The organism is Acidovorax facilis, assembly GCF_050626955.1.
GTDB classification, from domain to species: Bacteria; Pseudomonadota; Gammaproteobacteria; order Burkholderiales; family Burkholderiaceae_C; genus Acidovorax; species Acidovorax facilis.
This window is the reverse complement of sequence record NZ_CP192460.1, coordinates 2,501-58,363: the sequence shown is the minus strand read 5'-3', so window position 1 is coordinate 58,363 and position 55,863 is coordinate 2,501. Positions and strand designations below refer to the sequence as shown.

At 64.6% G+C, this 55,863-nt stretch carries 50 protein-coding genes, 2 rRNA genes and 1 pseudogene (1 of these 53 running past the window's edge); 15 read left to right on the top strand and 38 right to left on the bottom strand.

Annotated features, from left to right (window positions below; translation table 11 throughout):
- A protein-coding gene (locus ACQ4MJ_RS00280) for an ABC transporter substrate-binding protein (RefSeq protein WP_431150803.1) crosses the window boundary here: on the top strand, positions 1-524 show its final stretch. The gene continues 592 nt to the left of window position 1, outside the view; 524 of the gene's 1,116 nt are visible here — the last part of the coding sequence; the start codon falls outside the window, past its left edge; the stop codon is at positions 522-524.
- Between the two features lie 172 nt (positions 525-696).
- Entirely contained in the window at positions 697-1,818 is a 1,122-nt protein-coding gene (locus ACQ4MJ_RS00275) for an ABC transporter substrate-binding protein (RefSeq protein ID WP_431150805.1), read from the top strand.
- Between the two features lie 164 nt (positions 1,819-1,982).
- On the opposite strand, the gene ACQ4MJ_RS00270 is transcribed toward ACQ4MJ_RS00275, so the two are convergent.
- Positions 1,983-2,174 (bottom strand): hypothetical protein, encoded by a 192-nt coding sequence (locus tag ACQ4MJ_RS00270; protein WP_055393051.1) that lies wholly within the window; start codon positions 2,172-2,174, stop codon positions 1,983-1,985.
- A 305-nt stretch (positions 2,175-2,479) separates the two neighbouring features.
- A complete protein-coding gene (locus tag ACQ4MJ_RS00265; protein ID WP_431150806.1) occupies positions 2,480-4,141 on the bottom strand; it encodes an MFS transporter in 1,662 nt (553 codons plus the stop codon).
- A gap of 311 nt (positions 4,142-4,452) precedes the next feature.
- On the opposite strand from ACQ4MJ_RS00265, the gene ACQ4MJ_RS00260 reads away from it, so the two are divergent.
- Entirely contained in the window at positions 4,453-4,944 is a 492-nt protein-coding gene (locus tag ACQ4MJ_RS00260) for a hypothetical protein (protein WP_431150807.1), read from the top strand.
- A gap of 97 nt (positions 4,945-5,041) precedes the next feature.
- Here the strand turns inward: ACQ4MJ_RS00260 and ACQ4MJ_RS00255 are convergent, their stop codons facing one another.
- From ACQ4MJ_RS00255 to ACQ4MJ_RS00240, 4 genes are read right to left on the bottom strand one after another with little or no spacing between them, the layout of a single operon-like run.
- Positions 5,042-7,159, bottom strand: a complete 2,118-nt coding sequence (locus ACQ4MJ_RS00255; RefSeq protein ID WP_431150808.1) for a sodium:solute symporter family protein — start codon at positions 7,157-7,159, stop codon at positions 5,042-5,044.
- Positions 7,156-7,416, bottom strand: coding sequence for a DUF4212 domain-containing protein (locus ACQ4MJ_RS00250; protein ID WP_431150809.1), 261 nt, complete (start codon positions 7,414-7,416; stop codon positions 7,156-7,158). Before ACQ4MJ_RS00250 ends, ACQ4MJ_RS00255 begins: the two co-directional genes overlap by 4 nt.
- A gap of 48 nt (positions 7,417-7,464) precedes the next feature.
- Positions 7,465-8,076: a tetratricopeptide repeat protein gene (locus tag ACQ4MJ_RS00245; protein ID WP_431150810.1), complete on the bottom strand. Its 612-nt coding sequence runs from the start codon at positions 8,074-8,076 to the stop codon at positions 7,465-7,467.
- The gene (locus tag ACQ4MJ_RS00240) at positions 8,067-8,363 is read right to left on the bottom strand and encodes a hypothetical protein (RefSeq protein WP_228896056.1); all 297 of its coding nucleotides are present in this window, start codon (positions 8,361-8,363) and stop codon (positions 8,067-8,069) included. The genes ACQ4MJ_RS00245 and ACQ4MJ_RS00240 overlap by 10 nt, the downstream gene beginning before the upstream one ends.
- A gap of 263 nt (positions 8,364-8,626) precedes the next feature.
- On the opposite strand from ACQ4MJ_RS00240, the gene ACQ4MJ_RS00235 reads away from it, so the two are divergent.
- Together ACQ4MJ_RS00235 and ACQ4MJ_RS00230 are read left to right on the top strand one after the other, a co-directional pair.
- Positions 8,627-10,546, top strand: coding sequence for a DUF294 nucleotidyltransferase-like domain-containing protein (locus ACQ4MJ_RS00235; RefSeq protein WP_431150812.1), 1,920 nt, complete (start codon positions 8,627-8,629; stop codon positions 10,544-10,546).
- 5 nt (positions 10,547-10,551) lie between these two features.
- Entirely contained in the window at positions 10,552-11,217 is a 666-nt protein-coding gene (locus ACQ4MJ_RS00230; RefSeq protein WP_431150813.1) for a 3'-5' exonuclease, read from the top strand.
- 181 nt (positions 11,218-11,398) lie between these two features.
- On the opposite strand, the gene ACQ4MJ_RS00225 is transcribed toward ACQ4MJ_RS00230, so the two are convergent.
- The 5 genes from ACQ4MJ_RS00225 to ACQ4MJ_RS00205 all read right to left on the bottom strand — a co-directional run bounded on the left by ACQ4MJ_RS00225 (position 11,399) and on the right by ACQ4MJ_RS00205 (position 14,941).
- Positions 11,399-12,061: a 2-hydroxychromene-2-carboxylate isomerase gene (locus tag ACQ4MJ_RS00225; protein WP_431150814.1), complete on the bottom strand. Its 663-nt coding sequence runs from the start codon at positions 12,059-12,061 to the stop codon at positions 11,399-11,401.
- Between the two features lie 3 nt (positions 12,062-12,064).
- Positions 12,065-12,337, bottom strand: coding sequence for a DUF1289 domain-containing protein (locus ACQ4MJ_RS00220; protein WP_121421243.1), 273 nt, complete (start codon positions 12,335-12,337; stop codon positions 12,065-12,067).
- Positions 12,334-12,852 (bottom strand): YbaK/EbsC family protein, encoded by a 519-nt coding sequence (locus ACQ4MJ_RS00215; protein WP_055393041.1) that lies wholly within the window; start codon positions 12,850-12,852, stop codon positions 12,334-12,336. Before ACQ4MJ_RS00215 ends, ACQ4MJ_RS00220 begins: the two co-directional genes overlap by 4 nt.
- Before the next feature lie 166 nt (positions 12,853-13,018).
- Entirely contained in the window at positions 13,019-13,927 is a 909-nt protein-coding gene (locus tag ACQ4MJ_RS00210) for a hydroxymethylglutaryl-CoA lyase (RefSeq protein ID WP_121508489.1), read from the bottom strand.
- 18 nt (positions 13,928-13,945) lie between these two features.
- Positions 13,946-14,941, bottom strand: a complete 996-nt coding sequence (locus ACQ4MJ_RS00205; protein WP_431150815.1) for a LysR substrate-binding domain-containing protein — start codon at positions 14,939-14,941, stop codon at positions 13,946-13,948.
- A gap of 110 nt (positions 14,942-15,051) precedes the next feature.
- Between ACQ4MJ_RS00205 and ACQ4MJ_RS00200 the strand changes: the two are divergent.
- From ACQ4MJ_RS00200 to ACQ4MJ_RS00190, 3 genes and pseudogenes are all read left to right on the top strand, one after another.
- Positions 15,052-15,993 (top strand): annotated as a pseudogene (locus ACQ4MJ_RS00200) (3-hydroxyacyl-CoA dehydrogenase family protein); the annotation flags it as partial.
- 54 nt (positions 15,994-16,047) lie between these two features.
- Entirely contained in the window at positions 16,048-16,905 is an 858-nt protein-coding gene (locus ACQ4MJ_RS00195; protein WP_431153136.1) for a 3-keto-5-aminohexanoate cleavage protein, read from the top strand.
- 82 nt (positions 16,906-16,987) lie between these two features.
- On the top strand, positions 16,988-18,016 hold the full coding sequence (locus ACQ4MJ_RS00190; RefSeq protein WP_431150816.1) for a Bug family tripartite tricarboxylate transporter substrate binding protein: 1,029 nt from the start codon (positions 16,988-16,990) through the stop codon (positions 18,014-18,016).
- A 33-nt stretch (positions 18,017-18,049) separates the two neighbouring features.
- Here ACQ4MJ_RS00190 and ACQ4MJ_RS00185 read toward each other — a convergent pair whose 3' ends face one another.
- From ACQ4MJ_RS00185 to ACQ4MJ_RS00150, 8 genes are all read right to left on the bottom strand, one after another.
- The gene (locus ACQ4MJ_RS00185) at positions 18,050-18,508 is read right to left on the bottom strand and encodes a DUF3592 domain-containing protein (RefSeq protein ID WP_099729221.1); all 459 of its coding nucleotides are present in this window, start codon (positions 18,506-18,508) and stop codon (positions 18,050-18,052) included.
- Between the two features lie 42 nt (positions 18,509-18,550).
- Positions 18,551-19,471, bottom strand: coding sequence for a 2-hydroxyacid dehydrogenase (locus ACQ4MJ_RS00180; protein ID WP_099729220.1), 921 nt, complete (start codon positions 19,469-19,471; stop codon positions 18,551-18,553).
- Between the two features lie 70 nt (positions 19,472-19,541).
- The gene (locus ACQ4MJ_RS00175; protein WP_431150817.1) at positions 19,542-21,569 is read right to left on the bottom strand and encodes an acetyl/propionyl/methylcrotonyl-CoA carboxylase subunit alpha; all 2,028 of its coding nucleotides are present in this window, start codon (positions 21,567-21,569) and stop codon (positions 19,542-19,544) included.
- Between the two features lie 2 nt (positions 21,570-21,571).
- Positions 21,572-22,291 (bottom strand): DUF4126 domain-containing protein, encoded by a 720-nt coding sequence (locus ACQ4MJ_RS00170; RefSeq protein WP_218301621.1) that lies wholly within the window; start codon positions 22,289-22,291, stop codon positions 21,572-21,574.
- A gap of 16 nt (positions 22,292-22,307) precedes the next feature.
- The gene (locus ACQ4MJ_RS00165) at positions 22,308-23,090 is read right to left on the bottom strand and encodes an enoyl-CoA hydratase/isomerase family protein (protein ID WP_431150819.1); all 783 of its coding nucleotides are present in this window, start codon (positions 23,088-23,090) and stop codon (positions 22,308-22,310) included.
- Entirely contained in the window at positions 23,087-23,596 is a 510-nt protein-coding gene (locus ACQ4MJ_RS00160; protein WP_431150821.1) for a DinB family protein, read from the bottom strand. The genes ACQ4MJ_RS00165 and ACQ4MJ_RS00160 overlap by 4 nt, the downstream gene beginning before the upstream one ends.
- Before the next feature lie 17 nt (positions 23,597-23,613).
- Positions 23,614-25,221, bottom strand: a complete 1,608-nt coding sequence (locus tag ACQ4MJ_RS00155) for a carboxyl transferase domain-containing protein (protein ID WP_431150822.1) — start codon at positions 25,219-25,221, stop codon at positions 23,614-23,616.
- Between the two features lie 13 nt (positions 25,222-25,234).
- Positions 25,235-26,965, bottom strand: coding sequence for an AMP-binding protein (locus ACQ4MJ_RS00150; RefSeq protein WP_218301617.1), 1,731 nt, complete (start codon positions 26,963-26,965; stop codon positions 25,235-25,237).
- A gap of 100 nt (positions 26,966-27,065) precedes the next feature.
- On the opposite strand from ACQ4MJ_RS00150, the gene ACQ4MJ_RS00145 reads away from it, so the two are divergent.
- Positions 27,066-28,175: an AraC family transcriptional regulator gene (locus ACQ4MJ_RS00145; protein ID WP_431150824.1), complete on the top strand. Its 1,110-nt coding sequence runs from the start codon at positions 27,066-27,068 to the stop codon at positions 28,173-28,175.
- A 500-nt stretch (positions 28,176-28,675) separates the two neighbouring features.
- Complete coding sequence (locus ACQ4MJ_RS00140; RefSeq protein WP_431150825.1) at positions 28,676-29,350, top strand: glutathione S-transferase family protein; 675 nt, start codon at positions 28,676-28,678, stop codon at positions 29,348-29,350.
- A gap of 57 nt (positions 29,351-29,407) precedes the next feature.
- On the opposite strand, the gene ACQ4MJ_RS00135 is transcribed toward ACQ4MJ_RS00140, so the two are convergent.
- From ACQ4MJ_RS00135 to ACQ4MJ_RS00120, 4 genes are all read right to left on the bottom strand, one after another.
- Positions 29,408-30,847 (bottom strand): patatin-like phospholipase family protein, encoded by a 1,440-nt coding sequence (locus ACQ4MJ_RS00135; protein ID WP_238385441.1) that lies wholly within the window; start codon positions 30,845-30,847, stop codon positions 29,408-29,410.
- Between the two features lie 48 nt (positions 30,848-30,895).
- The gene (locus ACQ4MJ_RS00130) at positions 30,896-31,549 is read right to left on the bottom strand and encodes an HAD family hydrolase (protein WP_055393018.1); all 654 of its coding nucleotides are present in this window, start codon (positions 31,547-31,549) and stop codon (positions 30,896-30,898) included.
- 50 nt (positions 31,550-31,599) lie between these two features.
- Positions 31,600-32,025 (bottom strand): YchJ family protein, encoded by a 426-nt coding sequence (locus ACQ4MJ_RS00125; protein ID WP_431150826.1) that lies wholly within the window; start codon positions 32,023-32,025, stop codon positions 31,600-31,602.
- A gap of 163 nt (positions 32,026-32,188) precedes the next feature.
- Positions 32,189-32,887 (bottom strand): DUF4197 domain-containing protein, encoded by a 699-nt coding sequence (locus ACQ4MJ_RS00120; protein WP_055393096.1) that lies wholly within the window; start codon positions 32,885-32,887, stop codon positions 32,189-32,191.
- A 175-nt stretch (positions 32,888-33,062) separates the two neighbouring features.
- Between ACQ4MJ_RS00120 and ACQ4MJ_RS00115 the strand changes: the two genes are divergently transcribed.
- Positions 33,063-33,542, top strand: coding sequence for a DUF421 domain-containing protein (locus ACQ4MJ_RS00115; RefSeq protein WP_055393014.1), 480 nt, complete (start codon positions 33,063-33,065; stop codon positions 33,540-33,542).
- A 73-nt stretch (positions 33,543-33,615) separates the two neighbouring features.
- Positions 33,616-33,978, top strand: a complete 363-nt coding sequence (locus ACQ4MJ_RS00110; protein ID WP_055393012.1) for a DUF2237 family protein — start codon at positions 33,616-33,618, stop codon at positions 33,976-33,978.
- 2 nt (positions 33,979-33,980) lie between these two features.
- On the opposite strand, the gene ACQ4MJ_RS00105 is transcribed toward ACQ4MJ_RS00110, so the two are convergent.
- Positions 33,981-35,057 (bottom strand): hypothetical protein, encoded by a 1,077-nt coding sequence (locus ACQ4MJ_RS00105; RefSeq protein ID WP_431150827.1) that lies wholly within the window; start codon positions 35,055-35,057, stop codon positions 33,981-33,983.
- A 181-nt stretch (positions 35,058-35,238) separates the two neighbouring features.
- On the opposite strand from ACQ4MJ_RS00105, the gene ACQ4MJ_RS00100 reads away from it, so the two are divergent.
- The gene (locus tag ACQ4MJ_RS00100; protein WP_431150829.1) at positions 35,239-35,889 is read left to right on the top strand and encodes a LuxR C-terminal-related transcriptional regulator; all 651 of its coding nucleotides are present in this window, start codon (positions 35,239-35,241) and stop codon (positions 35,887-35,889) included.
- Entirely contained in the window at positions 35,889-38,450 is a 2,562-nt protein-coding gene (locus ACQ4MJ_RS00095) for an ATP-binding protein (protein WP_431150830.1), read from the top strand. The genes ACQ4MJ_RS00100 and ACQ4MJ_RS00095 overlap by 1 nt, the downstream gene beginning before the upstream one ends.
- A 10-nt stretch (positions 38,451-38,460) precedes the next feature.
- Here ACQ4MJ_RS00095 and ACQ4MJ_RS00090 read toward each other — a convergent pair whose 3' ends face one another.
- The 12 genes from ACQ4MJ_RS00090 to ACQ4MJ_RS00035 all read right to left on the bottom strand — a co-directional run bounded on the left by ACQ4MJ_RS00090 (position 38,461) and on the right by ACQ4MJ_RS00035 (position 51,033).
- Positions 38,461-40,236 (bottom strand): ATP-binding response regulator, encoded by a 1,776-nt coding sequence (locus ACQ4MJ_RS00090; RefSeq protein ID WP_431150831.1) that lies wholly within the window; start codon positions 40,234-40,236, stop codon positions 38,461-38,463.
- Positions 40,237-40,444: 208 nt separating this feature from the next.
- Positions 40,445-41,575 (bottom strand): acyl-CoA dehydrogenase family protein, encoded by a 1,131-nt coding sequence (locus ACQ4MJ_RS00085; RefSeq protein ID WP_431150833.1) that lies wholly within the window; start codon positions 41,573-41,575, stop codon positions 40,445-40,447.
- 140 nt (positions 41,576-41,715) lie between these two features.
- The gene (locus tag ACQ4MJ_RS00080) at positions 41,716-42,435 is read right to left on the bottom strand and encodes a carbonic anhydrase (RefSeq protein WP_055393000.1); all 720 of its coding nucleotides are present in this window, start codon (positions 42,433-42,435) and stop codon (positions 41,716-41,718) included.
- A gap of 160 nt (positions 42,436-42,595) precedes the next feature.
- A complete protein-coding gene (locus ACQ4MJ_RS00075) occupies positions 42,596-43,264 on the bottom strand; it encodes an SDR family oxidoreductase (protein ID WP_431150834.1) in 669 nt (222 codons plus the stop codon).
- Between the two features lie 87 nt (positions 43,265-43,351).
- Entirely contained in the window at positions 43,352-43,984 is a 633-nt protein-coding gene (locus ACQ4MJ_RS00070; protein WP_431150835.1) for a pyridoxamine 5'-phosphate oxidase family protein, read from the bottom strand.
- A gap of 28 nt (positions 43,985-44,012) precedes the next feature.
- Positions 44,013-45,065, bottom strand: a complete 1,053-nt coding sequence (locus ACQ4MJ_RS00065) for a DUF695 domain-containing protein (RefSeq protein WP_431150836.1) — start codon at positions 45,063-45,065, stop codon at positions 44,013-44,015.
- Between the two features lie 46 nt (positions 45,066-45,111).
- Positions 45,112-46,305, bottom strand: coding sequence for an acetyl-CoA C-acyltransferase (locus ACQ4MJ_RS00060; protein ID WP_228896005.1), 1,194 nt, complete (start codon positions 46,303-46,305; stop codon positions 45,112-45,114).
- 60 nt (positions 46,306-46,365) lie between these two features.
- A complete protein-coding gene (gene aceK, locus ACQ4MJ_RS00055) occupies positions 46,366-48,171 on the bottom strand; it encodes a bifunctional isocitrate dehydrogenase kinase/phosphatase (protein WP_121421266.1) in 1,806 nt (601 codons plus the stop codon).
- A gap of 37 nt (positions 48,172-48,208) precedes the next feature.
- A complete protein-coding gene (gene can / locus ACQ4MJ_RS00050) occupies positions 48,209-48,868 on the bottom strand; it encodes a carbonate dehydratase (RefSeq protein WP_121421267.1) in 660 nt (219 codons plus the stop codon).
- A gap of 33 nt (positions 48,869-48,901) precedes the next feature.
- Positions 48,902-50,092: an isovaleryl-CoA dehydrogenase gene (locus ACQ4MJ_RS00045; RefSeq protein WP_121421268.1), complete on the bottom strand. Its 1,191-nt coding sequence runs from the start codon at positions 50,090-50,092 to the stop codon at positions 48,902-48,904.
- Positions 50,093-50,133: 41 nt separating this feature from the next.
- A complete protein-coding gene (locus ACQ4MJ_RS00040; protein WP_431150837.1) occupies positions 50,134-50,595 on the bottom strand; it encodes a PaaI family thioesterase in 462 nt (153 codons plus the stop codon).
- Between the two features lie 42 nt (positions 50,596-50,637).
- Positions 50,638-51,033 (bottom strand): MerR family transcriptional regulator, encoded by a 396-nt coding sequence (locus ACQ4MJ_RS00035; RefSeq protein ID WP_121421270.1) that lies wholly within the window; start codon positions 51,031-51,033, stop codon positions 50,638-50,640.
- Positions 51,034-51,158: 125 nt separating this feature from the next.
- On the opposite strand from ACQ4MJ_RS00035, the gene ACQ4MJ_RS00030 reads away from it, so the two are divergent.
- Positions 51,159-52,238 (top strand): MBL fold metallo-hydrolase, encoded by a 1,080-nt coding sequence (locus ACQ4MJ_RS00030; RefSeq protein ID WP_431150838.1) that lies wholly within the window; start codon positions 51,159-51,161, stop codon positions 52,236-52,238.
- 263 nt (positions 52,239-52,501) lie between these two features.
- Here the strand turns inward: ACQ4MJ_RS00030 and rrf are convergent.
- Positions 52,502-52,614, bottom strand: a 5S ribosomal RNA gene (gene rrf / locus ACQ4MJ_RS00025).
- A 154-nt stretch (positions 52,615-52,768) separates the two neighbouring features.
- Positions 52,769-55,647: ribosomal RNA gene (locus ACQ4MJ_RS00020) — 23S ribosomal RNA — on the bottom strand.
- Between the last annotated feature and the right edge of the window lie 216 nt (positions 55,648-55,863).

Here is a 55,863-nt window from a genome sequence, read left to right as displayed (position 1 = left end):
ACCGTGCCAAGCCTGATTTCGCCCCAGTTGCGGCCAAGGTGGCCAAGGCAGACACCCAGGCCGTGCTGATGATCGCCTCCGGCTCTGCCGTGGTCGATGGCAGCAATGCGCTGCGCGCCGCAGGCTCTGCCGCACAGATCGTGACGCTGTCCAACAATGCCTCGGGCGGCTTCATCAAGAGCCTGGGCAACAACGCGCGCGGCGTGATCGTGACCCAGGTGTACCCCAATGAGCGCGCGGTGACCTACGCCATGGTCAAGGAAGCCCAGGAGCTGGCCCGGGCCAAGGGTTTGCAGGAGATCAGCCCCGCCATGCTCGAAGGTTTTGCAGCCGCCAAGGTCCTGGTGGAAGGGCTCAAGCGCGCCGGCCCCAAACCCAGCCGCGACAAGATCCACGCGGCCCTGGAAGGCATCAAGAAATTCGACTTGGGCGGACTGGAGGTGAGCTACGGGCCAGACGACCACACGGGCCTGGACTTTGCCGACCTCTCCATCATCGGTACGGACGGCAGGTTCCGTCGCTAAGAGCCTGTTTACGATCTCGCAGGGGATCGCAAACAGGCTCTAGGAGCCATCTCCCGGATGGCCATAGGTTGCGCAGGCCCGGCTCCGTCCGGGCCTACGTATTTCTACAGTTTATTTGTCACCGTTTGTATCTATATTGACGCCTCCAACAAACAGGCATCTTGGGACAAACATGAGATTGACACACTGGCTTCGCGGGGGCGCTACCCTGGCCGCCATCTTCGCAATGGTGGGCGCAGCCCACGGACAGATTCTCATTGGACAGACGGTGGGCATCACGGGTTCGGCAGCGGCCACGGTGGCCGAATCCATGCAGGGCGCGGCGCTCTACATTGAACACATCAACGCCCGGGGCGGTATCGCGGGGCAGAAGGTGGAGGTCATATCCCTGGACGACAAATTCGACCCCAAGCTGACCCTGGAAAACACCCGCATCCTGATTGAGGAAAAAGGCGTGATCGGGCTGTTCATGACACGGGGCACGCCCCACACCCAGGGCATCATGCCGCTGCTGGAGCAGCACGGCGTGCCGCTGGTCGGCCCCTCCACCGGCGCCATGGTGCTCCACCAGCCGGTACACAGGTTCATCTTCAACGTGCGCGCGCCCTACCAGCGCGAGGTGGAAAAGGCCATCACCCACCTCAACACCCTGGGCATCAAGCGCATTGGCGTGGTGCATGTGGACGACACCTTTGGCGCAGATGGCCTGGCAGGTGCACAGCTGGGCTTCAAGGCCAACCAGCTGGAAGCCCTCTTTGTCGAGAAATTTGACCGTGCCAAGCCCGACTACAGCGCGATTGCACCGCGTGTGGCGCAAAAGCAGCCCCAGGCCGTGGTCTTCATCGGCACGGGCGCGGCGGTGGTCGACGGCATCAAGGCGCTGCGCGCTGCAGGGGTCACGGGGCAGATCGTGACACTGTCCAACAATGCCTCGGGCGGCTTTGTCAAACTGCTGGGCGACCAGGCCCGGGGGGTTGTGGTCACGCAGGTCTTTCCCTCCGAGCGGTCGGTGAACTACCCGGTGGTCAAGGAAGCCATGGAGCTGGCCCGCGCCAAGAACATTTCCGATCTCACGCCCGCGATGGTGGAGGGCTTCGTCAGCGCCAAGGTGCTGCTGGAAGGTATCAAACGCGCGGGCCCCAAGCCGGACCGCGCCAAACTGCACGCAGGCCTGGAGAGCATCAAGAAGTGGGACCTGGGTGGCGTGGAGCTGAGCTACAGCCCCACGGACCACAGCGGTCTGGTGTTCGCCGACCTTTCCATCATCGGGAGTGACGGGCGCTTCAAGCGATGACACCCTAAGAAACTGAGGCGCCGTGCGGGCTCTTGCCCTGCGCCGCGCCAGGAGCGGTAGGGGCGTGGAGTGTGCGGCCCGCCGTGACGGCCCCGCACAAAACAAAAGCCTGCGGCCTTTCGGCTGCAGGCTTTTTTGATGGGCTCGGGATGGAGCCCGGCGGCTTACTGCGCGCTGGCCGCAGATGCAGGTGCCGACGCAGGCGCCGCTGCGGGTGCACTGGCAGCGGGTTCGGGCGCATGCACGGCATCTGCGCCGTGTTTTTCACCACCCATGTCGGCCTTGTCGCCCGCCGTGATGATCACGTACATCGACAACGCAGCAAACAAGACGAAGCCAACAACAATCTTCCACATATCAATATCTCCTGGGATGGGTTTGTTCAATCAAGGGGCCTGGCTAGGGATGCTGTGCACGATTCGTCGCGCCGTATGCATCTGCGGGCTCGGGCGGTCTGCCGCGTTGCAAAACCTCGCAATAGCTGCGGCTATTGCTGCGTTTTGCGCCTTGCAGTCCATCCCGATCCGCAGCGCACGCTTACCGCTCGAATCATGCACAGCATCCCCAGGGTTATGGGTTGTACTGGTGCGCGGACAAGCCCCTTGATGGAACACAGGGCCCGACCCTTGCGGGGCGGGCCCTGTTCACCGGTCAGAACCGATCAGTCGTTGGCGTAGATGTCCACGTCCTTGGTTTCCTTGATGAACAAGCCACCGATCACCACCGTGGCACCGGCAATGATGATGGGGTACCACAGGCCGTTGTACATGTTGCCGGTCTGGGCCACGATGGCGAACGCCGTAGTGGGCAGCAGACCGCCGAACCAGCCGTTACCGATGTGGTACGGCAGGGACATCGACGTGTAGCGGATGCGGGTGGGGAACATTTCGACCAGCATGGCGGCAATAGGGCCGTACACCATGGTCACTAGCAGCACCAGGTAGGTCAGGATCACGGTGACCATGACCTTGTCGATGCGGGCAGGATCTGCCTTGGTGGGGTAGCCCGCAGCCTTCAGTGCATCGGCCACAGCCTTCTTGAACTCGCCATCTTTCTTCTTTGCTTCGTCAGCGGGCAGGCCCTTGCTGGTGTACGAGGCGATGACTGTCTCACCGATCTTGATCGTGGCGGGCGTACCAGCGGCAGCGACGGCGTTGTCATAGCTCACCGAAGCGCCAGCCAGCACCTGCTTGGCGATGTCGCACGAGCTGGTGAACTTGGAAGTGCCGGTGGGGTTGAACTGGAACGAGCATTCCTTGGGGTCTGCCGTCACGATCACCTGGTTCTTGGCCTGGGCTTCAGCCAGGGCGGGGTTGGCCGCCTTGGTCAGTGCGCCGAACACAGGGAAGTACGTCAGCGCGGCCAGCAGACAGCCTGCCAGGATGATGGGCTTGCGGCCAATCTTGTCCGACAGCGAACCGAACACGATGAAGAACGGCGTGCCGATCAGCAGCGACACAGCCACAAAGATGTTGGCGGTGGCGCCATCGACCTTCAGGGCTTGTGTCAGGAAGAACAGCGCATAGAACTGGCCCGAGTACCACACCACGGCCTGGCCGGCGGTCAAGCCTACCAGTGCCAGGATCACGATCTTCAGGTTCTTCCACTGGCCGAAAGACTCGGTCAATGGGGCCTTGGAGGTCTTGCCCTCGGCCTTCATCTTCTGGAAGGCAGGCGATTCATTCATCGACAGACGGATCCAGACCGAGATGGCCAGCAGCAGGATCGACACGATGAATGGAACACGCCAGCCCCAGTCCGCAAAGGCTTCTTCGCCCAGCATGGTACGGGTGCCCAGAATCACCATCAGCGACAGAAACAGACCCAGCGTGGCCGTGGTCTGGATCCAGGCGGTGTAGGCGCCGCGTTTGCCGTGCGGAGCATGCTCGGCCACATAGGTGGCTGCGCCGCCGTACTCACCACCCAGCGCCAGGCCTTGCAGCAGGCGCAGGATGATCAGGATGACGGGGGCCGCCACACCGATGGAGGCATAGGTCGGCAAGATACCCACGATGAAGGTGGACAGACCCATGATCAGGATGGTGACCAGGAACGTGTACTTGCGACCGATCATGTCGCCCAGGCGACCGAAGAAAATCGCGCCGAACGGGCGGACGATGAAGCCCGCTGCGAAGGCCAGCAGCGCGAAGATGAACGCCGATCCGGCATCCAGCCCGCTGAAGAACTGCTTGGCGATGATGGCTGCGAGCGAGCCGTACAGGTAAAAGTCGTACCACTCGAAAACGGTGCCGAGCGACGATGCGAAGATGACCTTGCGCTCTTCGGGCGACATCGGCCGCGGTGCGGGATGGATGGTTGCCATGGTGTCTATGTCTCCTGGTGATTTTTAAGACCGCACAGTGGCGGGCAAGGTCATTCTTCGGGAAGGCACTGACTCTGCTCTGACGCCAAACCAACAGAGGCTTGCGTTAAACTGAACCGATACTTACAAAGTGCCTGCCGTCCTTATGAGCGGGCTTTCAAGCGCACTGGAGCGACTGGACCTTGGGCAGGGAAAACCCCGATCAGGGCATGTGCGCCCATGCAGTCCACCGGACTCCGTGCACACCAAGCGCCTGAGCGTGCGCTGCCAGCCCGCTTGTGGAGACAACCGTCAACTTTTGCAGGGGCCCCATGCACGCGCACACCGTCCTAAAAAAGACAGATCAAGGGATCGAGGCGATCAAGCACCGCGACCGGGCACTCCCTCCCCGTGAACGCACCACCCTGATCCTGGTGGACGGCAGCAAACGGCTGCAGGACCTGGCCCAGGCCTGTGGCAGCCTCGATGAGGCCTTGCGCATTGGCCAGGCGCTGGTCGACCTGGGGCTGGCATCGGTGGTTTCCGGGGCTGTGGCGCCGCCCTCGCCCACGCACGCCACAACGGGCAACACCCCGGCCACCGCGGCCCCACCGGTTCAGGATCTGCGCACCAGCGCCCGGCGCGCCACCAAGGTCCTTGAAGACCTGCTGGGCCCGGCATGCGAGCCTCTGGCGCTGCAGCTCGAAAAATGCAAATCGGTGGCCGAATTGGAGGCCAAGATCCAGGAGTTGCGCCCCGTGGTGGCCTCCATGCGCTCAGAGAAAAAGGCCGAGGAATTCGTGGCCGCTGCGCTGGGCCGCTGAACCCCAACAACACGCAAAGACCAGCCCATAAAAAAACCCCGCCACGGCCTGGCGGGGTTTTTATGAACTCTCAGGGCGCCCGCAGGAGCCCGTCCCGTCAGTGTGCAGCACTCGCTGCCGAGGTCTTGCCATCCAGGCTGGGGTAGCGCACATGCTCCACCAGTTCCTGGATTTCCTTGCCCGGGGCCTTGGTGAGCAGCGAGACGATGATGATCACAGCAAAGCCCAGCGGCACACCGAACAGACCTGCCGAGATGGGCGCGATATCCCACCAAGTGTTGGCTTTGACGATTTCCGGCGTGATCGCCGTTCCGTGCGTGAGCTTGTACAGCCAGGGCTGGGTGGTCACCATGTAATAGAAGGTGATGCCCAGGCCGGCCAACATCCCCAGCGACGCCCCCCACTTGTTGGCACGTTTCCAGAAGATGCCCAGCGTCAGCGCCGGGAAGAACGCCGCCGCCGCAAACGAGAAGGCCGCCGACACCAGGAACAGGATGTCCGCTGGTTTCTGCGCCGCCACGTAGGCTGCTGCCAGGGCCACCAGCAGGAGCAGCAGCTTCGACACCATCACGCGGCGTGCCGTGGAGGCATTGGGGTCCAGAACCTTGTAGTACAGGTCATGCGACAGCGCGTTGGCGATGGTCAGCAGCAGGCCGTCCGCGGTAGACAGCGCCGCAGCCAGCCCACCCGCCGCCACCATGCCCGACACCACGTACGGCAGGCCAGCAATTTCAGGCGTGGCCAGCACGATGATGTCGCCACCGATGGAGATCTCCGCCAGCTGCAGGATGCCGTCGTTGTTGATGTCCACCACCGACAGCAGCGATTTGTCGACCGCCGACCAGCGCGCAATCCACTCCGGAAGGCTGGCGAACGGTGTGTTCACCAGCACGGTGTAGACCTCGTACTTGGCCAGCACTGCCAGCGCAGGCGCCGTGAAGTACAGCAGGAAGATAAAGAACAGCGACCAGCTCACCGATTCCCGCGCCTCGCGCACCGAGGGCACGGTGTAGTAGCGCATGAGGATGTGCGGCAGCGCGGCCGTGCCGATCATCAGGCAGAACACCAGCGCGAGGAAGTTCTTGCGTGCAACGTTCTGCGCGGCCTCATCCTTGCCGGGGAACGGCTCGGCATGGCGGATGGGCGGCGCCGACTTGGCTGCATTCGAGGTGCGCGCCGCCGTGTACGCGGTGCGGGCGTCCGCTTCATTCTTGGGCACTGCGGCCAGCGCGGCGGCAGCGGCGGCGATGTCGGGAGCGGGCGCATTGGCAGCCTTCAGGTCATCCAGCTTCTTCTGCGCTGCCGCCCGGTCGGCCGCCAGCGAAGCATTCACATCCTTGAGCTTTTCCACAGCCGCATCCGAGCGGGCCTTGTAGATGCCACGCACCTCTATTTCTTTGGGGTCCTTGATCAGCTCAGCCTCTTTGGCAGTCACCTTTTCCAGGGTGTAGCCATACACCGCCTGCGGCACAGGCACGCCCGTGTGTTTGACCGACAGCCACACCACGGGCAGCATGTACGCAACGATCAGGATGATGTACTGCGCCACCTGCGTCCAGGTCACGGCACGCATGCCACCGAGGAACGAGCAGACCAGGATACCGGCCAGGCCGGCAAAGATACCGATCTCGAAAGCCAGGCCCGTAAGGCGCGAAGTGATCAGGCCCACACCATAGATCTGTGCCACCACATAGGTGAACGAGCACAGGATGGCGGCCCCCACCCCGATCAGCCGGGGAAGGTTGCCCTCAAACCGCGCCCCCAGAAAGTCGGGAATGGTGAACTGGCCGAACTTGCGCAGGTAAGGAGCGAGGAACAGCGCCACCAGGCAGTAACCGCCCGTCCACCCCAGAATGAACGCCAGCCCACCATAGCCCGTCAGGTAGAGGGTGCCCGCCATACCAATGAAGGAGGCCGCCGACATCCAGTCCGCCCCTGTGGCCATGCCGTTGTAGATGGCCGGCACGCGGCGCCCGGCCACGTAATACTCCGCCGCGTCGTTGGTGCGGCTCATGATGCCGATACCGGCATACAGCAACACGGTGGCCGCGAGAAAAAGGTAGCCGATCCAGTTTTTGGGCAGGCCCATCTGTTCGAGTACCGCCAGCACCAACACAAAGCCGATGAAGCCACCGGTGTACCAGGTGTAGACCTTGTTCAGGCCCTTTTTGAAGTCGCCTTGCGACTGTCCGTCTCCGCCGAAGAGTCCCATCATTCTTCTCCTTCGGCAACGCCGTATTCGATGTCGAGCTTGTTCATGTGGCGGGCGTAGTACCAGATGATCAGGCAGTACACCACCAGAGCGCCCTGGGCAGCCACCCAGAACGAGAACGGCCAGCCGAAGAAGCGGAACGTGAGGTCGCGGGCGAAAAACACCACGACAAAAGTGACAAAGAACCATATGCCCAATAAAAGGGCCGTTATCTGCAGATTTTTGCGCCAGTATTCCTGGTGCTTGGCCGTCAGTTTCATTGCTTGCTCCTCCATGTCGTTAAAAGAACACTCACTCGGACTTCAGCGCTAAAAATCTGCACGCAAACCGGTCTCCCGCTCCAGTTGCGCGGCCACCTTGGGCTCGAATCCTTTCAAATGCCGTATTACGGCGCGTGCCTCCTCGGGCTGGTGCAGATCGACGTGCACACGCGCCATCTGATACCAGCCAAAGGGGCTCATGGGCTGCAGGCGGGTGTTGCGATCCAGGGCCTGCAAGGCCTCCTGAAGCCGCCCCTGCCGCACCAGCACCAAGCCCAGGCCGTACCAGGCCCGGTCCATTTTTTCGTCGATCTGCAGGGCCGCCCGGAACCCCTCTTCGGCCAGTGCCAGCTGGTCCAGCTGCTCGGCCACATAGGCATGGTTGAAGTGGGCATTGCACACCTGGGGCTGCAAGGCCAATGCCTGGGCGTAGTACTGCAGAGCCTGTGTCTTGTGGTCGCTGAGCAGCGCGTCGTAGGCGAGGCTGTTGATCGCCAGAACGTCCTGGGGCCAGCGCTCCAGAATCCGCTCAAACACGGCCTTGGCCGCAGCCTTGCGGCCCACAAACAGCAATGCTTTGGCACGCCAGACCAGCGCCTGACGCTCCAGCCGCTGCGACCAGGGGACGGGGGGAAGGGGAAGGCTCTGGGTCACTGGCATGCCTGTGCTCCCAGCTCCAGACAGAGGTCGATCTTGAGCTTGACGACCAGCACCCAGGCCATGAGCAACCAGCTGGCGGTGGCCAGCGGGATGTGCTGGTCCAGCACCTGGCGCGGGCTGACCTTGCGCGTCAGCCACAGGCAGGGCTTGGCGGCCACGTCCAGCATCTGCCAGAACACATTGGTGTGCCGCTTCGCCCCCGCCAACAGTCCCAGCAGAAACCGTCCCACGATGAACATCAGGGACAACTCGATCAGGCTTTTCAGAATGACAACGGTCAGGAGCATGGTGAACTCGATGCCTCGCTGTAAGGAAAAGGAAAGGTGGACGCACTCTGCGCAGGGTGTCTGACCGCTGGCTGACACAGGGCTTATCGCTAACTTACAAATCCCGCAAAAACCCTGCATCTTTTTTTTGCGATGCGATAAATCGGTGGAATCTGAGGCGCTCTTGCGGGAAAACACCAAGGGCTCCAAAACCCTTGATCGAGGTCAAGGCGATGCACATGGAAGGACTTCCCGCGTCGCCGGGCCGGGCATAGACTGCCGCCATGGAAAAGCCGCCCAGTCCGCCACCAGTTGCCAGCGCGCAGGCGCCGCTACAGCCATCGCACCACCTGCTGGCCAACTTCCGCCAGGACCTCCGGCAGCACGCCCCTTTTGCCCAAATGCTGGATGCCGAGGTGGATGATTTCCTGTCGCATTGCGAGCAGCAGTATTTCGCCCCCGGCGAGCTGGTGATTGGCCCGGAGAGCGGAACGGTGCAGTCGCTGTATTACGTGCGCCAGGGCGCCGTCACGGGCACCCGGGGGCTGGCCGAGGCGGTGGGCGCTTTCGAGTACGAGGCGGGCGACCTGTTCCCCGTCAGCGCCGCCTGGGCAGGCCGTGCTGTTACGGCCACGTACCGCGCCAACACCGACACCTTTGTGCTGGTGCTGGCCGTAGCCCACATGCACCGGCTGGCCAGCCGCAGCACGGCGTTTGCGCAGTACCTGGGCCAGCGCACGGTGCAGTTCCTCGCGCTTTCGCGCCAGGCACTGCAAGCCGCCTATGCCACCCACGCCGCGGCCGAGCAGTCGCTCGAAACCCCCTTGGGCACACTCATCGGCAAGAAGCTGGTGACCTGCGATGCCAGCACACCGCTGCACACCGCGCTGCAGACCATGCACCAGCAGCGCCTGGGCTCGATGCTGGTGGTGGATGGGGCCCGGCACCCTGTGGGCATCCTCACGCGGTATGACGTGCTGGGCCGCGTGGCGCTGGCCCAGCTGCCGCTGCACACGCCCATTGCGGAGGTCATGGTGCGGCCGGTGCGCACGCTCACCAGTGAACACTCGGCGCAAGACGCAGCGCTGCTGATGTCGCGCCACGGCATCCGCCACGTGCCGATCACCCGCGATGGAGTGGCGATTGGCATGGTGTCAGAGCGCGACCTGTTCGCCATGCAGCGGCAAAGCCTCAAAAGCGTGAGCACCGCGCTGCGCTCGGCCACCGACGTGGAGGCATTGCAGGCCTCAGCCCAGGACATCCGCCGCCTGGCACGCAGCCTGCTCGCGCAGGGCGTGCATGCGCGGCAGCTCACATCGATGATCAGCCACCTCAACGATGTGCTGACCGAACGACTGGTGCAGCTCAAGGCCGAAGAATTTGGCATCGATCTGAAATGGTTGTGCTGGCTGTGCCTGGGCTCCGAGGGGCGGGCGGAGCAGACCATTGCCACCGACCAGGACAACGCGATCATTCTGAACAACGACGTGTCCGACGAGTCGCGCGAAGCGATTCGGCACTTTGCGCATGCCGTCAACCTGGCGCTGGACGCCTGCGGCTACCCGCTGTGCCGGGGCGGCATCATGGCGGGCGAAAGCGCCTGCTGCCTCAAGCTCGACGAGTGGCGCGAGCGCTTCGGGCACTGGGTGGCGCAGGGCTCGCCCCAGGACCTGCTCAACGCCTCCATCTACTTTGACTTCCGGCCCCTGTGTGGCGATGTGGCGCTGGCCCAGGCGCTGCGCGCCGACGTGACGCTGGCCGCGCGCAACAGCCCGCGCTTTCTCAAGATGCTGGCCCACAACGCCCTGGGCCGCAGCGTGCCGCTGAACTGGCGCGGCGCCATAGACACCGACGAGCATGGCGCGCTGGACCTGAAGCTGCAGGGCACGGCGCTGTTTGTGGACGCTGCGCGCATCTACAGCCTGGCATTGGGAGTGCACGAGACCAACACGCGGCTGCGCCTGGAGGCCGCTGGCGCGCAGTGGCGCCTGCCCGATACGGAAACCGGCGCCTGGGTGGGCGGCTTCGAGTTCTTGCAGATCTTGCGCCTGCGGGTGCAGCTGGAGGCCGGAGGGGCTGAAGCCGCTCCACCCAACCGCATTGTGGTGGCCGGGCTCAACGACATCGACCGGCGCATCCTGCGCGAATCCTTTCGCGTGGCGCGGCAGCTGCAGCAGCGGCTGCAGTTGGACTACGACCGGTAGCCGCCATGCGCTGGCTGGAGCCGATCAGGCGCGCCCTTGGGCATGCCCCCGCCTACACCGGCAGCCGCTGGGTGATGCTGGACGTGGAGACCAGTGGCCTGGACATGCGCCATGACCGCCTGCTGGCCATTGCCGCCATTGCGCTGCGGGTGGACTGGCAGCGCCGCACGCTCAGCGTGGCGCTGGGCGACAGCTTTGAGGTGGTGGTGCAGCAGGACGAGGCATCGAGCAAGGACAACATTCTGCTGCACGGCATTGGCGCGCAGATGCAGCGCAACGGCATGCCCGCCGCCCAGGCGCTGCAGGCCTTTGAAAACTATGTGCAAGACAGCCCGCTGCTGGCCTTCCACGCGGCCTTTGACCGCAGCATGATCAACCGCCATGCACGCCAGCACCTGGGGCATGGCCTGCCCAACCCCTGGGTGGATGTGGACCACCTGTGCGCCGTCACCCACGAGCAGGTGCGCGCCCGCGCGCTGGACGACTGGATGGCGCACTTCGGCATCCGCTGCGCCGTGCGGCACCAGGCCGCCGCCGACACCCTGGTGGAATGCGACCTGCTGCAGCGCATCTGGCCCCGCGTGGCTGCGCAGTGCAGCAGCTGGGCTGACGTGCAGCGCCTGGCCACCCAGCACCGGTGGCTGGCCCGCCACCGGGATGGCAGCGGGTGAGGATGGCACGGCGTCGGGCCTCAGAGGCTGAGAGTTTTTAGCCAAGCCCGAAAGGCGCGCGAAAACGCCGCGGATCTAGGCGCAAAGCACAGCCATAGCTCGGGCTATGGCGAGCATTTGCAACGACGAGCCGGGGCGTTTTCGCGTGCAAGGCGGGCATGGATAAAGAACTCTCAGCCTCTTAGCCCTGCTTGAGGCCTGAAGGAAGCAGCTCGGGCGCAGCCCAGCGTGCCTCGCCTTCAGCCCCGGCAAACCAGTCGTCACCTTCCAGGTAGGAGCGCAGCATGGGCAGGCCATCCAGCCCCCAGAAAACCTTGCCGTCCACCACAAACGCAGGCACGCCAAACACCCCCGCCGCCTGCGCGGCCTCGGTGTTGGCGCGCAGCAGCGCCTTGGGGCCTTCGCTGTGCATGTCCTGCCCCGGGCGGATTTGTTCGGCCAGATCGGCCGCCAGTGCGGCCAGGCGTTCGGGGTCCAGCGCGTCGTGCCCGTCCTGCCACACGTGGCGCAGCACGGTACCCGCCACATAGCGGTTGATGCAACCGTCGTCGCTGCAGGTCAGCGCCTGGCGCAGCAAGGGCAGCGGGTTGAACGGGTGGCGTGCTGGCATCTGCAGCGGCGTGCCCTGCGCGTGGCCCAGCCAGGTCACGTGGCGGTAGGTCCAGGCGCGCTTGGGCGCAATGCCCGCGGGCCCCGGGTTGGCGTGCTGCTGCAGCAACGCGCCTAGCAGCACCGGGCGGTATTCGACGCTGTAGCTCAGGTCCACCAGCGCCTCGGGCAGGCGCTCAAAGGCCAGCCAGGCGTAGGGCGAAATGAAGTCGAGGTAGAACGTGATGTGCTTCATGGCTCAGCCTTCTGCGCTTTCTGGCTGCACCGGCACGGCAATGCCCGCCCGGTCCAGCAACTGGCGCCAGATCCCCCGCCGCAGGTGCGAGTCGGCACGCGACCAGATGCGGATCTCGTCGAGGGAGCGAAAGCAGCCCTCGCAGTGGCTGCGGTCGGGCGACATACGGCAGACCGAGATGCAGGGCGAGGGCACGGCCTCGGTGTTTTCAGCATCAAAATGGCCACCAGCGCTTATCTGCAAAGCGCGAACAGCTAGCAATTCAATAGCATTCATGCCGCAGACTCAGGTGCAACCACCTGCACCACATCCACCACGGGTGCACCCGTCAGCCGCTGAAGATCGCTGGGGTGCAGCGCAAACACACCATGCGGATGCCCCGCCGCCGCCCACACCACCTCAAAGCGCAGCAGGTCCTGATCGATCAGCGTGACGGGCGGCGTGGCGTGCGCCACGGGCGACACACCGCCGATGGAAAAGCCCGTGCGGCTTTTCACGAAGTCGGCATCGGCGCGGCCGATCTTGCCGCCCACGTGGGCCTCCACCTTTTTCTCATCCACCCGCCGGTCGCCCGAGGTGACCACCAGCACGGCCACATCATCGCTCTTGCGGCGAAAGATGATGCTCTTGGCAATCTGCCCCACGGCAATGCCCAGCGCATCGGCCGCCTGCTGCGCGGTGCGCGCTGCGTCGTCCAGCATCTGCGGCCGGTGGGGGTGGCCCAGGGATTCCAGCGCTGCAGCCACGCGCTGCACACCTTCAGGCAGATTTTTCAGTTCAGCTCCACACATCGTTTCTTACTCCGAAATCACAATCGTCGGGGCTATTTTGATCGCTCAGGCGCGACCCCAGCCAGTGCACCCGTGGAACTGGCTTCGCCAGGCCACCGGGTGCGTCCCCCTCCCGCGCAGCGAGAGAGGGGTTAAGACGCGCAGCGTCTCAGGGGGTGCTTCATCCTTACCCCGCACGTTTGGTCAATAGCGCGTTGGCAGCGCGGGAGTTGGGCTTGCGGCCCAGAAAGTCGCTAATGTAGGCACCCGCGTCGATGAGCTTGTCGAGGTCGATGCCCGTCTCGATGCCCATGCCCTGCAGCATGTACACCACGTCTTCGGTGGCCACGTTGCCGGTGGCGCCCTTGGCATAGGGACAGCCGCCCAGCCCGGCCACGGACGACTGGAAGTTCCACACGCCCAGCTCCAGCGCAGCCAGCGTGTTGGACAGCGCCTGCCCGTAGGTGTCATGAAAGTGGCCCGACACCTCGTCGATGCCAAAGTGCTGCAACGTGGCCTCCAGCGCCTTCTGCACCTTGCGCGGCGTGCCCACGCCGATGGTGTCGGCCACGTCCACACGCTGCACACCAATGCCCTGGAGCAGGCCCGCCAGGTACGCCACACGCTCAGGGGCAATGTCGCCTTCGTACGGGCAGCCCACGGTGCAGCTCATGGCGCCGCGCACACGGATGCCAGCGGCCCGTGCGGCCTCCACCACGGGGGCAAAACGCTCGATGCTCTCGGCAATGCTGCAGTTGATATTGCGCTGGCTGAAGGCCTCGCTGGCAGAGCCGAAGACGACGATCTCGTCGGGTTTGTCCAGCACGGCAGCCTCAAAGCCCTTGAGGTTGGGCGTGAGCACCGAATACGCGACACCGCTCTGGCGGGTGATACCGGCCATCACCTCATGGTTGTCGGCCATCTGCGGCACCCACTTTGGACTGACGTAGCTGGTGACTTCGATCTCTTTCAGGCCCGCCTGCTGCAGGCGGTGCACCAGCTCGATCTTGACGGCGGCTGGGACTGGGGTCTTTTCGTTCTGCAGGCCGTCGCGGGGGCCAACGTCGATGAGGCGAACGCGGGAGGGAATGCTCATGGGGCTACCAAGGGTGGATCAAGGAATCCGACATTGTCTCGCCTGCGCCTCCACAGGGCCACCCCATATCGTGCCAGACCATTCGCCGGACGCGCCATCAGCCAGTACGGGGCCATCACCCGCCACCTCTTGCCGCAGCAGGGCCACCATGGCCTGCGCCGCCAGCGACAGCGGCCGCCCGCGCAGCGTGATCAGCCCGATGGGCCGGTGCAGCACGGGCGCCTTGAGCGCTCGCGTGACCACCTCGGGCCTACGCACCACCTGGGCGGCCAGTTCGGGCAGCGCGCTCACGCCCAGCCCCGCAGCCACCATGGCCGCGATGGTGGCCAGGTGTTCCACCTCATAGCGCGGCGCAAAACGGATGCGGTGGGTCAGCAAGGCTTCTTCCGCATACTGCCGCACGCTGGTACCTGCGGGCATGGAGATGTGCGGCAGCTCGGCCACATCCGCCCAGGCAATGGCGCTGCGCCCTCGGGCCAGCGGGTGCGTGCGCCCCATCAGCAGCACAAAGCGGTCGGACACCAGCGGGGTGTAGTCCAGGTCGGCATAGGCGGGGTTGGCAGCGGTGAGTGCAAAGTCCACGCGCCCGGCGCGCACCATGTCAAAGGCCGGGCCGGCCAGGCTGTCGATCAGCTCCATCTGCACGCCCGGGTGCTGCGCGGAGAACCGGGCAAAGGCCCGTGGCACAGCCCCTGCGGCCAGCGACGGCAGCGCCGCCAGCGCAATGCGGCCCACCTGCAGCTGCGCCACCTCCTGCACGCGGCGCACGGTCTCCTCCATCTGGTGGCGCAGAAACCGCGCCTGCTCCGCAAACACCTCGCCCGCCAGCGTGAGCTGCACCGTGCGCGTGGTGCGCTCGAACAGGCGCACATCCAGCATCTCCTCCAGCCGCGCCACCGTGCCCGACACCGCCGATTGAGAAAGGTGCATCTGCAAGGCCGTGCGCCGAAAGCTCAGCGTCTCGGCCAGGGAGAGGAACACATCCACCTCGCGGGCGGACCAATTGATCTTCATAACCGATCAGTCTATCGAAAAAGACGTCTGGACCGCGCAATTCGAGCCCCCTAGACTGAATTCAACGCAAGCACACCGCTTGAGCAGATTGAGAGCAACAAGGAGACACGATGGAGAACAGTTCGCCGCGCAACGCACGCACCGTGGTGGTAGGCGGAGGCACCATGGGGGCCGATGTGGCCGTGGTCCTGGCCAGGGGCGGCGCGCAGGTCACGGTGGTGGACCCCCACGCCGCACGCCGCGACCACCTGCTGCCCCACATCGCCCAGGAGCTGGCCGCCGCAGGCCAGGCCACCCACGCCGGCCCGGTGCAGGTGTGCGCCAGCCTGCAGGATGTGGACTGGAGCGGCGTGGTGCTGGTGGTGGAATGCATCACCGAGCAACTGGCTGCCAAGCAAAAGCTGTTTGCCGAGCTGGAAACCGTGGCGCCCCCCAACGCCGTGCTGGCCAGCAACAGCTCGGGCTTTCCCATCAGTGCCATCGCCCAGGGGCTGGCCACGGCGCAGCGCATGCTGGGCCTGCACTTCTTCATGCCCGCGCACCTGGTGCCGCTGGTGGAGGTAGTGCTGGGCGAGCGCAGCGACCCGGCCCTGGGCACCTGGCTGCACGCCTTCATGCGTGGCTGCGGCAGCGTGCCGGTGCTGGTCAAGAAGGACAAGCCGGGCTTTCTGGCCAACCGCATGCAGCATGCGCTCTCGCGCGAGGCGTTTGCGCTCATCGACGAAGGCATTGCCTCGCCCGAAGACGTGGACGCCGCCGTGCGCTTTGGTTTTGGCTTCCGCTTTCTGGCGGCCGGGCCGGTGCTGCAGCGCGACCACGCAGGCATCGAGGTGCACACCGCCGCCGCCGCCACCATGTACCCCACGCTCTCGAACACCGACGTACCCGCCCAGGCCCTGCGCGACAAGGTGGCCCAGGGCACCTTGGGCATGAAGACGGGCAAGGGCTTTTTCGACTGGCCCGAAGACCGCAAGCAGGCCGAACGCGCGCGCTACGACACGCTGCTGCGCCAGGGCCTGGCCCTGCTTGCCAGCGAGCTGCCCACCATCGAGCCCCCCCACCGCCACCTCACCGACGGACACCCCATCGACCACCGGAGCCCGCGCATGAGTGCATCGCCCGCATCACCCACCATTGCCAGCCAGTGGGTTGACCCGCTGATCGTGACCGTGGCGCCCAACGGCGCCTACAAGCAGCCTGCCGACCACTCCGCCGTGCCCATCACACCAGCCACGCTGGCCACCACGGCCAAGGCCTGCCTGGACGCGGGAGCGGCCATGCTGCACATGCACATACGCGACGCGCAAGGCCGCCACAGCCTCGATGTGGAGGGCTACCGCGAGGCGCAGCGCGTGGTGCGCCAGGCTGTGGGCGACGCGATGGTCATCCAGATCACCAGCGAAGCCGCAGGCGTGTACCAGGCCCCCGCGCAGATCGCCATGGTGGAGGCCCTGCAACCCGAGGCCGTGTCCATCGGACTGCGCGAAGTAGACAAGCCCGAGATCGGCGAAGCCGGACTGCAGCGCTTCTTCACCGGCCTGGCCCAGCGCCGCACCATGGTGCAGGTCATCCTGTACGACGTGGCCGACCTCCGCCGCTGGCAGGCACTGCGCGCCAGTGGCGTGGTGCCGGATGCGCCTTGGTTCCTGCTGTTTGTGCTGGGCCGCTACAGCGCGGGCCAGACCTCCAGCCCGCGCGACCTGTTGCCTTTTCTGAACTCCCATGACGGCAACGAGCCCTGGGCCGTGTGCGCCTTCGGGGCGGCAGAGAACGCCTGCGTGGCCGCCGCCGCCGTGTTTGGCGGCCACGCCCGCGTGGGGTTTGAAAACAACCTGCTGTGCAAGGACGGCAGCGTGGCCCCCGACAACACCGCGCTGGTGCGCCAGGCCGTCGAAGCCGCCGCCGCGCTGGGCCGCCCGCTGGCCACCGCCGCCGACATCCGGCAGCGTTTTGGCGCAGGCTGAGCTACCCCGCCCCACAGCGCTCCCCATTCATTGACATCAACCCGCAGCAGACGGGTTTTATCCATCCCCACAGGAGACAGACATGCACCACCGCCACCTTTCCTTATCCACGCATCGCGGCGCCCGGCGCACCGTGCTGCACGCAGCCCTTGCCGTGCCCCTGGCCCTGGGCATCACAGGTCACGCAGCGGCGCAAACAGCGGCCACCGCCTTCCCCAGCAAGACCATCCGCTTTGTGGTGCCCTACCCGCCCGGTGGACCCACCGACCTGATGGCCCGCATGCTGCAGCCCGAGCTGCAAAGCCGCCTGGGTGTGACCGTGGTGGTGGACAACAAGGGCGGCGCCGGTGGCAACACGGGCAGCGCCGAGGTCGCCAAGCAGGCGCCAGCGGACGGCCACACGCTGCTGCTGGCCGCCAGCGGCCCGATGGCGGTCAACCCCTCGCTGTACGCCAGCATGCCGTTCAACCCGATGTCTGACCTGGCACCGGTGATCCAGCTGTCGGCATTCCCGCTGGTACTCGAAGTCCACCCCTCGCTGGGCGTGAAAACGGTGGCTGAGCTGCTCGCCATGGCCAAGGCGGGCAAGCCGGTGCTGAATTTTGCATCTGCCGGCAACGGCACACCGCAGCACCTGGCGGGCGAGCTGTTCAACACCACGGCGGGCGTGAAGATGGGGCACATCCCCTACCGGGGCGCTGGCCCCGCGCTCAACGACCTGATCGGCGGACAGGTGAACGTGATGTTTGACATAGTCGGTAGCTCCCTGCCCCACATTCAGGCGGGCAAGCTCATCCCGCTGGCCGTCACATCCAGCGAACGTGCCAAGGTGCTGCCCAATGTGCCCACCATGGCGGAGGCTGGCATTGCGGGCTACCAGATCACCGGCTGGCATGGCATTGCGGTGCGAGCCGGCACCCCGCAAGCCACCGTCGACAAGCTCAACGCCACGGTGAATGCGATCTTCAAGGAACCGGCCTTCCGCGCCAAATGGGAAGCCATTGGCACGCCTGCGGTGGGGGGCACGGCGGCAGATTTCGGGGCGCTCATCAAGGCCGACGCGCAGCGCCTGGGCAAGCTGGTGCGCGATGCCGACGTGACGGTGGATTGAAAAGGCACACCCTCTGTGCCCGCGCACAGAGGGCTATGCGACAGACCTGGGTCGCAAGCGCAGCAACAGCCAGCCCAGCGCCATGCCAATGGCACTGGACAGCAGCATCACCGTACCGGTCACGATCTTCACGGCGGTGGAGCTGCTGATTTCGGCCTGCGACGGGTCTTGGGCGGAGTAGCGCACCGAGACGGTCTCACCCACCTCGTGGATGGCCTGCTGCTGGCGTGCGACCGAGTCTGTGAACCGGAATCTCCGCCCATCGCCCGCCACAAACTCCACAATGCTTTTCTTGGCAAGTCCCCGGCGGTGGGATGGGCCTGTCATGATTTCTTCATGCGCCACCACCCGGCCCTTGGCGGTGTGCGTGTCGCCCAGCATGTTCATGCCAGAGGCCAATAACCACGCCGCACCCAGCGCGGTCAAGGCGCTGGGCACCAGCAGGATCCAGCCCAAAAGGCCAAAGAAGCGGCGGAAGGTGGAGGTGCTCATGCCTGCCATTCTCCACGCTGGCGAGCGCGTGGACCGGCGGCCTCAGTAGCCTCGCGCGGGGTTCACGATGCCCGCCACCGTCTCGCCGTGCTCCAGCGCCACCATCTTGCGTGCGATCTGGGCAATGCTCTCGTCGCGCAGCGTGCGCGCCGAGGTGTGGGGCGTGACGGTGATGCGCGGGTGCGTCCAGAACGCATGGCCTGCGGGCAACGGCTCGGTGCGGAACACATCGAGCGTGGCGCCTGCCACATGGCCGCTGTCAATGGCGGCCAGCAGGTCTTCGTCCACCAGGTGAGCGCCGCGCGCCACATTGATCACGTAGGCACCCGGCTGCAGGCGAGCGAGCGTGTCCTTGTTGATCACGTTGGCCGTATCGGGCGTGAGCGGCAGCAGGTTGACCAGCACGCGGCTCGCGGCCAGAAAATCTTGGAACTGGTCCGCACCCGCAAACGCGCGCACGCCGTCGATGGCCTTGGGGCTGCGGCTCCAGCCGTTGATGGGAAATTCAAACTGCGCCAGCGCCTTGACAACCCGCTCGCCCAGCACGCCCAGGCCCATCACGCCGATGGGGTAATCGCTGCGCAGGCGCGGCTTGCGGTAGCCCCAGCGGCCCGCCTGGGTGTCGGCCTCATAGCCGTCAAACTCGCGGAAGTGGCGGATGACCGCGTGGCACACGTACTCGGCCATCTGCACGGCCATGCCTGCGTCGTCCAGGCGCACCACCAGGGCCTCGGGAGGCAGGCGCAGTTTGAGCAGGGCATCCACCCCCGCGCCAATGTTGAACAGGGCTTTGAGCGCTGGCTGTTCGTCCATGAACCGCTGGGGTGGTGCCCAGACCACGGCATAGTCGGCCTGCGGGGCGCCGGGTTGCCACACGGAAATCTCAGCGCCGGGCAGCGCGGCGGCCAGGCCCTGCAGCCAGGGTTCGGCCTTGGTGTCGGTACAACAAAAGGTGATTTTCATGGGGCCCAAGCGTAGCCGCATTGGGCCCCCTGCGCTGTCACCTGCAGACGACTCGGGACACTGCGTGGGCTCAGGCCTTGTCGACGGCTACCAGCTTGAGCAGTTCTGCTCCCTCGGTCACCTGGTCGCCCGGCGCATACAGCAGCTCCTGCACCACACCATCCGCAGGGGCAGCAATGGTGTGTTCCATCTTCATGGCTTCCATCACTGCCAGCGGTTGACCCTTGGTTACCGCATCGCCCGCCTCCACGGCAAACGACACCACCTTGCCAGGCATCGGTGCTGTGAGGCGCCCGCCTTCAGCCGCAGCCTCGCCCGCGTGGGCCAGCAGGTCGATGGCAGTGATCTGCGTGGCGCCCAGCGGGGTGAATACGTGGTCCACCTCGCCCTGGGCATACACAGCCGCACGCGTGCGCTGACCTGCAAACTGCAATTCGATGCCCTGCCCCACAGCGCTGAACACCAACGGCCCGGCCACTGCGGCATCGCCTTCGCCGACGGCCAGATGCAGGCTGCCACCACGCTCGTAGGTCAGCAGCGCCTTGGCGCGCTCACCACCAAACTCGAACTCAAACCGGCGCTGCACCACGCCATGGGTGTGAAAACCATCGCGGCGGCTGAAGGGGTCCACGCCCTCGCTGGCGCGCTCGCGCAGCAGGGTCTGAGCCACGGCGGCAGCAGCCGCCAGGGGCAAGCCCACGGGCTCCTGGTGGAACAGCACCGCCTGCTCGCGCGGGATCAGCGCGGTGTCCAGCTTGGCGCTGGCAAATGCCTCGGTGCGGGCCACGCGGCGCAAAAACTGCACGTTGGTTGCCAGGCCCACGATGTGGGTCTGGGCCAGCGCCTCATCCAGCCGGGCCAGGGCTTGCGCACGCGTGTCGCCGTGCACGATGAGCTTGGCCACCATGGAGTCGTAGAACGGGCTGATCGCATCGCCCTGGCGCACGCCGGAATCCACGCGCACCGCGCACCGTTCGAAGGTCACACACTCGGGCAGCGCGTACACGTTGAGCGCCCCGGTGGCAGGCAGGAAGTTGTTGTCGGGGTTCTCGGCACAGATGCGGGCCTCGATGGCGTGGCCTGTGATGCGCAGGTCTTGCTGCTGGAGCGGCAAGGGCTCGCCCGACGCTACACGCAGCTGCCACTCCACCAGGTCGAGGCCGGTGATCGCCTCGGTCACGGGGTGCTCCACCTGCAGGCGGGTGTTCATCTCCATGAAGTAGAACTTCATCTGCTCGGGGGCGTCGTAGCCGCCGGGCTGCTCGACGATGAATTCCACCGTGCCCGCGCCCACGTAGTTCACCGCCCGTGCTGCGGCCACGGCAGCCTCGCCCATGCGGGCGCGCAGCTCCGGCGTCATGCCGGGGGCGGGCGCTTCTTCCAGCACCTTCTGGTGGCGGCGCTGCACCGAGCAGTCGCGCTCAAACAGGTACACGCAGTTGCCGTGCGTGTCGCCGAACACCTGGATCTCGATGTGGCGGGGGCGCTGCACGTATTTTTCGACCAGCACCGCATCGTCGCCGAAGCTGTTGATGGCCTCGCGCTTGCACGAATCGAGCGCGGCGCCAAAATCCTCGGCCTTGTCCACGGCGCGCATGCCCTTGCCACCACCACCCGCGCTGGCCTTGATGAGCACCGGGTAGCCAATGCGGTCCGCCTCGCGTTGCAGCAGTGCCGTGTCCTGGTCCGCACCGTGGTAGCCGGGCACCAGGGGCACCTGGGCCTGCTCCATCAGGCGCTTGGACTCGGCCTTCAGCCCCATGGCATTGATGGCGCTGGCAGGCGGGCCGATGAAGACCAGGCCCGCATCGGCACAGGCCTTGGCAAAGTCTTCGTTCTCGCTCAGGAAACCGTAGCCAGGGTGGATAGCCTGCGCGCCCGTGGCCTTGGCGGCGTCGATGATGCGCTCCCAGCGCAAGTAGCTGTCCTTGGGCGCGCTGCCGCCAATGTGCACTGCCTCGTCGCACACGGCGACATGTTTGGCGTTAGCGTCGGCATCGGAATACACGGCGACGGTTTTCACGCCCAGGCGCTTGGCGGTGGCGGCCACACGGCAAGCGATCTCGCCTCGATTTGCGATGAGTATCTTGTTGAACATTTTTAAGCCACCTTGGCAGAACCAGAAAAGAATGAAGACAAGCGCCGCACCACGGCGCGCAGAAACTTGAACAGCACCACCAGCAGCAGTACCGACACCACCACCATCACGACCAACGCAACACCAAAGGCCACCGGGTGCTGCGTGGCCAGCCAGACCACGGCAACGACCAGGCCGTCTTCCAGGAACGACAGGCCCCAGTTGGAAAACGGCTCGGGCGAGGTGTTCACCGCCGCGCGCGTGGTCATCTTGGTGGCCATCGACGTGGCCGAAAGCGAGCCCCCCAGCAGCCCCGCGACCACGGCCATGGTGGCGTTGTCGGCGCCAAACACGCCATAGGCCAAGGCGGCGCCCGCTGGCACGCGGATGAAGGCGTGCACAGCATCCCAGGCGCTGTCCACCCAGGGCACCTTGTCGGCAAAGAACTCCACCATCAGCATGAAGCCGCTGACCATCAGCACCAGCGGGTGCTGCAGCATCGCCAGGCCGGGCGGCAGGGGCATCCAGCCCAGCACGCCCATCATGCCGACCAGGAACACCACGGCATACAACCGAAAGCCGCTGGCCCAGCCCAGTGCGGCGGCCAGCGCCAGCAGGCTGGGCATGTCGAGCTTTGCAGTTGCTGTGGCTGCCGCGTCGCCCACGGCGCGCGCGGTGCCGCCATCCACATGCAGCCCCAGCGTGTGGAGCCACTGCACGATGTTGAACCAGAGGGTGTCCATGGCCTGCTTGTACCGATCAGCCCAACCAGGCGGGTTTGCGCTTGTTGAGGAAGGACTGCACGCCTTCCTTGCCCTCATCGCTGGCACGGATGTCGGCAATGCCCTGCACCGTGGCGGCGATGAGGCCCGCGTTGATCTCCCGCTCTGCCACATCCATCACCAGCTTCTTGCACACGCGCACAGCATTGGGGCTGGCGCTGGTCAGGGCCTTGAGCAGTTCGTCCACCTTGGTGTCGAGCTGGTCAGCGACCACGACCTCGTGCACAAAGCCAATGCGCAAGGCTTCGGCCGCGCCAAAACGCTCTGCCGTGAGGAAGTAGCGGTGCGCAGCGCGTGCGCCCATGGCACGTATCACATAAGGGCTGATGGTGGCGGGGATGAGCCCCAGCTTCACTTCGCTGAGGCAAAAGCCCGCCGTGTCCACGGCCACGGCCATGTCGCACGCGGCCACCAGGCCCATGCCGCCTGCATATACATCGCCCTGCACACGTGCCACCGTGGGCTTGGGGCACTCATAGATCACCCGCAGCATCTCGGCCAGCTTTCCCGCGTCGGCGATGTTCTCGTCGCGCGTGTAGTCGGCCATGCGGCGCATCCAGTTGAGGTTGGCACCGGCGCAGAAGGCCGGGCCTTCCGCAGCCAGCACCACGGCGCGCACATCGGCACGCCCACCCACATCGGTGAAGGCGGCGGTGATCTCGGCAATGACCTCATCGCTGAAGGCGTTGCGGATTTCGGGCTGCGTGAGCGTGATGCGCGCCACGGCGCCGGTTTGGGTGATGGACAGGTTCTGGCTCATGGCGTGGACGGGTTTTGCAGGAAGTAGACAAGGTCCAGCTCGGGGCTGGGCTGGCCCAGGGCGGTCAATGCTGCGGTGATCTGGCCCCGGTGGTGGGTGCCGTGGTTGAACACATGCGCCAGCGTGGCCGCAAACGGTAGCGATGCCGCTGTGCCGCGCATGGTGGTGTAGTCGAGCATGCCGTTCCAGCGGTTTGGAGACAACGACGCGATCAGCGGCGCCCAGCGGGCTGCGCCCTCACGCAACCGGGCATCCAGCCGCCCACGGTCAGATTCCAACTCGGCGTCCAGCGCCATCTTGGGCGAAAGGCCCTCGGCAAACCGCACAAACCACAGATGGTGTTCGCCCACCAGCAGGTGGTTGAGCGTGCCGTGGATGCTTTTGAAGAACAGGCCCACATCGCGCCGGTAGTCCTCTTCCGGCAGCGCCCGCACTGCATCAAGCAGGCGCGCCGTGGCCCACACGTTGTAGCGCGCAAGCTGGGTGAAGTGGGCAACAGCGTCCATGGTGGCTCCTGCTCCTGCTACATGCGGAACAGGCCGAACTTGGTGTCTTCGATGGGCGCATTGCGCGTGGCCGCCAGGCCCAGCGCCAGCACGCGGCGCGTATCGGCGGGGTCGATCACGCCGTCGTCCCACAGGCGGGCGGTGGCGTAGTAGGGGTGGCCTTGGTCCTCGTACTGGCGGCGGATGGGGGCCTTGAAGGCTTCTTCTTCCTCCATGCTCCACTGCCCACCCTTGGCCTCGATGCCGTCGCGCTTCACCGTGGCCAGCACGCCCGCAGCCTGGTCGCCGCCCATGACGCTGATGCGCGCATTGGGCCACATCCACAGGAAGCGGGGGCTGTAGGCCCGGCCGCACATGCCGTAATTGCCCGCGCCAAAACTGCCGCCGATGATGATGGTGAACTTGGGCACGCTGGCCGTGGCCACGGCCGTCACCATCTTGGCGCCGTTGCGGGCGATGCCTTCGTTCTCGTACTTGCGGCCCACCATGAAGCCGGTGATGTTCTGCAGGAACACCAGCGGGATCTTGCGCTGGCAGCACAGCTCGATGAAGTGCGCGCCCTTGAGCGCCGACTCGCTGAACAGGATGCCGTTGTTGGCGATGATGCCGACCATCATCCCTTCAATGCGCGCAAAGCCCGTGACCAGCGTGGTGCCGTAGCGTGCCTTGAACTCGTCAAACTCGCTGCCATCGACAATGCGCGCAATGATTTCGCGCACATCAAACGGCTTGCGCGTGTCCACGGGGATCACGCCGTACAGCTCGTCTGCTGCGAATTTAGGAGCTACCGGCGCATGATCTGCGGGCGCCTGCGGCTTGTTTTTATTCAAATTGCGCACTGCATTGCGTGCCAGCTGCAACGCATGCATGTCGTTCTGCGCCAGGTGGTCGGCCACACCCGACAGGCGCGTGTGCACGTCGCCGCCGCCCAGGTCTTCGGCCGTCACGACCTCGCCCGTCGCGGCCTTGACCAGCGGCGGGCCACCCAAAAAGATGGTGCCCTGGTTCTTGACGATGATGGACTCGTCACTCATGGCCGGCACGTAGGCGCCGCCCGCCGTGCACGATCCCATGACCACGGCGATCTGCGAGATGCCCATGGCGCTCATGTTGGCCTGGTTGAAGAAGATGCGGCCGAAGTGGTCGCGATCAGGAAAAACCTCGTCCTGGTTGGGCAGGTTGGCGCCGCCCGAGTCCACCAGGTAGATGCAGGGCAGGTGGTTCTGCTGGGCCACCTCTTGTGCACGCAGGTGCTTCTTGACGGTGAGGGGGTAGTAGGTGCCGCCCTTCACCGTAGCGTCGTTGCACACGATCATGCAGTCCACACCACTCACGCGGCCAATGCCCGCGATGAGCCCCGCGCTGGGCGCATCGTTGTTGTACATGTTCAGCGCGGCCAGCGGCGCGAGTTCGAGGAACGGCGTGCCCGGGTCCAGCAGCATCTGCACGCGTTCGCGCGGCAGCAGCTTGCCGCGCGCGGTGTGCTTGGCGCGGGCCGCTTCGCCGCCGCCCTGGGCAACCTTGTCGAGCTGGGCGCGCAGGTCATCCACCAGTGTTCGCATGGCGGCGGCGTTGGCCAGAAAGTCCGCCGAGCGGGCGTTGAGTTGGGTATCGAGAATGGTCATACGGTGTGGCTCTTCAAGCAGTCTTTTGTTCTTCCAGGCCCAGCAGATCCTTCATCTCGTCGCGGATCTTGAACTTCTGGATCTTGCCCGTCACCGTCATCGGAAAGCTGGTGACAAAGCGGATGTAGCGCGGCACCTTGTAGTGCGCGATCTGGCCCTTGCAGAAGGCGCGGATATCGTCCTCGGTGGGCTGGGTGCCGGGCTTGGCAATGATCCAGGCGCAGAGTTCCTCGCCGTACTTCTGGTCGGGCACGCCCACCACCTGCACATCCTGCACCTGCGGGTGGCGGTACAAAAATTCTTCGATCTCGCGCGGGTAGATGTTCTCGCCGCCACGGATCACCATGTCCTTGATGCGGCCAACGATGTTCACGTAGCCCTCGGCGTCCATGGTGGCAAGGTCACCGGTGTGCATCCAGCCGCCTTCGTCAATCGCCTCGCGGGTCTTGGCCGGGTCGCCCCAGTAGCCGTGCATGACGGAATAGCCTTTGGTGCAGAACTCGCCCCGCTGGCCGATGGGCACCACCGCCCCGCTGTCGGGATCCACGATCTTGATCTCCAGGTGCGGCTGCACCTGGCCCACGGTGGAGACGCGCTTGTCCAGCGGCGTGTCGGTACTGCTCTGGCAGCTCACGGGGCTGGTCTCGGTCATGCCGTAGGCAATGGTGATTTCGCGAAGGTTCATCTGCTCCACCACACGCTTCATCACCTCGGTGGGGCAGGGCGAACCCGCCATGATGCCGGTGCGCAGGGTGCTGAGGTTGAACTCGGCAAAACGCGGGTGGTCCAGCTCGGCAATGAACATGGTGGGCACGCCGTGCAGGCCGGTGCAGCGCTCGTCCTGCACCGTCTGCAGCACGGTCAGCGGGTCAAACCCGTCGTTGGGGTACACGATGGTGGCACCGTGCGTCAGGCAGGCCAGGTTGCCCAGCACCATGCCGAAGCAGTGGTACAGCGGCACGGGGATGCACAGGCGGTCTTCGGGCGTGAGCTTCATGCACTCGCCAATGAAGAAACCGTTGTTCAGGATGTTGCGGTGCGTGAGCGTGGCGCCCTTGGGGAAGCCGGTGGTTCCGCTGGTGAACTGGATGTTGATGGGGTCGGTGGCTTTCAACGTGGTTGCGATTTGCGCCAGGCGCGGGTCGGCTGCGTTGCCGCGTGCCAGCAGGTCGGTAAAACGCAGCAGGCCGGGCTCATCGGCACCCTGCCCCGCATCGTCGATCCACACCACGGTGTTCAGGTGGGGCAGCTTCACGGAGCCCAGCTGGCCGGGCTGCTGGTGCTGCCACTCGGGCGCCAGCTCGCGCAGCATGCCCAGGTAGTCGCTGGTCTTGAAGCGGGCCATGGTCACCAGCAGCTTGCAGCCCACCTTGTTGAGCGCGTATTCCACCTCGGACGTGCGGTAGGCCGGGTTGATGTTGACCAGCACCAGGCCCACCTGCGCGGTGGCCAGCTGCATCAGCACCCATTCGGCGTTGTTGTGCGACCAGATGCCCACGCGGTCGCCGGGCGTGAGCCCCATGCCCAGCAGCGCACTCGCCAGCCGGTGCGCCTCGGTCTGCAGCTGGGCGTAGGTGGTGCGGCGGCCCTGGTGCACGCTGACCAGCGCCTCGCGGTCGGGCTGGCGGGCCACCATATCGGCAAAAAAGGCGCCGATGGTCTGCTCGATCAGGGGAACATCGGTGGCGCCACGGGCGTGGCTGTCCACCAGCGGTGCGAAGTTCGTTGCGGCTGCACTCGTCACGGGTTTGTCTCCTCGGCTCTGTCATGCGGCCTGCGCCGCAAGAACATGCGGGCGGGCGATCCGTAAGCATAGAAGCCTGAACCCCTGGCGGGTGGACACAATGGTTGCAAATCGTGCCACGGCTGGCACACTCTGTGGCGTGAAGACCACCGCCCCCACCGACCATCGTCTCCCAACCACTCCATCTGCCCCTGCCGCAACGCCCATCGCCTTTGTGCGTGCCATTGTTCTGGCGTACGAGCGGCGCGGCCTGAGCCCCGAACGTGCCCTGGCCCAGGCACAGATTGCGCCGCAGCTGCTGCCCGACGACAGCGCCCGCATCACCGCCTGGCAGATGGAGCAGATCTCCGACGCCGCCATGCAAGAGTTGGACGACGAAGCCCTGGGCTGGTTCAGCCGCCGCCTGCCCTGGGGCAGCTACGGCATGCTGGCACGCGCCAGCATCAGCTCGCCCACGCTGCAGGTGGCTCTGGCCCGCTGGTGCCGCCACCATGGACTGCTGGCGGACGACATTGCCCTGCACCTCACCACCCAAGGCGACACCGCCACCCTGGCCATCACCGAGGTCCGCGACCTGGGCGCGCTGCGCGAGTTTTGCCTGGTATCCGTGCTGCGCAATGCCCATGGCCTGGCCTGCTGGATGGTGGACTCGCGCATTCCGCTCATTGCCGCAGAATTTGCCTTTGATGCGCCCCCGCACGCCGATGCCTATGCCGTGTTGTTCCGAGGCCCGGTCACCTTCCACGCGCCGCGCACCGCCATTCACTTCGACGCCCGCTACCTGCACCTGCCCCTGCGCCGCGACGAGCAGGCCCTGCGCCAGATGCTGCAGCACGCCCTGCCCCTGACGGTGCTGCACTACCGCCGCGACCGCCTGCTGGTGCAGCGCGTGCGCCAGCTGCTGGCCGCGCCCCTGCCCGGCCAGCCGGCCCACGCCCTGCCCCAGCACAGCGCCGAATCACTCGCCGCGCTGCTGCATGTCTCGCCACGCACGCTGCACCGGCAGTTGAAGGAAGAAGGCGCCACGCTGCAGGGCTTGAAAGACGAGGTTCGCCGCACCCGCGCGGTGGAGTTGCTGCACCGCACGCAGCGGCCCATCAAGCAGGTGGCGGAGGCGGCGGGGTTCGTGAACGAGAAGAGTTTTATCCGGGCGTTCCGGGGGTGGACGGGGCAGTCGCCGGCGGAGTTTCGGAGGGTGGTGAGTGTGTAGAGAGTGCAGGACTTTGTATTGAATGCCAGTCAGCAGGTTCAATTTCTTCTAGTCGCGTTTATTCTGCTGTAACCAATTGCTCCGCGATCGGTCAGCGCAACACTAAACACGGGGAGACATGCCATGGTTATGACGACCACTACCCAAGAGCTCAGATCCAAGACAGACGAAGAGCTAGCCGAGTACATGGCGAGCTGGAAAGAGCACAGCGGGAACTACATTTTGTGTGAGATGGAGTTCAAGCGGCGCCAGAGTAGGGGCAATGAGATCAGGGGCTGGGTATCCCTTGGTCTATCCGTCCTTGCAATCGTTGTTTCAGTAATTGCACTTGCTGCGAAGTAGGCGACAAACCATTCGACGAAGCGGACGGCCCTCAAGGGCCGCCGACTAATTCAAACATCAGCATCCGCTTTCATAACACCTACCTGCTGCACCTAGCCGGAACTAGACGGTCAGCGAGTCGTGTAAATCAAATCTCAGCCAGCGACGTTTAGCCCCCCATGCTCCACCTCCACCACTGCGTCAGCGCCCGCTCATTCCGCCCCCTGTGGATGCTCGAAGAGCTGCAACTGCCCTACCAGCTCCACATGCTCCCCTTCCCGCCCCGCGCCAAGGCCCGGTGGTTTCTGGACGAGAACCCGCTGGGCACGGTGCCGCTGCTGGTGCAGGGCGATGTGCGCATGACCGAATCGGCGGCCATGTGCCAGTACCTGGCCGCCACGCACCCCGACGCGGGGCTGGATGTGGCGCCCACACACCCGGCGTATGGCGCGTACCTGAACTGGCTGCACATGAGCGATGCGACGCTGACCTTTCCGCAGACACTGGTGCTGCGCTATGGCCGGTTTGAGACCGCAGAGCGCAAGCTACCGCAGGTGGTGGAGGACTACAGCCGCTGGTTCCTGGCCCGGCTGCGCGCGGTAGAAACCGCGATGACCCACGGCCGCAGCGACTATCTGTGCGCGGGCCGCTTTACGGCGGCGGATGTGGCCGTGGGGTATGCGCTGCTGCTGGCGCAGCACCTGGGGCTGAACGAACAATTTGGCCCGGCCACGCAGGCCTACTGGCAGCGGCTGCAACAGCGACCCGGCTACCAGCGGGCGATGGCCGCACAGAAGGAGGCGGCCCAAGACCAGGACGTGCCCACCACCCCGGCTCCCGACACCAAACCGTGATGCGGAGGTGGGGGCTAGTGTGGTGTTGCACGCTAGGGGTTAGCCGGGCTCACGCGGCTACTCGGACTTCGCTGGTGTAGATGCAGGTCCGGGCGTGGGTGAAGGTGTCGTCGGAGCCTGCCGCGCCAGCGACTGCACCAGTGCGCGGAACTCCGGCGAGTGGCGCAGCACGCTGCCACCCGCCTCGATGAGGTCTGTGACTTCTTCCGACGTGATGGAGAACGCCGTGGGCACCTGCAGCAGGCGGCGGCGCGCCACGTCGTCGTGGGCATCGCGCAGGTTGACGGAAATGACGTGGACCTCGGCACCGGGCGCAAAGGCATCGCTGCTGCCGGTGGGGCCCGCCGCCAGCGACTGGCGCCACTGCTGGGTGATGTCGCGCAAGAACTCCTGCGTCTCGCGCGTGGCGCGGGCGCCGGTGCCAAACAGCAGCGAGTCCACCACCTGGGCCATGTTGGGCACCTTGTCGCTCATGTCGATGTTCTCGGATGGGTCGCGCTCGGCGTTGACGGTGACAAGCACCAGCTTGCGGATGGTGCCGGGGGGGATGCCCACTTCGCTGAAGGTTTCGCGCAGTCCGCCACCGGCCAGGGCCCGGTCGAGCAGGCGCTGCACGCCCAGGTTGTCGGCCAGGCCGCCATCCACCAAGTGGATGTAGGGGCGGCGCTGCGCGTCCAGATAGCTCAACTCATGCGCGCGGTACAGGCGCGCGCGGTAGTCGCCGCCCGCGGCCAGGGTGGCAGCGCGGGACACGGTCTGGTACTGGGGGCACTGGTCGGCGTAGTTCTTGAGGGTGACGGGGCTCAGCAGCAGCGGTACGGCGGACGATGCCGCCACCGCGAACGACAGCGGCACCTTGCGCAGGTCGGAGCAGATCAGCGCGAACTGGTCCCACGTGAATTCAAAGCCGGTGCCCAATGACATGTCGGTGGCGGTGATGAACAGCTGCGGGTGGCGCGGGCGCCGCGCCACATCGCCAAAGGTGCGCCCGCCATAGAGCTCATCCAGCCGCCGCGCGAGCAGGTGCGTGCGGCCGAACCAGGGCGAGGTCAGGTCCACCAGGTTGCCGGGGCGCAGGGCCTGCGTGATCAGACTGTTCTGGAAGTTCTGGCGCAGAAAGTCCTGCTCGAAGCGGGGCAGCCCCTCGATGCCGTGTGCCGCCAGGTAAGCGGCCACGATGCTGCCGCCCGAGACGCCGCTGATCACATCGGTGGCGTCGAGCAGCGTGGTGGGGCGCCCGTTCCAGTCAAACCGCGTGGCCTGCATTTCGGTCAGCACGCCAAAGCCGAAGGCGGCCGCCCTTGCGCCGCCGCCCGAGAGCGTGACGGCCACCAGGATGGTAGGGTCGCGCTCGGACTTGCGCTCGGGGATGGACTGGTCTTCGGGCTTCAGGGGTTCGTTGATCCAGGGCCGCACCGACGAGCAGCCCGCCAGCAGGGCCAGGGCCGCCACCACGGCGCATCGCCGCATCCACTGCTTCATGCGTTGTCCCGGCATTGCGCTTCTCCCATGGTTACAGGGCTGTTGGGAATCTTCTTGCCTGTGTCAGCAGCCCAACAGCGCAGGCAACTCGGCCATGCTGCGAAACACCTGCGCTGCGCCTGCGGCACGCAGGGGCTCGCCATCGTCCAGCGGCGCATAGGCAAATACCGTGGCGCCTGCGGCCACGCCAGCGGTCACGCCCGTAACGGTGTCTTCCACCACGGCACAGCGCCCGGGCGCCACCTGCAGGGCCGCAGCCGCCGCCAGATAGACGTCGGGCGCGGGCTTGGTGGCGGGCATCTCGTGGCCGCTGAACACCCGCCCGGCAAAGTATGGCGTGAGCCCCACCTTGGCCAGCTGCATCTCGACCTTGTGCCGGTCGGCACCCGAGGCGCAGGCAATGCGCCCGCCATGGTGCGCGTGCACCCTTTCGATGGTGCCGTGGATGTGTTCGATGGCCGTGAGGCGCTGGTCCAGCTCGGCATTGCGCCGCGCATAGAAGTCGGCCATCCACGCATCGGTCAGCGGGCGGCCGGTGTGGGCCTCGATGCGGGCGGCCTCGCTGCGCACCGTTTTGCCGATAAAGATGCGCATGCATTCGTCGGCACTCAGGGCCCAGCCCGCCTCGTTGAGCATGTCGCGCAGCACGCCGTTGGTGATGGGTTCGCTGTCGACCAGCACACCATCGCAGTCAAACAAGATTGCTTCAAATTTCATAGCTGCTCGCGCTTATTGGTAAAGCGCTGGAGGTCATTTTTATTCAATTTTTAGGAGTGGATATCGCCATCCACATAGAACCAGCGCCCGTCTTCGCGCACGAAGCGGCTGGTCTCGTGCAGGCGCACGGCGCGGCCGCCCACGCGGTAGCGCGCGACAAACTCGACCTCGGCGCGGTCTTCGCCTGTGCTGCGGTGGCTGCGCACTTCCAGCCCCAGCCACTTCGTGCCGGGGTCGAAATCGAGGGCCGCTGGCCGGGTGCCGGGGTGCCAGGTGGCCTGCAGGTAGTCGCCACGTTCGAGGACAAAGGCGGTGTAGCGTGACCGCATGAGGCTCTCGGCGTCGGGCGCGGCAGCGCCGTCCCAGTGGTCGAGGTAGCTGCCGCAGCATTCCCCATAGGACAAGGCCGCAGCCTTGGCGCTTTTGCCGGGTGCGGCTTGGGTACGGCCGCAGGGGCAGGGGTCGTTATGGTTCATGGACGGATGCAGGAAGGCACGCAGGCGATGCGCGCCCCACCGATGGAAACGGGCGCTGCGCGAGGCGAGTGCACCTGTGGAACTGGCTTTGCCAGGCCACTGGGTGCGTCCCCCTCCCGCGCAGCGAGAGAGGGGGATGGCGCGAAGCGACTCAGGGGGAGCTTCATCTCAGCGCACCAAAGACCTTGCGGGCGATGGCGCTGCCTGCACCGGCCGGATTCTGACGGATGCGGCGTTCCTCCTCGCCGATCATGAAGTACAGGCCGTCGAGCGTCTTGCCGGTGACGTACTGCGCAAGGTTGGCCTCCTCGGGTTTGAGCAGGCCAAAGCTCGCTGCCTTGCCCGCAAAGGCGTTGTACTTCTGGGTCAGGCCGACTTTTTCGGTGGCCTGGTTCACCACGGGCAGGAAGCGTTCGGAGAGCGGCGTGCGTGTCTTGTCGGCAAAAAAGGCGGTGACCGAGGTGCTGCCGCCGGTCAGGATGTTCTTGGCATCGGTCACCGTCATCTTCTGCACGGCGCCCACCAGCAGGTCTTTGCCCATGGGCACGGCGGCTTCGGCGGCGCGGTTGATGGAAGTGACCAGCTCGTCGATGCGCCGCCCCTGGCCCAGCGACTTCATGACCTTGGCGGCGTCGTCCAGGGAGCCCGGCAGGCCGATGCGCACCTGGGGGTTGCCCAGAAACCCGTCAGGCCGCCCCAGCAGGGCGACCGCCGCCTGGGCGCCCTGGCCCAGCGCGGCTTTGAGGCCGCTGGCGGCATCGGCATTGGTAAGGTCACCCAGCGACAGGGCCCAGGCCCGCTGGCCGGTGGCGCACAGCAGGGCAGCCACGAGGCTGGTTTGGTGAAATTGGCGGCGTTGCATGGTGCGGTACTTTCGGTGGGGGACGGCAGATGATGCCCACTCGGCCACCACTGCAGTGAGTGGCGCACTGTGCCGGAGCCGTGCGGGGAATTGCCGGGATTTTCGCTCAGCGAATGAGGGGCAAGCCGCAGGCCGTAGACTGCCCCCACCCAAGCATCCAACAAGGAACCTTGCAATGTGGCAAATGAGCGTGCCGTGGTGGGAGTTTGTGCTGCGCGGCGTGGTGGTGTACCTGTTCTTGCTGGTGTTCATGCGCCTGTCGGGCAAGCGGCAGACGGGGCAGTACGAGCCGTTTGACCTGATCCTGTTGCTGATCCTGTCGAACGCGGTGCAGAACTCGATGAACGCTGGCGACAACTCGCTGGTGGGCGGGCTGATCTCGGCCAGCACGCTCATGCTGCTGCATGTGGCGCTGGCGCGGTTGGCGTTCCACTTCCCGCGCATCGGGCGCTGGGTGGACGGCAAGGCCCAGGTGCTGATCCAGCAGGGCGAACTGAACCAGGCGCTGATGCGCAAGGAGCTGCTGACCCGCGACGACGTGGAGGCCGCACTGCGCGCAGGCGGCTGCCTGCACGCGCACGAAGTAGAACGCGCCACCATCGAGACCAACGGGCAGATCACCGTAGTGCTGCGCCGTCGTGGCGAGGTTGGCTGACCCGCCCCGCGCCCACGCCAACGGTCTGCCCACTCACCGCCCCTCACAACCCACGCGACTTACGCGACCCGATATGACTGCACTGAACGTTCTGGGCACCTTGCTGATGCCCTGCTCCTACGACCCACTGACCGGCTACTACCGCGACGGCTGCTGCAACACCGACGAGCAAGACCACGGCACCCACGTGATCTGCGCACGCATGACACAGGCGTTTCTGGACTTTTCGCTGTCGCGGGGCAACGACCTCATCACCCCCCGGCCCGAGTCCCGCTTTGCAGGGCTGCAGCCCAACAACCGTTGGTGTCTGTGCGTCTTGCGCTGGAAGGAGGCCTACGAGGCGGGTGTGGCGCCTCCCGTGATCCTGGAATGCACACATGCGCGCGCGCTGGAGTTCGTGACGCTGGCGCAATTGCAAAGCACGGCGTTGTCCTAGGCTCAGTTTTGCGTGTAGCAGGTCTTGTTGGGCAGAACGGTGTCCACGTAGCTCTCCACACTGACCGCCGTTGGGAAGGCCGTGGGTATCTGGTCGCCAAAAATGCACAGGCGGCTCCCCTTGCGGGCCCAGACGGCACGCGATGTCAGGCCTGACGGCTGGGTCCACAGGCCCCAGAACGCGGTCATAGTAGCCGTGCTGCCGTTACGGTCGAACGCCACACTGCCCACACCGGTCAGAGGTCCGGCCACCGTGCCAGCGCCCGTGCAGTTGGCGTCAGCATAGGTGGCCACACCGATCTGTCCCGCCACGCGATTGTCCCCCTGGCGGGTGATGCGCCACAGCGAGCGGCCCCAGGTGCCGGGCCGCACCACTACGCACAGCTCCTGCTTCCAGTCGCCTTCGGGCAAGGCCACCACCGTGCCGCAGCTCACCTCCACCGAGCCCACGTTGGCAGAGACCACGCTGCCGGTGCCATTGCGCACCGTGCAGCTCTGGCCGGAAGGCTGCGTGCGCACGGTGACCGCATAGCCCGTGCCGCCGGCCAGCGCAGTGCCGAACGTGAAGCCGCCGTTGCTGGAGACCGAGAGGTCATCGCCCCCGTTGTTCTGCAGCACCAGCGTGCCACCCGCCAGACCGGTCACTGAACCGCCAACCGTATAGGTGGCGGCCGCCAGGTTCTCACAGCGCACCTGCACGTTGCTGACGTTGGCGGTGGCGGTGCCCGTGCCCTGGGTCACCGTGCAACGCTGGCCGCTGGGCTGGGTCTTGACGGTGACGGCATAGGCAATGCCACTGTCCAGGCGCGTCACGAAGACGAAGTTGCCGTTGGCATTGATCGTCAGGTCGTCCTTGCCAGTGTTTTGCAGCGTCACCGTCTTGCCAGCGCCCAGGCCCGTGACCGCACCGCCAATGCTGAACGCACCTGCGGTAGGCGGCGGCGTGCCATTGTTGTCATCGTCACTACCGCCACAACCCACCAGCAAGGCGGCCGCCAAGCCAAGGGGTGCCCAGCGGAAGAGGGGCCGTACGGAATGCCCAGTGCGCCCAGCACCCATTGCGCTTGCTTGTCGTGTCATGAACAGAAACCTCTTGATCGTGAATGAAGGGCGGATTCTGTGCAGCACCTCCTGCGGTACGGAACCCTACCCTGGTAGGGTTTGCGCGCCGTCCATCCTGCTCAACACTTGGCAGAATTTGCCCTGCCTCCGCGCTGTCAGCGCGCCTGCGCCGCAAGGCGCAGCCACCCTCTCCCACTACATGGCCCCTACTTCCCCTTACGCGCTCATCCTGGACGACCATCCGCTCGTGGCGCACGGCATGGCCGAGTTCCTGCGCGCACGCCTGCCGCAGATGGAGGTGGTTGAGGCCGCAGGGGCGGACGATCTCCTGCGCTGGGTGGAAATGCGGGGCACACCGGCCATCGCGCTCATCGACTTCTGGCTGGCGGAAGGCGCTGCGGTGGGCCTGATCGCCCAGGTGCGCAGCCACTGCCCCGGGATGCCCATCGCCGTGATCAGCGGCGACGATGACCCCGCCGTGATGGAGCAGGCCCGGCAGGCAGGCGCACAGGGCTTCATCCACAAACAAGCAGCGCCTGAGACCTTTGGTCTGGCGGTGGAAGCCTTGCTGAGCGGGCTGGTCTGGTTTGAGCCGGGCCTGCTGGGCAGCCAGCCGCCGCGCAGCCGCGATCTGCCGGTGACTCCGGCCGAGCTGGGGTTGTCCACCCGCCAGGGCCAGATCCTCGCGCTGGTGCTGCAGGGGCTGCCCAACAAGCGCATCGCCTTGCAGCTGGACATTGCCGAGAGCACCGTGAAGGAGCACGTGACGGGCATCCTGGAGCGGCTACGGGTGCGCACGCGAATCGAGGCCATCACGCTGTTGCGCGGCCGGCGGCTGGAGCGGTCCTGATGCGCCTTGTCCGGGCCGTGGTGCTGGTCGCGGCCTTGTGCCTGCAGACGGCACTGCCCGCAGGGGCACAGGTACCGAACCCGGACCTGGCAGAGCTGGACCGGCTGCAGACCCTGTCGCAACGCAACAGCGCCGAAGCCGTGCAGGCGCTGCAGGCCGCCGCCACCCGCTTTGCCAACGCGGCCGATGTCGCGACCCGGCGCACCTACCTGGCGGCGCTGACGGACGCAGCCTTCGAGACCGGGCAGGCTGCGGTGGTGACCGAGGGCATAGCGCAACTGAAAGCGCTTGCGGCTGCGCACAGCGATGCCTCGACGCAGGTGCTGGCCACCTGCTTCGAGGCCCGGCAATGGGCCGTGGCGGGCAAGACAGGCGCCGGGCTGGACGCCCTGGCGCGCGAAGCGGGCGCGGCGGAGCAGGTGCCTGACCCTTGGGTGCGCTGGCTCTACCACCTGACGCTGGGTGCCCTGCACAGCAGCAACGGCCAGTTCGAAGCGGCGATGACCCACCTGCTGCGCAGCCTGGAACTCTCGCGCACGCTGCCGCGCCAGGCAGCCACATCCGAGCTGCGGTCGCGCACCCACCTGGAGCTGCTGCACTTCGACATGAAGAACCCCGACCGCGCGCTGCAGACCATTCGCGAGACGCTGCCGCTGGCCGAAAAGCTGGGCGCCCAGCAGGCGCTGGGCTGGCTGCACCTGCACCGTGGCAATGTGGAAAACGTGCAGGGCAACCTCGACACCGCCGCGGCCGCCTACCGGCAGTCCCTGCAGATCGCCCGCGCCGGCGGGCTCACCGGGCTCCAGGCCACGGCGCTGAACAATCTGGGCGACGTCCTGCTGCAGCGCAAGGCCTATGCCGCAGCCGAGCCCGTGATGCGCGAGGCCCTGGCAGCGTACCGCGACGCGCACGAGCTGAACGGGGCCGCAATGGCGCAGGCCAACCTGGGCTTTGCGCTGATGGGCCAGGGCCGCATTGCGGCTGGCGTGCACGAGGTGGAGGCGGGCATTCGGTTTGTGCATGAAGCAGGCTCCCTGCCCATGGAAGAGCAGCTGCTGGGCGAGCTCTCGCGCATGTACGAGCAAGCCGGCCTGTACCGCGAAGCCATGGCCACCACGCGCAAGCAGCAGGCGCTGGCCAAGGAGCTGTTCCATACCGAGCGCGATCAGGCCGTGGCCGCGCTGCAGGAGCGCTTTGACAGCGCTGAACGGCAGCGCCAGATCGAGCAGCTGGCGCAGGCCAATCGGGTGCAGGATGCCGAGCTGCGTGTGCGCCGCATGCAGCAGATCGGCCTGGCCGCCACGGTGGCGCTGGCCCTGCTGGCGGCGGGCGCCAGCTACTGGCAGTACCGCCGCACCCGCACGGCCAACGCGGCCCTGGCGGCAGCCCGGCGGCAGGCCGAAAGCGCGCTGACCGAGAAAAACCTGTTCCTCGCCACCGCCAGCCACGACCTGCGCCAGCCCGTGCATGCCATGTCGCTGATGGTCGAGGCGATCAGCCTGCGCAACAGCGACCCGGTTCTTCGCCCCATGGTTGCCGACCTGCGCAACAGCATGCAGGCCATGAACCAGCTGTTCAACGCACTGCTGGACCTGGCCCGCCTGGAATCCGGCCAGCCGCTGGGCGCCAAGGGCGTGGTGGACCTGAACGCACTGCTCGCGGACGTGGTGCGCCTGTTCCGTGAGCAGGCCAGCCTCGGCGGGCTGGCCCTGCGGCTATGGGTGCCGCGTGGCGGAGCTACCGTGTGGGCAGAACCGGTGCTGCTGCGCCAGGCGCTGGCCAACCTGGTGCAGAACGCGATCCGCTACACGCCCCAAGGCAAGGTGCTGGTGAGCGTGCGGGCGCGCGGCAGCGACTGGCTGGTGGAAGTGCGGGACACCGGCGTCGGCATCGCCGTGGCGGACCAGTACCGGGTGTTCAGCCCCTACTACCGAGGGGAGCGGGCGGACCAGATGAACGACGCCGGACACGGCCTGGGGCTGGCCGTGGTGGCGCGCTGCGCCGAACAGATGGGCGCCACCCACGGCCTGGTGTCGCAGGCGGGGCGGGGCTCATGCTTCTGGCTGCGGCTGCCGGCCCACACCGCTGCGGCTACTACGACGGCCGTGCCACCCGACCCGGTGGCCTTGCACCGCGACGAGACGGCAATGCGCCCGCTGCAAGGCCGCTGCCTAGTACTGGACGACGACCGCCAGGTGATCAAGGCCTGGCGCGCCATGCTGGAGGCCTGGGGCGTGACGGCGGCATACGCCACCACCACGGCCGAGGCACATGCCCAGCTCGACGAAGGGTTCGAGCCGGATGCCATCTTCTGCGACCAGCGGCTGCACACGGGCGAGAGCGGCTTTGACGTGCTGCGCGCCCTGCTGGCCCGCTGCCCCGCTGCACGCGGCGCCATGGTCAGCGGCGAGCACAACGCGCCCGCCTTGCAGGATGCCGAGGACGAGGGCTACCTGGTACTGCGCAAGCCGGTGAGCCCCGTGGAGTTGCACGCGGTGCTGGCCCAGTGGCTGGGCCCGCAGAAAAATCAATCAAAACAACCTTCAGCGCTTTACCAATAAGCGCTAGCAGCTATTTTTTTTTATAGTCTTCAGACGAATCAGGTAGCCATTGCCGCAACAAGGCGTGCAGCTGTTCCGGCGCCACCGGCTTGCGCAGCACCAGGTAGCCCTCTTCTTCCGCCTGGCGCAGCGCGGGCGAATCCCATTCACCGCTGACCATGGCCAGCGCGGCGTCAGGGCACAGTGCCTGCAGGCGCTGGAGCAAGGCGAACCCACTCTCGCCGGAGCGCAAACGCTGGTCGCAGAAGATGGCCTGCGGCGTGAAGCCCTGTTCCAGCCAACCCAGTGCCTCGGCACCATCGGCCGCGCAGCGCACCTGCACGCCCCAGTCCTGCAGCAGTTGCTGCCAGCCTGCGGCCACCTGCGGGTCGTCCTCCACCACCAGGCAGCGGCCCTGCAGGCCGCCCTGGCGCGCCACGGTGGCGGGCGTTGGCGCAACGACCACTGCGCTGGACGTGGCAGGCGGCAGCCGCAGCCAGAACCGCGAGCCACGCCCCAGGCGCGACACCAGGCCCAGGGGCGCATCCATCAGCTCGGCGCAGCGCGCCACCACAGCCAGGCCCAGGCCGTAGCCTGCATCGTCTGCCACGCGCGCCGAGGCACTGCGGGTGAAGGGCGAGAAGATCCGCTCGCGCTCCTCGGCGGCAACGCCGGGGCCGGTGTCCCACACCTCCACCTGCCAGTGCCCGGCGCGGCGGCGCACAGCCAGCAGCACGCCGCCACGCTGCGTGTACCGCAGCGCGTTGTGCACCAGGTTCACCACGCACTGGCGCAGCAGCATCGGGTCGGCCTGCACCCGGGCGCTGGCCGGTGGCGGGCGCAGGCGCAGCACCAGGCCCCGGGTGCGCGCAGATTCCCCCAGCAGCGTGGCGACTTCGCGCAGCAGCGGCGCCAGGGCCACCGCCTGGGGCCTTGCCTGCACGGCCCCCGCTTCGATGCGCGACAGGTCCAGCAGCGCATTGCACATCCATTGCAGCGACTGCACGCCCTGGCGCAGGTTCTGCAGCGTGGCATCCAGCGCCGGGTCCCGGTTGCGCAGCGCGATGGATTCGGCCAGCAGCCCCACGGCATGCACGGGCTGGCGCAGGTCGTGGCTGGCGGTGGCGAGGAACTGGTTCTTCACAGCCAGCGCCTGCTCGGCCTCGCCCTTGGCGGCACGGAACCGCTCCGTCAGGTCCACATTGCTCAGAAAGAACTGATGGCTGATGCTCGCATTGCGAAAGAACACGCCAAACGCCAGATGCATGGGCAACAGGTACGGCCAGTGATCGGGAAACACATAGGGCACCGACAACAGGCTGACCGCGTAGCTGGTGAAAAAGAACCGCTTGAAAACCACCAGCGCCGCCGACTGGTGCGCGGCATGCGCCGACACCACCAGCGTGGAGCCACAGATGAACACCACGCGCAGTTCAAAGGGCGTGTCGGGCCCAGCGGAGGCCGCAGAACTCATCACCAACGCGCCGTACAACGCCGCCAGCGCTTGCACACGAGGCAACCAAACGGCCAGCAGCGTTGCCGCACCGTGGCTGTCGCGCTGCTTCAGGGCCCGCTGCCACAGGCCCCAGACGCCCCACACAGCCCCCACCAGCAACAACGACGCCCCCCACCACAGCGTGAGGCCAGGGGGCCACAAGCCCAGCGAATACAGCCAGGCCAAGCCCGGCAGCCCCAGCAGCGGCATGACAGTGCAGCCGTCGCGCACCCGCATGAAGCTGTTGCCCAACAACTGCAGCTGGGCGGCGGGTGCCAGGGTGTCCCAGGAGAGCACGCGTTCGGAGTTCATCGGGCCGATGTTGGCATCTTCCCGTACCAAACACCCCCTACTTTGGGAGGGTTGCGTGTTGACGCCGGCGCGTGGCAGCGCTTGGGAGTACGTCGGGCAGCGACCAGGGCATGGCTGAGAGCGCATCTGCTGCGGCCCCACTCACAGCGCAACCGTCACCACGGCACGGAGGCAGCGGTCGCGGCGCCGACGATGGCGCCCAGCAGGCTCAGGCCAGCGCGCGCTGGATGATGATCTTCTGCACGTCGCTCGTGCCTTCGTAGATCTGGCACACACGCACGTCGCGGTAGATGCGCTCCACCGGGAAGTCGTTCACCACGCCGTAGCCGCCCAGCGTCTGGATGGCGGCGCTGCACACGCGCTCGGCCATTTCGCTGGCAAACAGCTTGGCCATGGCGGCTTCCTTCAGGCACGGGCGGCCTGCGTCGCGCAGCGCGGCGGCGTGCCAGATGAGCTGGCGCGCGGCTTCGATCTGCGTGGCGCAGTCGGCCAGGCGAAAGCCCACGGCCTGGTGGTTGAAGATGGCCGTGCCAAAACTCTCGCGCTCCTTCGAATACGCCAGCGCCGCATCGAACGCGCTGCGCGCCATGCCCACGCTCTGCGCGGCAATGCCGATGCGCCCGCCTTCGAGCGCGCCCAGGGCGATCTTGTAGCCCTCGCCCTCGGCGCCGATGAGGTTCTCGGCCGGGATGCGGCAGTTGTCGAAGTTGATCTGCGCCGTGTCGCTGCTGTGCTGGCCCAGCTTGTCTTCCAGCCGCGCGACCACATAGCCGGGGTTGTTGGTGGGCACGAGGAAGGCGCTCATGCCCTTCTTGCCCGCGCCCTTGTCGGTCACGGCGATGACGATGGCCACATGGCCGTTCTTGCCACTGGTGATGAACTGCTTGACGCCGTTGATCACATATTCGTCGCCCTGCTTGACGGCGGTGGTGCGCAGTGCGGAGGCGTCGGAACCCACATGCGGCTCGGTCAGGCAGAAGGCGCCCAGCATTTCGCCGCGCGCCAGCGGCGTGAGCCAGTCGCGCTTTTGCTGTGCATTGCCATAGCGCATGAGGATGGCGTTGACGGGGCAGTTGGTCACGCTGATGGCCGTGCTGGTGCCACCATCACCGGCGGCGATTTCTTCCAGCACCAGCGCCAGCGTCACGTAGTCCAGGTTGGCACCGCCGAACTCTTCGGGCACGCAGATGCCGTAGGCACCCAGTGCAGCCAGGCCCTGGTGCGCCTCTTTGGGGAAGTGGTGTTCCTTGTCCCAGCGCGCGGCGTGGGGCCACAGCTGTTCTTGCGCAAAGTCGCGCACCGCGTCGCGGATCATTTCCTGGTCTTGGGTCAGCAGCATGTTGTCTCCTTGGGATCGTTCGGCGCCAGCAGGCTCTGGATGTCCAGGCACCTACCGGCGAGTCAACATGCAATTTTGCCCGCGTCTGCGGGCGCGCCCGCTAAGGGCGGGCGGACTACGTGCTCCTGCGTACCCGGGGGCTAGACCAGCGAGACCTTGCCGCTGGACAGCTCGTACACGCCCCCCACGGCGCGGATGGCGCCGCTGGCCATGCGCCCGGCCAGGAGGGGTTCAGAGGTGGTCAACCGGGCCACATTGAGCCGCACGTTCTGCTCGGTGGCGGCCACCAGCAAGTTGGCGGGCTGGCGGCGCTGCGCCGCCTCGACGGCCGGGCGGATGGCGTTGACCAGCCCCGGCAGATGGCCGGGCAGCTGGGTGCCTTCCTGCACCACCTTGATGGTCGCGGAAACAGCGCCGCAGTTGCTGTGCCCGAGCACGAGGATGAGCGGCACCTGCAGAACCTCGATCGCGTATTCCATGCTGGCCAGCGCATCGTCGTTCAGGAAGTTGCCCGCCAGCCGCACCACGAACAGATCGCCGGGCCCCTGGTCAAACGCCAGCTCGGGTGCAATGCGCGAATCCGCGCAGCTCAGGATGGCCGCAAAGGGCCGCTGCCCGGTGGTGCGCGCCACCCGGCCCACCGAAAAGTCGCGCTGCGTGGAACGGCCCGCCACGTAGCGGGCATTGCCCTGCACCAGCCGCGCAAGCGCTGCGTCGGGGCCAATTCGGTTGTCGGGCAAAGGGGTGTCAGCAGCCAGCACACGGGCGCTGGAGGCCAGGGCAGCCAAGGCTGCGGCACCGCCCAGAAGGCGGCGGCGGGACGGCGCAAGCGCCGCCGGGGTAGCAAGACAATCACACATTTTTGGACTCCCGGTTGGGTTGCATGGAGCTGGCCCTCTCTTTAGCCAGCCCGCGCAGGAAGCCGTTTTCAGGCAGCCAGCGCCACGCAATTTTGCGGATCCACTCCACCGGGCGCCAGTCCAAATCTTGCATCGATCCGGCAGCCTGATAGCCGCCAGGCTACCAGTGCGTGGCGCGGCGCCCGTCGTGGTGCAGCAGGCGGCCTTTGTCGGCGGCCGTGACGCCCGCCACGGTGGCGCGCAGGCCGCGCACGCTGTCCTGCACGGTCAGCGCAGCGCCTTCGCCGCCCATGTCGGTCTGCACCCAGCCGGGGTCGATGGTGATGAGGGTGGCGTTCGGGTAGTCGTGTTGGGCGGATGCGATGGCCATGTTCAGCGCCGCCTTGCTGGTGCGGTACAGCCAGGAGCCGCTGTTGGGAACGCTGCCAATCTGCGACATGGACGAGGACAAGAAAGCGAACACGCCCTGCGCGTCGGCCACCAGGGGCGCGACCTGCGGCAGTGTCTGCATGGCGCCCAGCACGTTGGTGTGCATCACGGCATCGAAGTCCTGCTGGGTGGGCGGCGTGAGCGCATTGGGGCGGCGGATGACACCGGCCACATACCAGGCGGTCTCGATCTTTTCGCCGTCCAGTTGCCAAGCCAGCCCGCTGACGCTGGCAGGGTTGGCCACGTCCACGGTCAACACCTCGGCGCCCAGGGCCTGTACCCGCTCGCGGCCCGCATCGTCGCGCACAGTAGCGATGACGCGGCGACCCGCCTCGGTGTACTGGCGCACCAGCTCCAGCCCAATGCCGCGCGATGCGCCGATGACCAATATGGATTTCATAGAAGAAATTTGGGTGAAATTGGGCTCTAGCGCTTATCCATCAAGCGCTGAAAGCTATCAAAACAGAAGTATTCAACATCAATCCCCTCAAGCGTCGCCGAGTTGCTGCTCTTGCGCCAGTTGGGCGCGGTAGCGCTGCAGCATCGCCACTTGCGACTCGGGCTCGGTCGCAAGGCCCATCTGGTCGTGAATCATCTGGCCCATGGTGGGCAGTTGCGCGCGATCCACCTGCGCATCGGCGGACCACAGCCGCGAGCGCATGTAGGCCTTGGAGCAGTGCAGGTAGGCCTCGGCGACGCGCACTTCGATCACTATCTTTGGGCGCTGGCGCTCGGCCGTGAAGAAGTCGGTATACAGCGCTTCGTCGCGCAGGCGTGCGGTGCCATTCACCCGCAGGGTTTCATCCACACCCGGGATCATGAACAGCAGGCCGATGCGCGGGTCACTCAGCAGGTTGGTCAGGGTGTCGAGCCGGTTGTTGCCGCCCGCATCGGGCAGCAGCAGGGTGTGGGGATCGGGCGACTTCACAAAGCCCGGCGCACCGCCGCGCGGCGAGGCATCCAGCAGAGCACCATGAGCGCCACCACTGGCCACCACGCAGAACGGCGACAGGGCAATGAAGCGCTGGCAGTGCCCATCCAGCTGCGGTTGTTGCTTGCGCAGGGCCCGCTCGCCGGGGGCTGCGTACAGGGTGCGCAATTGTTCGAGCGTTTCGATCATGGTGTGGCCTGCAAGGGGTTGAAAGAATTCACGGGCAATGCACGGCAAACTCGAAATAGCCTGACCACGCGGGATCAAACGCAAAGGTCAGCTCCAGCGATTCGGCCTCGTCGCGCAGCAGCAAAGGTGCGAGCGTCTGCATGGCCAGCTGCTTGTCGCCCACGTAATACACGGCCTTGCGGCGCCCCGCGCGGGTCAGTGTGTAGGCCATGATGCCCAGCTGCGGCAGCGCGAGCAGCGTGGCTGCCTGGTCCTGCAGGTCTTGCACGGCGGCCAGCTGATCGCGGTTGCCCACGGCCAGGTCCAGGGTCAGCGCGTAGGCCAGATCGGCGCGCATGGCCACGGGGTTGGCACTGCGGTTGACCATGACAATGGCCTTGTCTTCAGCCTCGTCACCGCTGCCATCCTCATCGTCCTGCCCGCCAAACGACAAGGTCATGCCCGACCAGTCGTGCTCGCCCGCAGGGAAGTCGCTGGTGCGGCCCAGGGTGTCCACCCAATAGCGGTCGAACACCGGCACAAACTGGCTCAGGGGCACCCAGGGTGCCAGCGGGTCGGAGGCTTCCTCCACAAAATCCACCGCGCCCACCTTGACGGCGAAGTCGTATTCGCCCAGAACATGGTCGAGCATGATGAACGCCATGTTGCGCGCGTGGTCCTGGTAGTCGCTGGGGATCTCGCGGCCAAAGCGGATCTCCAGCGCGGCCTGGCCATCGTCCTGTCCGCAGGCGACCAGCACCTCCGATGTGGACAGCTCAAAGCCCTCCATGCCGATGGGAAAGTCGGGCTGCGAGGTGCGCTCGCGAAACGCGCGCAACCGGTAGTTCTGCAGCACGGGTGCGGCAGCCACCACCTCCATCAGCAACGGAAAGTTGTCTATGCTGCCGTGGGCGGTGACGATGAGATCCACCACCGCATCGCTGTCGCCGCCAGACATCTCCAGCGCCAGGCCCCTCAGGTGACGCTCGATGAGCACGTTGGCCGACTCGACCCGCTCGCGCAGAGGCTGGGCCTGGAGCGATGCCTGGGCATCGACAAATTCACGCCAGAAGGTGGTGATCTCGGGAGATGGTGCGGTCATCGCGGTCCTTGTGAAGAGATGGGAATCATCCCATCCCTCTCCATCGTCAGACCAGTTCGAGCGCCACGGCCGTGGCCTCGCCGCCGCCGATGCACAGCGTGGCCAGGCCCTTGGTCAGGCCGCGCGCCTTGAGCGCGTACATCAGCGTCACCATGATGCGTGCACCGCTGGCGCCGATGGGGTGGCCCAAAGCGCAGGCGCCGCCGTTCACATTGACCTTGTCGTGGGGCAGGTCCAGCTCCTTCATCAGCGCCATGGGCACCACCGCGAAGGCTTCATTGATCTCCCACAGCTGCACATCGCCAACCTGCCAGCCGGCCTTGGCCAGCGCCTTCTGCGTGGCCCCCAACGGGGCAGTGGCGAACCACTCGGGCTCTTGCGCATGCGTGGCGTGGCTCACGATGCGGGCCAGGGGCTTGCAACCCAGCTTCTTCGCGGTGGATTCGCGCATCATCACCAGCGCGGCGGCGCCATCGTTGATGCTGGAGCTGGACGCGGCGGTGATGGTGCCGTCCTTCTTGAAGGCGGGCTTGAGTGTGGCGATTTTTTCGAGCTTGACCTTGCCGGGGCCTTCGTCCACCGACACCACGGTCTCGCCCGCGCGGGTCTTGACGGTCACTGGGACGATCTCGGCCGCGAAAGCGCCGGACTCGGTGGCCGCCTTGGCGCGCTGCACGCTGGCGGTGGCAAACGCGTCCTGCTGCTCGCGGGTGAACTGGTACTTGGCGGCGCAGTCTTCGCCAAAGGTGCCCATGCTGCGGCCCGCTTCGTAAGCGTCTTCCAGGCCGTCGAGCATCATGTGATCAAAGATGCGGTCATGGCCCAGTCGGTAGCCGCCCCGGCCTTTTTGCAGCAGGTAGGGAGCGTTGGTCATGCTCTCCATGCCGCCTGCCACCATGACGTCGTGCGTGTCGGCCAGCAGCATGTCATGCGCCATCATCGCGGCCTTCATGCCCGATCCGCACATCTTGCTGAGCGTGACGGCGCCAGCGCCCTTAGGCAGGCCGCCCTTGAACGCCGCCTGGCGCGCGGGTGCCTGGCCCTGCCCAGCCATCAGGCAGTTGCCGAACAGCACTTCGCCCACGGCGTCAGGCGACACACCGGCACGCTCGATGGCGGCCTTGATGGCGGCGCCGCCCAGGTCGTGCGCGGCCAGGCTGGAAAAGTCGCCCTGCAGCGAGCCCATGGGGGTGCGTGCGGCGCCGACGATGACGATGGGGTCTTGGGTGGATGCAGACATGGTGATGGTCTCCTGTGAAATGGTTCGGATGAAATGTTGGGGAGGGGTGAATGCTGGGGGCTACCGGACTGCTGAGCCATGCGCAAAGCGCCGGTCTGTGTCGTAGGGAAAGACGTCAAACATGTGGCCCGCCCGGATGCGTTCCTGGTGCGACTGCCAGAAGGCAGCGTCGAGCAGATCGGCGTGGTGCTGCATGAACACCTCGCGCACGGCATCGTTGCCGAGCAGGAAGGGGCCGAAGGTTTCAGGGAACACATCGCGCGGGCCGACGCTGTACCAGACCTCGCCGCTCATTTCCTCTTCTTCATTGCGCGGCGTGGGCACGCGGCGGAAGTTGCAGTCGGTGAGGTATTCGATTTCGTCGTAGTCGTAGAACACAACCTTGCCGTTGCGCGTGACGCCAAAGTTCTTCCAGAGCATGTCGCCCGGGAAGATGTTGGCGGCCACGAGGTCCTTGATGGCGTTGCCGTATTCGATGACGCTGTGCTCCATCTGCTGGCGCGCGCGCGGGTCTGACAGGCCGGTGTCGAAGGCTTCCTGCAGGTAGATGTTGAGCGGGATCATGCGCCGCTCGATATACAGGTGCTTGATGATCACCTCCGTCTGGCCGTCGCCATCACGGTCGCTGATTTCGAGCTGGCTGGGGGCGAACTTCTCGATCTCGGCAATGAGGGCATCGTCGAACCGGCTGCGCGGAAAGGCCACCTCGCTGTATTCGAGCGTGTCGGCCATGCGGCCCACGCGGTCGTGCTGCTTGACCAGCAGGTACTTGGCCTTGACCTGCTCGCGCGTGGTTTCCTTCTGGTGCGGGAAGTAGTCCTTGATGAGCTTGAACACGAAGGGAAAGCTCGGCAGGTCGAACACCAGCATCACCATGCCCTTGATGCCGGGCGCGATGCGGAACTGGTCGCTGGAGTGCTTCAGGTGGTACAGAAAGTCGCGGTAGAACAGCGTCTTGCCCTGCTTGGCCAGGCCCAGGGCGTTGTAGATCTCGGCCCGCGGCTTGCGCGGCATGAGGCTGCGCAGGAACTGCACGTAGGCGCTGGGCACCTCCATGTCGACCATGAAGTAGGCGCGTGCGAAGCTGAACAGCATCTGCATGTCATCTTCGCCAAACAGGGCCGCGTCGATAAACAGCCTGCCGTTGTCGTCGTGCAGGATGGGCAGCGCAAACGGCACTTCGTTGAAGCCGTTGATGATCTTGCCCACGACATAGGCGCCTTTGTTGCGAAAGAACAGGCTGGTGAGCACCTGGATCTGGAAGTTGGCGCGCAGCCTCACTTTGTCGAGCCGGCCTCGCATAGCGCCCACCACGCAGGCGGTGTCTCGGCCCAAGTCCGCAAATTCACGCTGCAGCTGGAAGTTCTCGATGATGACCTGGAAGGTCTCGCCCAGCGTGTCTCGCGACGGGTAATAGGCGCGGTAGGTGGGGCGCGCTGCGGGCTCTTCGTTTTCGATGTATTCGGTACTGACCGCAGGCCGCACAAAGATGAAGTCGTTGTGGAAATGCGTGCGGTGCAGGATCTTGGTGGTGACCGAGTTGAAGAAGGTCTCGGCCAGTTCGGGCTGGTGGTGGTTGACCAAGAGGCCGATGTAGTGCAGCTTGACCTGGTGCCACACGTCCATGGGCTGTGCACCCGCCTCGAACTCTTTCTCTAACCTGCGCACACACTCTTTCACGCGCAGGTCGTAGAACTCGATACGCTCGCGCTGGGCCCGCTGCTGGCCGTGCCAGTCGCCGGTTTCAAAGCGGTGCTTGGCCCGCGCGGACTCGGTGCGGAACAACCGGTAGTGCCGGTTGAAGCCATCCATCATGGCCTTGGCAATGCCGTAGGCCTGGGGAGCGTCAAGCCGTTGCGGGAACATGGCGGGTGCTCTGCCGTTGAGGGGATGCGGTGGTTGGCTATTGCCTTTTGACGGCAGCCACACCGGCGATTGCGGCCTTGTACAGCGAGTCCAGGCCTTCGGTGCTGCCCACGGACATGTGCAGGTTGTTGATGAGACCATCCTTGAGCCCATAACACCAGCCGTGCAGCGTAACCTTCTGGCCCCGGCCCCAGGCGTCGAGCATCACCGTGGTCTGGGCAATGTTGACGACCTGCTCGATGGCATTGAGTTCGCACAACACGTCATGGCGCCACTCTGGGGCGGTGGCGGCAATCAGGTCACGGTGGCGGTCGCGCACATCCTGCACATGCCGGATCCAGTTGTCGGCCAAGCCGACGCGCGTACCCTCCAACGCCGCCAGCACGCCACCACAGCCGTAGTGCCCCACCACCATCAGGTGCTCGATGTGCAACTGATCCACCGCGTACTGGATGGTGGACAGGCAGTTCAGGTCGGTAGGCACAACAACGTTGGCCACATTGCGGTGCACAAACACTTCACCGGGCTCCAGGCCGGTGATCTGGTTGGCAGGCACCCGGCTGTCGGAGCAACCGATCCACATGTACTTGGGCTTTTGCTGCGCCAGCAGGCTGGTGAAAAAGCCGGGCCGCTCGCGCTCCATCTGGGCCGCCCAGGCGCGGTTGTGAACAAACAGGTCTTCGATGGAGGAGGGCATGTTGTCCTTGGGTCTCAATGATTAGATAGAAGCTCAGCAGGTTTCAGCAAACAGCTCACGGCCGATCAGCATGCGACGAATTTCGCTCGTGCCCGCACCAATCTCGTACAGCTTGGCATCGCGCCACAGGCGGCCCAGCGGGTATTCGTTGATGTAACCGTTGCCACCATAAATCTGCACGCCTTCGCCCGCCATCCAGGTGGCTTTCTCGGCACACCAGAGGATCACGCTGGCGCAATCCTTGCGCACTTGGCGCACATGGTCGGTGCCGAGCATATCGAGGTTCTTGGCCACCGTGTAGGCAAACGATCGCCCCGCCTGCAGCACGGTGTACATGTCGGCCACCTTGCCCTGGATGAGCTGGAACTCGCCAATGCTCTGGCCGAACTGCTTGCGGTCGTGAATGTAAGGGATCACGTTGTCCATCACGGACTGCATGATGCCCAGCGGGCCACCGGTCAGCACCGCACGTTCGTAGTCCAGGCCACTCATGAGCACCTTCGCGCCCTGGTTCAGGCCACCGAGCACGTTCTCTGCGGGCACCTCGACGTCCTGGAACACCAGCTCGCCCGTATGGCTGCCGCGCATGCCCAGCTTGTCGAGCTTCTGCGCGATCGAAAAGCCCTTCATACCCTTCTCGATCAGGAAGGCGGTCACACCGCGCGCGCCCAACTCAGGCTCGGTCTTGGCATACACCACCAGGGTGTCTGCATCAGGGCCGTTAGTGATCCACATCTTGCTGCCATTGAGCACGTAGTAGCCGCCCTTGTCCTCGGCCTTGAGCTTCATGCTGATCACGTCGGAGCCCGCGCCGGGTTCGCTCATGGCCAGCGCGCCCACGTGTTCGCCGCTGATGAGCTTGGGCAGGTACTTGGCTTTTTGTGCCTCGCTGCCGTTGCGGTTGATCTGGTTCACGCACAGGTTGCTGTGGGCGCCATAAGACAAGCCCACCGAGGCGCTAGCGCGCGAGATTTCTTCCATGGCCACCATGTGGGCCAGGTAGCCCATGGCTGCGCCGCCGTATTGCTCGGGCACCGTGATGCCGAGTACGCCCAAGTCGCCCATCTTGCGCCACAGGTCCATGGGGAACTGGTCATTGCGGTCAATCTCCGCCGCGCGGGGGGCGATCTCAGCCTGTGCGAAGTCGCGCACGGCGTCGCGCAGGGCGTCGATGTCCTCGCCCAGTTGGAAGTTCAGGCCGGGAAGGTTGGCGGGAATGCTCATGGGGGATGTCTCCTCGTAAAAGGTAGGGAAATGGGCCGGATTCAGCCCTGAATGTTGTCGCGTCCTGTGACCGCCATGAGGGTGCACCCCATGGTGGCGATGAGTTTTTCTTGGCTGCCGTCGATGGCGAAAGCGCGGCCTTCGCACACGGTGATGGTGCGGCCGGGCTTCAGCACCCGCCCTTCCATGCGAAATCGCTCGCCCTTGGCGGGGGCCAGCAAATTGATCTTGAACTCGATGGTGAGCACGGCAGCGTCGGCCGCCATCAGGGTGAAACCGGCATATCCACACGCCGAATCCAGCGCTGTGGCCACCATGCCCGCATGGAGAAATCCGTGCTGCTGGGTCAGCCCGACCGCCCAAGGGAGTTTGATGTCCACAGCACCTGGCGCCACAAGGCCCAGCGAGGCGCCAAGGGTCTGCATGGCTCCCTGGCGCGCAAAACTGTCGCGCACGCGGTCGGCAAAGTCAGCGCAACGCGGCTCAAGGGGGGGCGTGCTCACAACAGTCTCCTGATTTACGTTTACGTAAACGTCAATTATGAATCAATTTTGCTTTTCTACCTTGGCCAGCAGCGAGCGCGCCTCTTCTTCGTGCTCGCGCACCTCTTCCAGGTTGGCCTGCAAATCGGCCATCTGCTCTTCGAGCTGCTTGCGATGGACCACCAACACGTCGAGGAATTTGCGCAGCTGAACGCCCGTATCACGGGGGCTGTCATAAAGGTCAATGATCTCCTTGGCTTCCGTCAGTGACAGGCCCAGGCGCTTGGCCCGCAGCGTCAGGCGGAGCCGGGTGCGGTCGCGTGCGCTGTACACGCGGTTGCGTCCGGCAGATCCAGTGCGCTCAGGCTGCAGCAGGCCCATGTCTTCATAAAAACGGATCGCCCGGGTGGTGAGATCGAACTCTTTGGCAAGGTCGCTGATGGTGTAAGTATTGGCCATGGTGGGTGCTGCACACAGCAGTATCGGTTTCGCGCAGGAGACAGCCCGGTGGCGGCAGCTCCCTACAATGCATCGAATGCATGACGTTTACGTTAACGTCAATGCTAACCCATCACACCTTCGCCATGAACCCACTCGAACACCAGATCCACTACCCGCTGGGCGACGCGCTCCCTTCCGAGGGCGGCTCCATCGAGATCGCGCCGGGAGTCCACTGGATTCGCATGGGTCTTCCCTTTGCACTGGATCACATCAATCTGTGGCTGCTGCGCGACCGACAACTGGGCGCTGGCGGTGTCATGCTGGACGGGTGGACCGTGGTGGACTGCTGTATCGACAGTGCTGCGACCCGTGCGCAGTGGGAGCAGATTTTCGTGAACTGCCTGGGTGGCTTACCTATCTTGCGCGTCATCGTGACCCACATGCATCCAGACCATATCGGCTTGGCCCATCGGCTGTGCGAGCGATGGGATGTGCGCTTGTGGATCAGTGCCACCGACTACAACGTGGCTCGGGTCGCTGTCTATGACCCGCAAGGGTTTGGCGGAGAAGCAGGGGCGGACTTTTATGCGCTGCATGGCGCACAAGACCCATCCTTTTTAGCCCATGTACGTGGGCGCGCATCGTATTTCCCGACCCTCGTTCCCGCGCTGCCACTCCGCTTTCGCCGAATCATGGATGGAGACACGCTGGACATCGGGGGCCGGGCGTGGCGTTGCATCAGCGGCTACGGACACGCGCCCGAGCATATGGCGCTGTTTTGTGCTGAGTTGACCACCTTGATCAGCGGTGACATGGTGCTACCGCGCATCTCGACCAATGTCAGCGTCCATGCCAGCGAGCCCGAAGCCAATCCACTGCAGTTGTTCTTGACTTCGCTGTTGCGGTATCTGGATCTGCCGGAAAGCACATTGGTGCTCCCATCGCATGGCAAGCCGTTTATAGGCTTGGCCACACGCATTGCCCAATTGCAAGACCACCACCGGGAACGGCTCTCGGAGATCTTGCAAGCAGCCCATGATCGTGCCTTGAGCGCTGCAGATACTTTGCCGATTCTCTTTCAACGCAAGCTGGACACCCATCAGATGACTTTTGCCATGGGTGAGGCACTGGCGCATCTGCACCATCTGTGGATGGATGGGAAGTTGGAGCGCTTTCTCGACCAAGCCGGGGTGCAGAGATTTCGCGCACCGAACGGTGGATAGACGTATCCAATACCTCAACGACATGCGCTCATTGAGTGGCCAACGAATGCCAAGCCCAACCCGGCACGCGTATAAATGCTGATCAAGGCCTACAAGGCTTGTGAGATGTCGCGCACGCCTGGTCGGCACAAGTAGTCTGAGACGGGCTAGTTGGGCTGTTGAACCGGAACGCATTGAGCAGTCCGCTGCACTTGATGCATTTTGGGATCCCCCAAAGCAAAAAACCCCAGTCATATCTGACTGGGGTTTTCTGGGCTGTAAGAGCCTGACGATGACCTACTTTCACACGGGAACCCGCACTATCATCGGCGCAAAGTCGTTTCACTGTCCTGTTCGGGATGGGAAGGAGTGGTACCAACTTGCTATGGTCATCAGGCATAACTGGGTGCTGAGCTGTTCGAGGAACAGCCTAGCGAATTCATAGAGTTTGGAATCAGATTTTTGTGTCTTTTGACTGCGTCAACTTGGCATAACAATCTTTGAGCTTTTCACACATTCCTTACGGTTTGCATATTGGCTATCAAAGTTATAGGGTCAAGCCGCACGAGCAATTAGTATCAGTTAGCTTAACGCATTACTGCGCTTCCACACCTGACCTATCAACGTCCTGGTCTTGAACGACTCTTTAGGGGGCTCAAGGCCCCGGCAGATCTCATCTTGAAACGAGTTTCCCGCTTAGATGCTTTCAGCGGTTATCTCTTCCACACTTAGCTACTCGGCAATGCCACTGGCGTGACAACCGATACACCAGAGGTGTGTCCACTCCGGTCCTCTCGTACTAGGAGCAGGCTTCCTCAAATCTGCAGCGCCCACGGAAGATAGGGACCAAACTGTCTCACGACGTTTTAAACCCAGCTCACGTACCTCTTTAAATGGCGAACAGCCATACCCTTGGGACCGGCTACAGCCCCAGGATGAGATGAGCCGACATCGAGGTGCCAAACACCGCCGTCGATATGAACTCTTGGGCGGTATCAGCCTGTTATCCCCAGAGTACCTTTTATCCGTTGAGCGATGGCCCTTCCATACAGAACCACCGGATCACTATGTCCTGCTTTCGCATCTGCTCGACTTGTCAGTCTCGCAGTTAAGCACGCTTATGCCATTGCACTATCGTCACGATGTCCGACCGTAACTAGCGTACCTTCGAACTCCTCCGTTACGCTTTGGGAGGAGACCGCCCCAGTCAAACTGCCTACCATGCACTGTCCCCGATCCAGATAATGGACCTAGGTTAGAACCTCAAACACACCAGGGTGGTATTTCAACGTTGGCTCCATGAGATCTAGCGACCTCACTTCAAAGCCTCCCACCTATCCTACACAGATCTGTTCAAAGTCCAATACAAAGCTACAGTAAAGGTTCATGGGGTCTTTCCGTCTTTCCGCGGGGAGATTGCATCATCACAAACATTTCAACTTCGCTGAGTCTCAGGAGGAGACAGTGTGGCCATCGTTACGCCATTCGTGCAGGTCGGAACTTACCCGACAAGGAATTTCGCTACCTTAGGACCGTTATAGTTACGGCCGCCGTTTACTGGGACTTCAATCAAGAGCTTGCACCCCATCATTTAATCTTCCAGCACCGGGCAGGCGTCACACCCTATACGTCCACTTTCGTGTTTGCAGAGTGCTGTGTTTTTATTAAACAGTCGCAGCCACCGATTTTTTGCAACCCCGTTGGGCTCGCCTTGTACAGGTTCACCTACTTGGGGCATACCTTCTCCCGAAGTTACGGTATCAATTTGCCGAGTTCCTTCTCCTGAGTTCTCTCAAGCGCCTTAGAATACTCATCTCGCGCACCAGTGTCGGTTTGCGGTACGGTCGTCAATAGCTGAAGCTTAGTGGCTTTTCCTGGAAGCAGGGTATCACTCACTTCGTCTGCAAGCAGACTCGTTATCACCCCTCATCTAAGCCCGGCGGATTTGCCTACCAGGCACGACTACAGGCTTGAACCAACATATCCAACAGTTGGCTGAGCTAACCTTCTCCGTCCCCACATCGCACTATTGATCGGTACAGGAATATTGACCTGTTTCCCATCAGCTACGCATCTCTGCCTCGCCTTAGGGGCCGACTCACTCTACGCCGATGAACGTTGCGTAGAAAACCTTGCGCTTACGGCGAGGGGGCTTTTCACCCCCTTTAACGCTACTCATGTCAGCATTCGCACTTCTGATACCTCCAGCATCCGTTACCAGACACCTTCACAGGCCTACAGAACGCTCTCCTACCACGTGCAATAAATTGCACATCCGCAGCTTCGGTAACTGGCTTAGCCCCGTTACATCTTCCGCGCAGGACGACTCGATCAGTGAGCTATTACGCTTTCTTTAAATGATGGCTGCTTCTAAGCCAACATCCTGACTGTTTTAGCCTTCCCACTTCGTTTCCCACTTAGCCAATTTTAGGGACCTTAGCTGGCGGTCTGGGTTGTTTCCCTCTTGAGTCCGGACGTTAGCACCCGGTGCTCTGTCTCCCAAGCTGTACTCGTCGGTATTCGGAGTTTGCATAGGTTTGGTAAGTCGCCATGACCCCCTAGCCTAAACAGTGCTCTACCCCCGACGGTAATACTTGAGGCACTACCTAAATAGTTTTCGGAGAGAACCAGCTATTTCCAAGTTTGTTTAGCCTTTCACCCCTATCCACAGCTCATCCGCTAGTTTTGCAACACTAGTCGGTTCGGACCTCCAGTACCTGTTACGGCACCTTCATCCTGGCCATGGATAGATCACTTGGTTTCGGGTCTACACCCAGCGACTGATTCGCCCTATTCGGACTCGATTTCTCTACGGCTTCCCTATTCGGTTAACCTTGCCACTGAATGTAAGTCGCTGACCCATTATACAAAAGGTACGCAGTCACCCTTGCGGGCTCCTACTTTTTGTAAGCATGCGGTTTCAGGATCTATTTCACTCCCCTCCCGGGGTTCTTTTCGCCTTTCCCTCACGGTACTGGTTCACTATCGGTCGATTACGAGTATTTAGCCTTGGAGGATGGTCCCCCCATATTCAGACAGGATTTCTCGTGTCCCGCCCTACTTTTCTCTAGCTTAGTACCACACGTCTGTTTTCGCATACAGGGCTATCACCTGCTATGGCCGGACTTTCCATTCCGTTTTGCTAACAGTCGTGCTATCACTAGAAGGCTCTTCCGATTTCGCTCGCCACTACTTTCGGAATCTCGGTTGATGTCTTTTCCTCGAGCTACTGAGATGTTTCAGTTCACCCGGTTCGCCTCGCATACCTATGTATTCAGTATGCGATACCTCTTGCGAGGTGGGTTTCCCCATTCAGAAATCTCCGGATCAAAGCTTATTTGCCAGCTCCCCGAAGCTTATCGCAGGCTATCACGTCTTTCGTCGCCTGTAATCGCCAAGGCATCCACCACATGCTCTTAGTCACTTGACCCTATAACTTTGACGTTTCTTTCGAAACATCGCCATCTAATCTTTCAAGGACTTGCCAGGTCTTTCACCTGACGCGTTATGCCGTAAACAACTTCAACTCTTTCGAGTTGTCATCGTATTACTTAAGAATTTCAAACTAGGTTTGAATATTCGTTTTGACGCAATCAAAAATTCTTGTTGCTAGCGGCACGGTCTGCACTAAACCTTTACGAATGTG

Coding starts and splice junctions, on each gene's coding strand:
- ACQ4MJ_RS00265 (WP_431150806.1), bottom strand. CDS start 4,141: ATGGCAACCATCCATCCCGCACCGCGGCCGATGTCGCCCGAAGAGCGC.
- ACQ4MJ_RS00100 (WP_431150829.1), top strand. CDS start 35,239: ATGGCCCCTACTTCCCCTTACGCGCTCATCCTGGACGACCATCCGCTC.
- ACQ4MJ_RS00065 (WP_431150836.1), bottom strand. CDS start 45,065: ATGACCGCACCATCTCCCGAGATCACCACCTTCTGGCGTGAATTTGTC.
- ACQ4MJ_RS00210 (WP_121508489.1), bottom strand. CDS start 13,927: ATGAGCATTCCCTCCCGCGTTCGCCTCATCGACGTTGGCCCCCGCGAC.
- ACQ4MJ_RS00205 (WP_431150815.1), bottom strand. CDS start 14,941: ATGAAGATCAATTGGTCCGCCCGCGAGGTGGATGTGTTCCTCTCCCTG.
- ACQ4MJ_RS00255 (WP_431150808.1), bottom strand. CDS start 7,159: ATGATGGGACTCTTCGGCGGAGACGGACAGTCGCAAGGCGACTTCAAA.
- ACQ4MJ_RS00130 (WP_055393018.1), bottom strand. CDS start 31,549: ATGAAATTTGAAGCAATCTTGTTTGACTGCGATGGTGTGCTGGTCGAC.
- ACQ4MJ_RS00240 (WP_228896056.1), bottom strand. CDS start 8,363: ATGCTCCTGACCGTTGTCATTCTGAAAAGCCTGATCGAGTTGTCCCTG.
- ACQ4MJ_RS00250 (WP_431150809.1), bottom strand. CDS start 7,416: ATGAAACTGACGGCCAAGCACCAGGAATACTGGCGCAAAAATCTGCAG.
- ACQ4MJ_RS00060 (WP_228896005.1), bottom strand. CDS start 46,305: ATGTCTGCATCCACCCAAGACCCCATCGTCATCGTCGGCGCCGCACGC.
- ACQ4MJ_RS00140 (WP_431150825.1), top strand. CDS start 28,676: ATGCTCCACCTCCACCACTGCGTCAGCGCCCGCTCATTCCGCCCCCTG.
- ACQ4MJ_RS00080 (WP_055393000.1), bottom strand. CDS start 42,435: ATGTGTGATTGTCTTGCTACCCCGGCGGCGCTTGCGCCGTCCCGCCGC.
- ACQ4MJ_RS00095 (WP_431150830.1), top strand. CDS start 35,889: ATGCGCCTTGTCCGGGCCGTGGTGCTGGTCGCGGCCTTGTGCCTGCAG.
- ACQ4MJ_RS00190 (WP_431150816.1), top strand. CDS start 16,988: ATGCACCACCGCCACCTTTCCTTATCCACGCATCGCGGCGCCCGGCGC.
- ACQ4MJ_RS00270 (WP_055393051.1), bottom strand. CDS start 2,174: ATGTGGAAGATTGTTGTTGGCTTCGTCTTGTTTGCTGCGTTGTCGATG.
- ACQ4MJ_RS00135 (WP_238385441.1), bottom strand. CDS start 30,847: ATGCCGGGACAACGCATGAAGCAGTGGATGCGGCGATGCGCCGTGGTG.
- ACQ4MJ_RS00225 (WP_431150814.1), bottom strand. CDS start 12,061: ATGAAGCACATCACGTTCTACCTCGACTTCATTTCGCCCTACGCCTGG.
- ACQ4MJ_RS00110 (WP_055393012.1), top strand. CDS start 33,616: ATGACTGCACTGAACGTTCTGGGCACCTTGCTGATGCCCTGCTCCTAC.
- ACQ4MJ_RS00170 (WP_218301621.1), bottom strand. CDS start 22,291: ATGGACACCCTCTGGTTCAACATCGTGCAGTGGCTCCACACGCTGGGG.
- ACQ4MJ_RS00215 (WP_055393041.1), bottom strand. CDS start 12,852: ATGTGTGGAGCTGAACTGAAAAATCTGCCTGAAGGTGTGCAGCGCGTG.
- ACQ4MJ_RS00155 (WP_431150822.1), bottom strand. CDS start 25,221: ATGACCATTCTCGATACCCAACTCAACGCCCGCTCGGCGGACTTTCTG.
- ACQ4MJ_RS00230 (WP_431150813.1), top strand. CDS start 10,552: ATGCGCTGGCTGGAGCCGATCAGGCGCGCCCTTGGGCATGCCCCCGCC.
- ACQ4MJ_RS00035 (WP_121421270.1), bottom strand. CDS start 51,033: ATGGCCAATACTTACACCATCAGCGACCTTGCCAAAGAGTTCGATCTC.
- ACQ4MJ_RS00075 (WP_431150834.1), bottom strand. CDS start 43,264: ATGAAATCCATATTGGTCATCGGCGCATCGCGCGGCATTGGGCTGGAG.
- ACQ4MJ_RS00115 (WP_055393014.1), top strand. CDS start 33,063: ATGTGGCAAATGAGCGTGCCGTGGTGGGAGTTTGTGCTGCGCGGCGTG.
- ACQ4MJ_RS00220 (WP_121421243.1), bottom strand. CDS start 12,337: ATGAATGCTATTGAATTGCTAGCTGTTCGCGCTTTGCAGATAAGCGCT.
- ACQ4MJ_RS00090 (WP_431150831.1), bottom strand. CDS start 40,236: ATGAACTCCGAACGCGTGCTCTCCTGGGACACCCTGGCACCCGCCGCC.
- ACQ4MJ_RS00160 (WP_431150821.1), bottom strand. CDS start 23,596: ATGGACGCTGTTGCCCACTTCACCCAGCTTGCGCGCTACAACGTGTGG.
- ACQ4MJ_RS00145 (WP_431150824.1), top strand. CDS start 27,066: ATGGTTGCAAATCGTGCCACGGCTGGCACACTCTGTGGCGTGAAGACC.
- ACQ4MJ_RS00045 (WP_121421268.1), bottom strand. CDS start 50,092: ATGAGCATTCCCGCCAACCTTCCCGGCCTGAACTTCCAACTGGGCGAG.
- ACQ4MJ_RS00275 (WP_431150805.1), top strand. CDS start 697: ATGAGATTGACACACTGGCTTCGCGGGGGCGCTACCCTGGCCGCCATC.
- ACQ4MJ_RS00030 (WP_431150838.1), top strand. CDS start 51,159: ATGAACCCACTCGAACACCAGATCCACTACCCGCTGGGCGACGCGCTC.
- ACQ4MJ_RS00195 (WP_431153136.1), top strand. CDS start 16,048: ATGAGTGCATCGCCCGCATCACCCACCATTGCCAGCCAGTGGGTTGAC.
- ACQ4MJ_RS00260 (WP_431150807.1), top strand. CDS start 4,453: ATGCACGCGCACACCGTCCTAAAAAAGACAGATCAAGGGATCGAGGCG.
- can (WP_121421267.1), bottom strand. CDS start 48,868: ATGCCCTCCTCCATCGAAGACCTGTTTGTTCACAACCGCGCCTGGGCG.
- ACQ4MJ_RS00070 (WP_431150835.1), bottom strand. CDS start 43,984: ATGATCGAAACGCTCGAACAATTGCGCACCCTGTACGCAGCCCCCGGC.
- ACQ4MJ_RS00105 (WP_431150827.1), bottom strand. CDS start 35,057: ATGACACGACAAGCAAGCGCAATGGGTGCTGGGCGCACTGGGCATTCC.
- ACQ4MJ_RS00085 (WP_431150833.1), bottom strand. CDS start 41,575: ATGCTGCTGACCCAAGACCAGGAAATGATCCGCGACGCGGTGCGCGAC.
- ACQ4MJ_RS00125 (WP_431150826.1), bottom strand. CDS start 32,025: ATGAACCATAACGACCCCTGCCCCTGCGGCCGTACCCAAGCCGCACCC.
- ACQ4MJ_RS00165 (WP_431150819.1), bottom strand. CDS start 23,090: ATGAGCCAGAACCTGTCCATCACCCAAACCGGCGCCGTGGCGCGCATC.
- ACQ4MJ_RS00180 (WP_099729220.1), bottom strand. CDS start 19,471: ATGAAAATCACCTTTTGTTGTACCGACACCAAGGCCGAACCCTGGCTG.
- aceK (WP_121421266.1), bottom strand. CDS start 48,171: ATGTTCCCGCAACGGCTTGACGCTCCCCAGGCCTACGGCATTGCCAAG.
- ACQ4MJ_RS00245 (WP_431150810.1), bottom strand. CDS start 8,076: ATGCCAGTGACCCAGAGCCTTCCCCTTCCCCCCGTCCCCTGGTCGCAG.
- ACQ4MJ_RS00175 (WP_431150817.1), bottom strand. CDS start 21,569: ATGTTCAACAAGATACTCATCGCAAATCGAGGCGAGATCGCTTGCCGT.
- ACQ4MJ_RS00185 (WP_099729221.1), bottom strand. CDS start 18,508: ATGAGCACCTCCACCTTCCGCCGCTTCTTTGGCCTTTTGGGCTGGATC.
- ACQ4MJ_RS00235 (WP_431150812.1), top strand. CDS start 8,627: ATGGAAAAGCCGCCCAGTCCGCCACCAGTTGCCAGCGCGCAGGCGCCG.
- ACQ4MJ_RS00120 (WP_055393096.1), bottom strand. CDS start 32,887: ATGCAACGCCGCCAATTTCACCAAACCAGCCTCGTGGCTGCCCTGCTG.